Here is a 56488-nt window from a genome sequence, read left to right on the forward strand (position 1 = left end):
TGGAAGCCCGGCGAAGACAAGGGCGAGTGGCAGGACCGCGAGGAGGCTTCCCAGCAGGGTGCCGGCGGGGGTGCGGCCGCCGACGGGGAAGGCAGCGGGAAGAGCGACGAGCACGGCCAGCACGCCGAGGGTGGGCGCGACTGGAAGGACCGTGACGAGTACGGCGCGGACAAGGGCGACCGTTGGGAGCACAAGAAGGACTTCGTCTACTACGGCGAGGCCCGGATCGCCAAGGACGCCAAGCCCGGCACGTACAAGCTGGAGGGCTCCTGCGGGGAGGGCGAACTGGTCGTCCTGCCGAAGGGTGGGGTCGACGGTGGTGACGGTGGCCTGACCGCCGGCACCGACCGTGAGATGGCCACCGCCGGGGCCGGCCTGGTCGGCGCGGCGGCTCTCGGCGGCCTGGTGCTGCTGCGTCGTCGTCGGACCGATGAATTCGCGGCCTGACGCGACGACGAGACGGGCCGACGGCCGCTACGGTAAACCGTGGCGCGCCGTCGGCGCCGCTTTCGTCGTCCTCCTGGCGATGGTGGGCGCCGGGCTGATCGGCGCCGCCTTGAAGGGCACCGGAACGGTCCGCCCACCCCAGCCGGTGACCCGGGTGGGCGCCACCCCCTCGGTCGAGGCCCCCTTCGACGACGCCGACCTCGGCGGCGCTCGGGCCCCGGTCGGGCTGCCCCGGTCCGCGCCCACCACGGTCCGCATTCCCCGCATCGGCGTCAACGCGAAGATCATGCCGCTGGGCACCAATCCCGACGGTACGGTCCAGGTCCCGCCGTTGGACCAGGCACTGCTGGCCGGGTGGTACGAACCCGGGCCGAGCCCCGGCGAGGTGGGCAACGCGGTCATCGTCGGGCATGTCGACTCGGCCGCCATCGGGCCGGCCGTCTTCTTCTCCCTCGGCGCCCTGAAATCCGGCGACACCATCACTGTCGACCGCGCGGACGGCCGGCCCGTCACCTTTCAGGTGGACTCGGTGGTCTCCCACCCGAAGAACGCCTTCCCCACCGAGCAGGTCTACGGCCCCAACGACCGGCCGGGACTACGTGTGATCACCTGCGGGGGCCAGTTCGACGACGCCACCGGCGACTACCCCGACAACGTGATCGTCTTCGCCTCCCTGCACTCCTGACCACCCCCGGACAGCGGCGTGGCCCGGCGGTTTCCCGCCGGGCCACGCTTCGTCCATCGATCAGGCGGCGGCCGAGGTACGCACCAGGGTGCGGATCTGCCGCAGCAGGACCGACAGGGCCGCCAGGTCGGCCCGGGACTCGTCGAACTCCCCCATCGCCCGTTCCGCCCGATGGATCGAGGTGGCGTTCGACTCCACCCACTGCTGCACCCGCTCCAGCGGCGGCAGGTCGGCGGGCGTGGAGTCGAGCACCTCGGCGGTGAGCGCGGCCAGCGCGGCGTACAGGTCGTAGCGCAGCGCCATCCGGGCCAGGGTCTGCCACCGGTCCTCGCGGGGCAGCAGGGAGATCTTCGACAGCAGCGAGTCCACCCGGAACCGGTCGGAGAGCACGAAGTAGATCGAGGCCACCTCGCTCACCTCCCGCTCGGAACCGGTCGCGGTCTCCACCACGTCGAGCAGACCGAAGCTGTACATCAGCCGGGTACTCTGCTCGGCCAGTTCCCGCGGCAGGCCCCGCTCCGTCATCGTGTCGATGTGGGCGGCGATCGCCTCCCGCTCGCTGCCGTAGAACAGGGTCTCCAGCTCCGGCAGCAGCTTGGCCACCCCGTCGCGCAGCCGCTCGATCTCGGCCCGCACGTCGATCGGGGACCGACGGTTGGTCACCAGCCAACGCACCGCCCGGTCCAGCAGCCGCCGGGTGTCCAGGTAGACGTCGGTCTGCAACTGCGGGTCGACCTTGTTGTCCAGGGCCTCGACCGCGTCCCAGAGTGCCCGCAGCCCGAACACCTCACGGACCACCACGTACGCCCGAATGACGTCCGCGGCCGGCGCGGCGGTCTCCTCGACCACCCGGAAGATGAAGGAGATGCCGCCCCGGTTGACCGCCTCGTTGACCAGCACGGTGGTCACGATGTCGCGACGCAGCCGGTGCCGCCCCATCCGCTCGGCGAACCGCTCGCGCATCGGCGAGGGGAAGTAGTTGACCAACACCTTGTTGGTCCACTCCTCGTCGGCCAGCCCTTCGGTGAGGATCTCCTTCTCCAGGGCGATCTTCACGTACGCCAGCAGCACCGCGAACTCCGGCGCGGTCAGCCCGGACTCGGTGCGTACCGCCAGTTCCTCGTCCGACGGCAGCCCCTCCAGGGCCCGGTTCAGGATGCCGGACCGCTCCAGCTCACTGATCATCCGCCGGTGCACCGGCAGCAGCGAGGCGGCCTGGGCCTGCGAGTTGTTGATCGCGCGGGCCTGGTCGTAGTTGTCCCGCAGCACCAGCTCGGCGACCTCGTCGGTCATCGCGGCCAGCAGCTCGTCGCGCTCGGGGACGTCGAGCTCCCCGTCGGCGACCGCGGTGTTCAGCAGGATCTTGATGTTCACCTCGTGGTCGGAGCAGTCCACCCCGGCCGCGTTGTCGATGAAGTCGGTGTAGATCCGACCGCCCGTGCGGGCGTACTCGATCCGGCCGTGCTGGGTGAAGCCCAGGTTGCCGCCCTCACCGACCACCCGGCAGCGCAGGTCCTTGCCGTTGACCCGGATCGCGTCGTTGGACTTGTCGCCCACCTCCGCGTTGCTCTGGGTGGAGGCCTTGACGTAGGTGCCGATGCCGCCGTTCCAGAACAGATCCACCGGAGCGGTGAGGATGGCCTTCATCAGCTCCTGCGGGCTGAGCTGCTCGACATCGTCGTCCAACCCGAGCACCGCCCGCACCTGCGGGGAGATCGGCACCGACTTGGCCGTACGGGAATAGACCCCACCACCGGCCGAGATCAGCTCGGGGTTGTAGTCCTCCCAGGTGGAGCGGGCCAGCTCGAACAGCCGCCGCCGCTCGACGTACGAGGCCGCCGCCTCCGGATCCGGGTCCAGGAAGATGTGCCGGTGGTCGAAGGCGGCCACCAGCCGGATGTGCTCCGACAACAGCATGCCGTTGCCGAAAACGTCACCGGACATGTCGCCCACACCGACCACGGTGAAGTCCTGGCTCTGGGTGTCATGGCCCGTCTCGCGGAAGTGCCGCTTGACCGACTCCCAGGCCCCCCGGGCGGTGATGCCCATCTTCTTGTGGTCGTACCCGGCCGAGCCACCCGAGGCGAAGGCGTCACCCAACCAGAAGTTGTGCGCTACGGAGACCTCGTTGGCGATGTCGGAGAAGGTGGCCGTGCCCTTGTCGGCCGCCACCACCATGTACGGGTCGTCGCCGTCGTGCCGGACCACGTCGTCGGGCGGCACGATCTCCCCGGCCACGATGTTGTCCGTGACGTCGAGCAGGGCCCCGACGAAGTCCTTGTAGCAGGCCACCGCCTCGTCGCGGTCCCCCGGCTTCTGCTTGAGCACGAAGCCGCCCTTGGCGCCCACCGGCACGATCACGGCGTTCTTCACCATCTGCGCCTTGACCAGGCCGAGCACCTCGGTGCGGAAGTCCTCCCGCCGGTCCGACCAGCGCAGACCACCCCGGGCCACCGGCCCGTACCGCAGGTGCACCCCCTCGAAACGGGGCGAGTACACGAAGACCTCGAACTTCGGCCGAGGCGCGGGCAGGTCCGGAATGGCCTGCGGATCCAGCTTGAAGGCCACGTACGCCTTGGGCCGCCCACCCACCGGCTTCTGGTAGAAGCTGGTCCGCAGGGTGGCCTGGATCAGGGTCAGGTACGCCCGCAGGATGCGGTCCTGATCGAGGCTGGCCACGTCGTCCAGGGCGGAGGTCAGCCCGGCGACCAGCTCCGCGCTGCGCTGCTCCCGCTGCTCGCTGCTGAGGGCCCCCGGCTCGAACCGGGTCTCGAACAGCTGCACCAGCAGCCGGGCCAGGTGCGGGTACGCGATGAAGGTCGACTCCATGTAGTCCTGGGAGAAGACCGTGCCGGTCTGCCGCAGGTACTTCGCGTACGCCCGCAGCACCACGACCTGCCGCCAGGTGAGCCCGGCGCGCAGCACCAGCTCGTTGAAGCCGTCCACCTCGGCCTCGCCCCGCCACGCCGCCGCGAAGGCGTTCTCCACGTGCGGACGCACCTCGGCCAGGTCCTGGTGGCCCTCGGGCAGCCGCAGACCGAAGTCGTACAGCCAGATCCGCCCGTCGACCCGTTCCACCTCGTACGGGTGCTCGTCGACCACCTGCACCCCGAGGGAGTGCAGCACCGGCAGCACCGCCGAGAGCATCATCGGCTCGCCGTACCGGTAGACCTTGAACCGGACGTCCATCGCGTCGTCGAGGTCCGCTCCCCGGGCGACCGCGCGCGGCAGCGGCTGCTTGCGGAACAGGTGCATCTCCAGCTGGCCGGGCTCCTCCAGCAGCTCCAGCTTGGCCAGATCCTTCATCGCCTCGTACGGCGTGTGCCCGTCCTTGTAGCCCTCCGGGAAGGCGTCGGCGTACCGGACGAACAGGTGCTTGGCCTGCTCGTCACCGAGCTTGCGTTCCAGCACCAGCCGGTAGTCGTCGTCCCACAGCCGGGTGGCGTCGGCCAGTTCCTCGGCCAGCAGGTCGGCGTCGATCTCCCCGGGCGGGTTGGTCGGGTCGGTCCGCACGATGAAGTGCACCCGGGCCAGCATCGACTCGGTGACCCGGGTGGTGTAGTCCACCCCGACCCCGTTGAGCTCCCGCAGCAGGATGTCCTGCATGCGCAGCCGGTTCTGGGTGGTGAACCGGTCCCGGGGCAGGTAGATCAGGCAGGAGATGAACCGCCCGTACGCGTCCCGGCGCAGGAACACCCGCAACTGCCGACGACCGGCCATCCGCAGCACACCGATCACGGCGTGGTACAGGTCGTCGGTCTTGATCTGGAACAGCTCGTCGCGCGGGTAGGTCTCCAGGATCTGGAGCAGGTCCTTGCCGGAGTGGCTGCGCTGGCTCAGGCCGGAGCGGTCCAGCACCTCGGCGACCTTACGGCGGACCACCGGCAGCTCCTGCACGCTGGTCCGGTACGCGGCCGTGGAGAACAGGCCCAGGAAGCGGCGCTCCCCGACCACCGCACCGTTCTCGTCGAAGATCTTGAAACCGATGTAGTCCAGGTACGCCGAGCGGTGCACGGTGGCCCGGGAGTTCGCCTTGGTGATGATCAGCAGGCGCTTCTCGGTGACCTTCTCGTGCGCCTCCGGGGTCATCGAGGACAGGGCCCGCGCCTCCGGCGAGTCCTGCCGCAGAATGCCCAGCCCGGTGCCGAGCACGGCCTCCAGGGCCGGCCCGCCCTTCTCCGAGTCCGGCACCAGCCGGTACTCCCGGTAGCCCAGGAAGGTGAAGTGGTCGTGCGCCAGCCAGCGCAGCAACTCCACCGAGTCGGTGATGTCCTTCTCCGGCACCGGTGGCCGGTTGTCACTGGTCCGCGCGGCGGCCAACTCGTCGGCCAGGGAGAGGGCCTGCTGGCGCATCTTCGGCCAGTCCTCGACGGCCTCCCGCACATCGGTCAGCACCCGCTGCAACTCGCGGCGCAGCCGGTCCCGCTCCGCCGGATCACGGATCGGGTCGACCTCGATGTGCATCCAGCTCTCGACCAGGTCACCGGCGATCGCGTCGTCCGGCTCCACGTCGGCGGCCACCTCGACCAGCCGACCCAGCGGCTCCCGGCGCACCACCACCAACGGGTGCACCAGCAGGTGCACGTCCAGGTGGTGACTGTTGAGCAGGGCGGTCACCGAGTCCACCAGAAAAGGCATGTCGTCGGTGACGATCTCGATGACGCTGTGGTGCTGCTCCTCGTCGGGTGAGTGGATCCGCAGCTTCAACTCGCCCGGTACCCGCTGCTCGGCCAACTCCCGGTGGTCTCGGGCGGCTTCGAGCATCTCCTCGGCGGTGAAGCCGATCAGCTCCTCATCCGGCGCGAACCGCCAGAAACGCCCCACCAGGGTCGCCGCGTCATGGTCGTCCCCGGCCAGCGCGACCGCCTGGGCCACCAGTCGTTCGGCATTGGGTACCTGCTCGTCGAGTTCGGCGTCCTCCACGTCGCCTGCCAGCGCCTCTGGTGGCAGACCCAGGTCGTAGAGGGTGTCGATACTCGAACCGGTCATGCCGGTCACTCCTGAATCGAGTCGGCCGTAGCCGTCTCCGTCGGTCGCCGTGTCGAAGCTGTCGTCCCGGCCGGTGTCATCCTGCCGGAGGTCGGGTCCCGGTTCTATCGCCGGACGCCGGTCCATCGGTGCCACTCCCCTCGACCCACTGCGTTGTGGATCACTCTGCGACCAAGCCTAGGCCGACCGACCGGGTCGTCCGTCGGCGGACCTGTGGCCGGCCTTCCGGATCAGGACAGTCGTCCTTTCACCCGTTGCGGTACGAGGTTCGGCCGGATCAGGAGTACCCCAGCTCATGTTGTTCCTCACACCGTGACCGGCCCGTCTTTTCGCCCAACCCCAGCCGACCGGGGCGGTACGGACGCTCGGGAGGTACTACGGTGCAGGGCAGCCTTACGGGGAGGAACCAGTTCTGATGCACCGGCCGCACCGACAGCGTCACCAATGGTCACGACTCGCCGCCACGGTCGCCTGTCTCGTCGCCTCGGCGGGCCTGGTCGCCTGTTCCGGCGAGGACGGCCCGGAACGCACCGTCGATGCCTTCCTCACCGGCTGGCGCTCCGGCGACCTGAACTCGATCGGCTTCGTCGACCCGACCGGCGCCAAGATCCCCGCCGGCACGGTCGTCCAGGAGATCCGGGAACTCTCCGGCGAATTGGTGGACGCCCCGCTCACCCTGGCCCGGCAGGGCGAGCCGACGATCGTGCAGAACACCGCCACCGCGACCGTACGCCTGGAATGGACCCTGCCGGGCGAGACCACCTGGACCTACGACCGGCCGGTACGACTCACCCAGGGCCGCGACGACCAGTGGCAGGTGATCTGGGAGCCGCAGATCGTCCAGGAGCAGCTCACCCGAGGTGACCGGCTGGGGCTGCGGCGGGATCGGGCCCCCCGGGCCAGCGTGCTCGACGCCGACGACCAGCCGATCGTGGCCCCCCGCGAGGTGGTCCGGGTAGGGCTGCAACCCAGCGAGGTCACCGACGTCAAGGCGGTGACCCGTGAGCTGGAGGCCGCCTTCCGGGCGATCCGCCCGGCGATCACCCCACCGGTCGACCTGTCGGGTCTGCCGAAGCGGCTGGCGGAGGCGAAACCGGACGCCTTCGTGGAGGTGGTGACCCTCCGCGACGAGGCGTACCGGCAGATCCGGTCGCGGATCTACGACCTGCCGGGGACGAAGTTCCAGAGCGACAAGCTAGACCTGGCCCCGACCCGGGAGTTCGCCCGGGCGGTGCTGGGCACGGTCGATCCCGCGCACGCCGAGGACCTGGCCAAGCATCCCGACCGCTACTCCCCCGGCGACCTGGTCGGGCACGGCGGGTTGCAGGGCCGCTGGGACGAGCACTTGCGCGGCGTCCCCGGCCTCACCGTGATCATCAAGCGGCCCGGGCCGGACGGAACCCTGGTGCCCACCGACACCGAGGTGTTCCAGCACGAGGCACAGCCCGGCAAACCGGTCAAGACGACCCTCGACGTCGCCACCCAGAAGGCCGCCGACCAGGCCTTGCGGGCCGAACGACGACGCTCCGCCCTGGTCGCCGTACGCATCAGCGACGGCGCGATCCTCGCCGCCGCCAACGGCCCCGGCGCCGCCGGGGAGAACCTGGCCTTCACCGCCCAGGTGCCGCCGGGTTCCACCTTCAAGATGGTCAGCGCACTCGGCCTGGTCGAACGCGGCGAGGTAGCCCCGGACACCGTCGTGGACTGCCCGAAGACCGTCGTCGTCGACGGCCGGTCCTTCAAGAACTCCAACGACTTCGAACTCGGCGAGGTGCCGTTCCGGACGAACTTCGCCAAGTCCTGCAACACCGCCTTCGCCGCCCTGGCCCCGCAACTCGGCCCCGACGGACTGGCCGCCACCGGCCGCAACCTGGGCCTGGAGGGTCAGTGGCAGGTGGGACTGGACGCCTTCACCGGTAAGGTCTCCGCCGGCGGTGGCGCCACCGAGCAGGCCGCCGCCGCGATCGGGCAGGGCACCACGGTGGTCAGCCCACTGGCCATGGCCGCGGCGACCGCAGCGGTGGCCAAGGGTGCCTTCACCCCACCGAAGCTGGTCCTGGAGCCGGCACCGGAGGCGGCCGGGGAGCCGGGCCCGGAGTTGAAGCCCGAGGCGGTGACGGCCCTCCGCGAGATGATGCGTACCGTCGTCACCAGCGGCACCGGCAGCGCCCTGAAGGATGTGCCCGGCGATCCGGTGCACGGCAAGACCGGCACCGCCGAGTACGACAACAACCCGAAGAACACCCACGCCTGGTTCATCGGCTGGCAGGGCGAGGTGGCCTTCGCGGTCTTCGTCGAAAAGGGCGGCTCCGGCAGCGGCACGGCCGTCCCCATCGCCGAACGCTTCCTCCGCGCCCTCTCCTGACCGGCGGACATACCGCTTTCCTCACCCGGCCAACCCGACTACGGATAGTCACGGGTCGGCCTACGCAAGATCTACTGAGGTGACGGCCTATCCGCAGATCAACGGGACCCGCACGCGGACAGGCTCCGCCACCCCATCTGGTCACGCTCTGGAATCATTCACCCGACAGCGATCGGCCATTCATCCCGCACGCGAATTCGGCCGGTTCGCGGGCGCAATTGCCGTACCATCGCTGACCACCATTCATGCTGCTCCGCGCGACGTACGCCGATATGATGTCAACCAATCGTGCGATCCATGCCTGCGCCAGAGCAGCGGATGATAAGACTTCCGACCCCAGCGGAGGTCCACGTTGTTCCCTGACTTCTATGCAACCAGCGCCCAGGTACTACCGGTGTTGATGCTCGCGTTGATCTGGGAATCCCGCTTCCTCGACCGACTGGGCCAGCAGAACCGGCACACCCGGCGCGAGGATCCCGATGGTGTCAGATTTTGGACTCGACCCCGGGTACGCGCATATTCCATTTTCATCGTAAGTACGATCATGGGCGGCCTCACCCTGTCGCTACTGGTGCTCGCCGATTACGTGGCGCCCGGTCCGGTTCCCAGGACGCTGCTGGCGGTCTGCCTGGCGTTGGCGGTAGCGACTCTGCTCACCCGCGTGGTCGTCGACATCCTCTCGGCCACCAGACCAACCGATCCGCCGAATGCCGGTCACCGCCCGAACAGCACGGGAGCACCAGCCGGATCACCTGCCGGCGCAGCCGGGGATGGTGAGGCGAAGTGAACCGGATCGACGTCGTCTTCGTCCATGGCCTGCTCTCCTCCCGGCGCGCCTGGCTTCCGATGACGGAGCTGCTGTCCAAGGATCCAGAGCTGCCAGGGCTACGGATTCACTTCTTCGAGTACGCCTCGCAACTCGTTCGGTTCCGGCCGGACCGCCGGATTCCCCATCTCAACGACATCGCCGACCGGCTGCGCACATATCTGCGGGACGATCTTCCGGCCGACGCCCGGCTGGTGGTACTCGTCTCGCACAGCCAGGGTGGTCTGATCGTCCAACGGTTTCTGGCGCGCACCCTGGCTGCGGCGCACGGTCACGAGTTGGCCCCGATCCGCCGGGTGGTGATGTTCGCCTGTCCGAATTCCGGGTCCCAGTTCCTCGGCTCGTTGCGCAAACTGACCCTACGACGACGCAGTCCCCAGGAACGGGAATTGCGTCCACTGCACGAGGGAATCATCGAGACCCACAACGCGGTGATTCGTGGCGTCCTTCAGGCCCGCGAGCGCACCGCCACGGAATGGCCGATCCCCGTCTCGACCTACGCTGGGATATCCGACAACATCGTCCCGCCGGTGCTCGCCAACTGGACCTTCACCATGACCGGCGTTCTTCCCGGTGATCATTTCTCGGTGATCCGGCCGAGTTCCCCCGAAGACTCATGCTATCGGGCGCTCAAGAAAGAGATCCAGACAGCGGCCGAGGAGCCCGGCGAACCCGAGATCGAACCTGCGGCCTCCCCCGCCGCGGAACGGACCGACTCGTCATCGAAGCCGCCTGCATCGGTCAGGACCGCACCGGCGAGCAGCACTGCCCTGGACCGGCCGGACCGGGCCGGCCGGATCTCCATCGACCCGCCCCTGGCCCGCCTCACCTCACCCGTCTACGGGCGGGATGACTTGCTCAAAGAGATCACCGGCGAATTCCGTACCGGCCGGAGCGGCCCATCCGTGCACGTTCTGCACGGTCTACCCGGCAGCGGCAAGAGTCACCTGGCGCTGGAGATCGCAAGCCGCGCTCTCCGGCAGGGACGCCAGGTCTGGTGGGTCTCGGCGCTCCGATTGAGTTCCGGCATGCGTGAGGTCGCCAGTCGACTCGGTGCACCGACTGGTCTGGTGGACCGGGCGTGGTCCGGCGACTCAAGCGCGACCGACCTTGTCTGGCGCTTCCTCAACCAGGCCGAGCAGCGTTGGGTGCTCATCATCGACAACGTCGACGAACCGCGGTTGCTCGACCCGGTTGACGAGGACATCGCGGACGGCACCGGCTGGCTGCGCCCACCGACGGACCCAGACAACCTCGTGATCATCACCAGCCGCGACGGCGACCGCACCACCTGGCCGTCCTGGTCGGTGCGGCACCCGGTGCCGCCGCTGAGTGAGCAGGACGGTGCCCTGGTGCTGCTCGACCGGGCCGGCAGCGTGGCCGGTACCGTGGAACAGGCTCAGCGACTCAGCGCCGCGCTCGGTGGGCTGCCACTCGCGCTACGCGCCGTCGGCGACTACCTGAAGTCCGTCCACACCACGCGGGTCTGGCAGGGCACTCAGGTGCTGCGGAATTTCGACAGTTACCTACAGGACCTGCAACAGCGTTTCGCGCTACCGCCAGGTGCTCGGGGGGAACTCGACGAGCCGACCGGCCTCGGTGTCACCAGCAGTGTCTTCGACATCTCCCTGGACCTGTTGGCTCGGCGAGGGCTGACCCAGGCCGGCAATCTGCTGCGGGTCCTCGCCTGCCTCAACGTCGCGCCCGTGCCCTACCACCGGGTGCTCGACCAGCAGGCCCTGATGCGATCTCCGCTGTTCTCCGAGTTCACCGGCCGACAGCGACTCACCGTGCTGGAAGGTCTCGCCGACCTCTCCCTGATCGAGTTGTACGAGGTGGAGTCCGTCCGCGACGAGGACTTCCGGCACGTCATGTCGCTACATCCACTGGTGCACGGGATGATGCGCGACCACCCAGATCTCCGGCAACGAACCAACGAGTACTACAGCCTGATCAGCAAGATGCTGACCGCGGCGGTCAAAGACCGAAACCCGGACGCGCAGTCGGCCTGGGACGGCTGGTACCTCATCGCTCCGCACACCATCGGGGTCGCCCGGGACTATCTGCTGACCAGCGGAGTGCGGTACGAGCGGGTGACCGTCTTGGCAACACTGGAACTGGTACGGCTGACCGCGCGGTACCTGATCGCCACCGGCCTGGCGCTTGCCGCCGAGGAGTTGCTCGTTGCTGTGGTGGCCGGCTGCCAGGCGTTCGATGTGAACCCGACGGACAGAGAGATGCTGGCGCTACGGCACGAACTGGCCCGCGCGGCGCTGGAGTTGCAGCGACCGCACGACGCCGAGGAACTCCTTCGCGAGCTGATCGCCGATCGGACGGCCGTACTTGGCGCCAATCACGCGGACACGCTGGCCAGCCGGCACAAACTCGCCCGCGCCATCATGGCGCAGAACGGTCGGTGGGCCGAGGCAGAACAGGAACTCACCGCGATCGTCGCCGCAGAGGACAGGGTTCGCGGGCCTGAGCATTCCGACACGATGGTCATCCGGCACAGCCTGGCTCGGGCGATCCTTCTCCAGGGCCGGACCGCCGAAGCCGAGACGATGCTGCGGGAGATCCTGGCGATCCGGCTGCGCCACTGGGCACCCACAGAGCCGGAGACCCTGTTCGTTCGACAGAGCCTGGCCCGGTGCCTTTACGAGCTGTCTCGATACGAGGAGGCCGAACAGGAGAGCGGGGCAGCGCTCAACAGCGTCGAGCCCGGCCAGGCGGACCGTCCAGAAGTGCTTTGGCTGCGTTGGACGCTGGCCCAGGTGCACATAGAACAAGGAAAGATCGACACCGCGCGGACCGAGTTGACCCAACTGCACCTCGATCGCGAACGGGTGCTGGGCGAGGCACACCCCGACACGGTGACCACCCGCGAGACGCTGAACAAGCTGACGCAGTTCGTGCCACCACAACCAGGTGCGGCCGATCGGGAGCCGCTAGCTGAGACCGACCAGGAGAAGCAGACATGAGCATCGATCACTCGACACGGGTGTCGGAAAGCTGTCATTCAGCACGACGCGCGAACCGAATCCACCGAATGGTGGTTGTCGTGTCCGCCGCGTCCGGAGATTCTGAAACGATCCGGTCCGACGAAACGGGGGTAGGCATGTTCGCCAGTACCCAGACCGCAGCGGGGTCAGTCGCTCCTGCTTCAGTCACGACGGAACAGACCCTAGGAACCACGCGCACGCCGGTGCCCGAGGAACTCCGGCAGATTGCTCGGGAAATGTCCGGGGCCTACACATCCGCCCTCGAGGTCGATCCCAAGCTCTACTTCAGCGGCGCCACTCCGGCTCCCGCATTGACCGACCACCCCAGGTGAGTTCGTGGTGGGGCCCCGCCCTGGCCGGCCTGCTCCGCGGACGAGGGAGGTTCCATGAATACGAACGGCACCCGACTGTTCGTCGTTGACGCCTTCACGGACGAGCCGTTCCGCGGCAACCCGGCCGGTGTGGTCATCCTCGATGAACAGCGCGATGACGCCTGGATGCAGGCCATCGCCAGCGAGATGCGACATTCGGAGACGGCATTCGTGCTGCCCGGACAGGACGGTTGGTGGCAGTTGCGCTGGTTCACCCCGACGGTCGAGGTGGACCTCTGCGGCCACGCGACCCTCGCCACCGCGCACGTGCTGGGCGGTTCGACCCGCTTCCGTACCCGCAGCGGAGAGCTGACCTGCACGGTGTCGCCGGACGGTTGGATCGAGATGGACTTCCCGGCCGATCCGCCGACACCAGTGTCGGCACCGCCCGAGCTCCGTCGCGCCCTCGCCGACGACGTCACCGTCGTAACCGTGGCCCGCGGGGTGTCCGACCTGCTCGTCGAGGTCGCCAGCCCACACGATGTCCGTGCCGCACGCCCCGACCTTTCGCTACTGGCCTCGATCCCGGTACGCGGCGTCATCCTCACCGCATACGACGATGAGCGTGACCGGATCGTCAGCCGATGCTTCTATCCCGCCGTGGGTGTTCCCGAAGATCCGGTCACCGGTTCTGCCCACTGCACCATCGGCAGTTGGTGGGCCGAGCGACTACACCGCGACGAGTTGGTCGCCGAGCAGCTCTCCACGCGCGGCGGCACCCTGCGGTTGACCCGGCAGGGAGACCGCATCCGCCTCGGCGGGCGCGGGGTCACCGTCTGGCACGGTGAGATCGCGGTCTGAGCATGAAGTATGCCCAGGAGTTGACCTCGACAACGCTGAACCAACTGGCCAATGGTGACCTGGATGCGATTTGGGTTCGGCATTTTTACCCACCGGCGATGTGCCGAGCGGTCCTGCCCGCCGTCGTCCGGGTATGCGAGGCATCCCGTTACACGCTGACCGGGGACTTCCAGAGCATCGGCACCTCGATCGGGGAAGCTGGCGAGTCGACTGCGAACGAAGACCGCTACATGGCGACCGCAGCCGAGACCACCGAGCTCATTCGGCGGGAGGTCTTCGCCGGCCGACTCTCCCCGCTCGACGACCTACGGTTGCGGCTGGACGAGACGTGGCCGGATGGTGCAACGGTGGCCCGCCACGAGGGCCGGATGATGCTGCCCGGAATCATTCGCCGCTGGCCGGCGGGTGGGCACGCCAACCCGCACATAGACCAGCGGGCGATCCCACTGTTGGCCGCCCACCGCCTCCGCCGGCGGATCGGCACCAACATCTACCTGGAGGTGCCGCCACCGGACAATGGCGGCGAGGTGGAATTCTGGACCTTGTGGACTGACGAGGGCAGCTACGACGCCCACCGCCGCAGCGACTACGGCCTCGATCGAGCCGACCTGGGCGAGCCGCACTGGTCCTGCGCTCCGCGCCAGGGTGACCTGCTGATGTTCGACGCCGCCCGGGTGCACGGCGTACGCCGGGTGGACCAGGGTTCGCGGGTCAGCGCCGCATGCTTCGTGGGCGTACCGTCTCCTGGTGAACCCCTCGTGGTCTTCGCCTAGCCGGCGGCTCAACTCACCCACCACCTGCACGGTGGGTGAGCTGTCGCTCAGGCGGTCAAGCCACCCGGGCCGGGCGCGGCATGATCATGCTCGTCTGCGGGGTCCGTGCCGTCCGTATCCGGCAGCACGGCAATGTCCGGCCGGTCCACCGGGAGCCGGGGCGCCGGAGCGGAACGGTCGGGCCGCTCCGCGCGCAGTCGGGGCGGAGCTGAGCCGGGGGCGGTGACCGGGCGCAGGCCGGCTACCAGGGTGTTGACGATCTCGGCGGCGTACGTCCCGTCCGGGTCGTAGTCGGGGTCGAAGACGGTCAGCTCGACGCCGAGGCAGTGCGGGGTGTCGACCAGGCCGGCGAGCAGGATCTCCAGCTCGGCGAAGGCGATGCCGCCCGGATCGGGGGCGTCTACCGCAGGCATCACGGCCGGGTCCAGGACGTCCACGTCGATGTGCACCCAGTAGCCGGCGCAGTCGGCCAACTGCTCGTGCGCCCACTGGGCGGTACGCGCGGCACCCTCGGCGCGCAACGCCGGCACCGGACGGGTGATGATCCCGGCGGCTTGCAGATCGAGCCGGTACTCGTCCTGGGCGCGGATGCCGAGCACCACCACGTCGATGTCCCGGAAGTAGGGTCGACGTCCCTCGATGGCCGCCAGATCGGCCTGACCTCGCCCGGTGACCAGGGCGAGATCCTCCCCGGCCGCCGCGCCCACGTACGAGGCGTTGCCGGGGTGCCGGAAGTCGGAGTGACCGTCGACGAAGACCAGGCCGATCCGGCCGCCGATCTCCTCGCCTAGGCGATGCATGGCCAGCGCCGAGCCGAGCAGGATCGAGCAGTCGCCACCGAGGACCAGTGGGAACTCGCCCCGATCGATGATCGCGCCGACCCGGTCGGCCAGGGCCACCGAGTAGTCGGCGATCTCCCGTGCGTGGCACACCCCGTCCCCCGGTCGCCAGTCACCGGCGTCGTACCGCGGTGGGGTCAGGCAGCCGGCGTCGCGGGCCCGCAGCCGGGGCAGCAGGCCCTGGTCACGTAGCGCGCCGGGTGCTTTTCCGCAGCCCGGGACCGAGGTGGGCGTGGGTGACCGCAGACCGAGGTTGCTCGGCGCATCGAGGACGGCGATCCGGCGCATCATGGGCCGCTGTCGTTCACGACTGCGGGGCTCGCAAGCTCACTCCTCGCGCTCACAGACCTCGCCCTCCGTTCGCGACTGCGGGGCTCGCAAGCTCACTCCTCGCGCTCACCTGGGCTCCCGTCCTGTGGGGGTCGAGGCGGGCCGGCGTAGCGCCGGCCCGCGCTGGCGTGGCTGGGGTCAGAACAGTGCGCTGGCCAGGGCTCGGCGGGCCGAGGCTACCGTCGGGTCCTCCGGGCCGGCGATGGTGAACAGGCCGACGAGGTGCTGGCGTACCTTCTCCCGATCTTCACCGAAGGTGCGCCGGACCAGGCCGACGAGCCGCTGGTACGCCTGCTCGGCCTGGCCGCTGAGCACCTCGATGTCGGCGGCCAGCAGTTGCGCCTCGACATCGTCCGGCTTGGCCTCCGCTGCGGCCAGCGCGGTCTGGGGGTCGGCACCGGACACCCGGCGGGCGAGGCCGACCTGGGCCAGGCCCGCCTCCGCAGCGGCGTCGTTGGGGGTCTCGGCCAGGATCTTCCGGTACGCCTGCTCGGCGGCGTCCAGGTCACCGTCCATCAGGGCGTCGTCGGCCGCGTCGAGTCGGGGGTCCTCCGGTTCGGCCACGGAGACTCCGCCGGCCTTGAGGATCGCCTGGATCCACTGGCGCAACTGCGCCTCGGGTACCACCCCGGAGAAGGCGTCGACCGGCTGGCCGCCGACCACCGCGTACACCATCGGGATGCCCTGCACCCGGAACATCTGCGCGAGCCGGGGGTTGGCGTCGACGTCCACCTTGGCCAGCACCCAGGCGCCGCCGCCCTCCACGGCCAGCCGTTCCAGCACCGGGGAGAGCTGCTTGCAGGGCTGGCACCACTCGGCCCAGAAGTCCACCACCACGGGTGTGCTCAGGGAGCGCTCCAGCACCTCCGACTGGAAGGTCGCCTCGGTAACGTCGATGACGGTGACCCCACCGACAGCGCCACCCGGTAGCCCGGCAGGAATGCCGGCGGGGGGAGCGGCCTGGGTCGGTGCCGGGGCGGGGCTGGGTGCAGGGGTGCGCAGCGCGCTGAGGTCGACCGCGCCGCGGGTAAAGATCGACGAGGTGATCCGTGGGTCGCTCATGGTTATCTAGTCTCGCACGCGCCGCGCCGAACTCAGATCAACCGTGGCCGGAGACAGTTGCCACTGTCACCCCTGCCCAGCCGCCCTTTCGAGGTTGGATGTCAGAACCGGGCAGGCTCGCGGTAAACGCCCCATTCCGCGCGCAGGGCGTCACAGATCTCGCCGAGGGTGGCCTCGGCGCGTACGGCGTCGAGCATCGCCGGGATCATGTTCTCCTCGGTACGGCTGACCGCCACCATCTTCTCCACCGCCGCGCGTATCGCCGCCTCGTCCCGGCCGGCCTTGCGCTCGGCCAGCACCCGGCGCTGCTCCACCTCGACCTCGTGCGAGATGCGCAGGATCTCCAGGTCCTTGGCGACCGTGCCGGTGTGGCAGTTGACCCCGACGATCTTCTTGTCGCCCTTCTCCAGCGCCTGCTGGTAGACGAAGGCCGACTCGGCGATGTGCCCGGTGAACCAGCCGTCCTCGATGCCCCGCAGGATGCCGGAGGTCATCGGGCCGATGGCGTGCGGACCCTCACCACCGAGCTGCTTGATCCGGGCGAAGATCTCCTCCGCCTCGGCCTCGATCCGGTCGGTCAGCGCCTCGACGTACCACGATCCGCCCAGGGGGTCGGCCACGTTGGTCACCCCGGTCTCCTCCATCAGCACCTGCTGGGTACGCAGGGCGATCTCGGCGGATTCGTCCGTGGGCAGGGCCAGGGTCTCGTCCAGGGCGTTGGTGTGCAGCGAATTGGTGCCGCCGAGCACCGCCGCCAAGGCCTCCACCGCGGTGCGTACCACATTGTTGACCGGTTGCTGGGCGGTCAGCGACACCCCGGCGGTCTGGGTGTGGAATCGCAGCCAGAGGGCCTTTTCGCTGGTCGCGCCGTAGACGTCGCGCAGCCAGCGGGCCCAGATCCGGCGGGCGGCCCGGAATTTGGCGATCTCCTCGAAGAAATCGACATGCGAGTCGAAGAAGAAACTCAACCCGGGGGCGAAGACATTGACGTCCAGGCCGCGCGAGAGTCCCAGCTCCACGTAGCCGAAGCCGTCGGCGAGGGTGTACGCCAACTCCTGCGCGGCCGTCGAGCCGGCCTCCCGGATGTGGTACCCGGAGACCGACAGCGGCTTGTACCGGGGGATCTCGGCGGCGCAGTACTCCATCAGGTCGCCGATCAGGCGCAGGTGCGGCTCGGGATCGAACAGCCACTCCTTCTGCGCGATGTACTCCTTGAAGATGTCGGTCTGCAACGTGCCGTCGAGCTTGGACAGGTCGGCCCCCTGCCGTTCGGCCGCGACCAGGTACATGCAGAACACCGGCACCGCCGGCCCGGAGATGGTCATGCTGGTGGTGACCCCGGCCAGGTCGATGCCGTCGAAGAGCACCTCCATGTCGGCGGCGCTGTCCACCGCCACCCCGCAGTGGCCGACCTCGCCGAGGGCCTGCGGGTCGTCGGAGTCGCGGCCCATCAGGGTGGGCATGTCGAAGGCGACCGACAGGCCGCCGCCACCGGCGCCGAGGATCATCTTGTAGCGCTCGTTGGTCTGCCGGGCGTTGCCGAACCCGGCGAACTGCCGGATGGTCCAGGTCCGCCCCCGGTAGCCGGTCGGATAAAGACCCCGGGTGTACGGGAACTCGCCCGGCCAGCCGATCCGGTCGAACCCGGGGTAGGCGGCACCCTCGGGTGGCCCGTAGACCGGCTCGACAGGCATCCCGGAGAGGGTGGTGAAGTCCGCGTCCCGCTTGCGCGCGGCGTCGTAACGGGCCTGCCAGCGGGCCCGTCCGGCAGCGATCTCGTCGGCGTTCATCTCCGGGCTCCTCCTCGAGTCCTTCAAGACTGCATGTCGAGTGTAGAGCCCTTCCTGAACGATCGATAAGGAAGTTGATACCGGACGGTAACCGCCCCTCCGTCGGCCCTCGGACCGGACCGGCGAGCCCGGGCCGGCCACCGGGGTCCCGCGACCTCAGGCCGCCGGCCCCCCGATGGCCACGTCGTCCACCCGGATGTTGATCTCGTCGACCCGCAGCCCGTACGCCTCGATGGCCTGGGTCACCGCGGCCCGCACCGCGTTGGTCACCTCGGGCACCGGATGCCCGGCGTCCGTCACGATGACCAGGTTGATCACGGCCGCGCCGTCGGTGACATGGGCCGAGCAGCCGCGCCGGGCGTCACCGACCTGGTCGAGTCCGACCCGGTCGAGCACCGCGTTGAAGAACCGGGCGACATCCCCACCCAACTCGACCACCCCGGGCACGGCCTTCGCCGCCGCCACCGCGATCTTCTCCACGACTTCGTCGGAGATCTCCGTACGCCCACCCGCCACCACGTCCGGAGTAACCGGCAACTCCTGCGTCGACTCGTGCTCCATGCTCGCTCCCCGCGTTAACCCACCCCGCATCCGCGGGCCGCTGCGAGCCTAACCGCCCCCCACCCTCCCCAATAGACACATCACCCAACGGCGACGGCGGTGGGTGGGGAAGGCGGTGGGTGGGTGCGGGAAGGGCTAGTGGGTGAGTTGGGTCAGGAGGGTGTTGGCGGCGGCGTAGGGGTCGGTGGTGCCGGCGGCCACCTCGGCGGCCAGGGTCGGCAGCTGCGTACCGTCGCGCAGGGAGCCGATCCGGGCGCGCAGGGAGCCGAGCGCGATGGCCTCGATCTCGGCGGCGGCCCGCGCCTCCCGGCGGCGACGCAGCTCGTCGTGCTCGACCAGCCAGCCGCGGTGCTTGTCGATCGCCGCGGCGATGTCGTCGATCCCCTCGCCCCGGGCGGCCACCGAGCGCACCACCTGCGGGCGCCACTGGCCCGGTCCCCGCTCGCCCAAAGCGATCATGCCCTGGATGTCCCGGACGGTGTGGTCGGCGCCGTCCCGGTCGGCCTTGTTGACCACGAAGACGTCGGCGATCTCCAGGATTCCGGCCTTGACCGCCTGGATGGCGTCGCCCATCCCGGGGGCGAGCAGCACCAGGGTGGTGTCGGCCAGGGAGGCCACGTCGACCTCGGCCTGCCCGACCCCGACGGTCTCCACCAGGACGACGTCGCAGCCGGCCCCCTCCAGCACCCGTACCGCCTGGGGGGTGGCCGCGGACAGTCCGCCGAGGTGCCCCCGGCTGGACATCGAGCGGATGTAGACCCCGGGGTCGGTGGCGTGGTCCTGCATCCGTACCCGGTCGCCGAGGATCGCCCCGCCGGTGAACGGGCTGGAGGGGTCGATGGCGAGCACCCCGACCCGGTGGCCCCGGGCCCGCAGGGCGCGTACCAACTCGTTGGTGGTGGTCGACTTGCCCACCCCGGGGGAACCGGTGAGGCCGACCACCTGGGCCCGGCCGCCGTACGGTGCCAGCGCCGCCGCGATCGCCGGCAGGGTCTCGTCGCCCGACTCCACCAGGGTGATCAACCGGGCCACCGCGCGGTGGTCACCGGCCCGTGCCCGCTCGACCAGCATCGGTACGTCCCGACTGCGGCGCACCGACCCGGTGGCCACGGTCGGGGCGTGGCCGTGGGACCCGCTCACGGCGTCTCGGAGGGAGCCGGAACGTGGATGATCAGGGCGTCGCCCTGACCGCCACCACCGCAGAGGGCAGCCGCTCCGGTGCCACCGCCGCGCCGCTTGAGTTCCAGGGCCAGGGTGAGTACGAGCCGGGCGCCGGACATGCCGATCGGGTGGCCCAGCGCGATCGCGCCACCGTTGACGTTGACCTTGTCGGGGCTGACCCCCAGGTCACGGATGGACTGGATGCCGACCTGCGCGAAGGCCTCGTTGATCTCGATCAGGTCGAGGTCGGAGACGGTCAGCCCACCCTTGCGCAGGGCGTGCTGGATGGCGTTGGAGGGCTGCGAGTGCAGGGAGTTGTCCGGACCGGCCACGTTGCCGTGCGCGCCGATCTCCGCCAGCCAGGTCAGGCCGAGTTCCTTGGCCTTCGCCTTGCTCATCACGACCACCGCGGCGGCACCGTCGGAGATCGGCGAGGAGCTGCCCGCGGTGATGGTGCCGTCCTTCGCGAACGCCGGGCGCAGCTTCGCCAGGGACTCGGCCGTGGTGTCCGGGCGGATGCCCTCGTCCTCGCTGATCACCAGCGGGTCACCCTTGCGCTGCGGGATGACCACCGGAGTGATCTCGTCCGCGAAATGACCGTTCTTCTGGGCGGCGGCGGCGCGCTGGTGGCTGGCCGCGGCGAACTCGTCCTGCTCCTGCCGGGTGATGCCGCGGGTGCTGCCGTGCCGCTCGGTGGCCTCACCCATCGCGCAGCAGTCCCAGGCGTCGGTCAGCCCGTCGAGGGCCATGTGGTCCTTGAGGGTCACGTCGCCGTACTTGTGGCCGCCCCGCTGACCGAGCAGCAGGTGCGGGGCGTTGGTCATCGACTCCATGCCGCCGGCCACCACGATGTCGAACTCGCCGGCCCGGATCAGCTGGTCGGCCAGGGCGATCGCGTCCAGGCCGGAGAGGCAGACCTTGTTGATGTTCAGCGCCGGTACGGACATCGGGATGCCCGCCTCCACGGCGGCCTGGCGGGCCGGAATCTGCCCGGCACCGGCCTGGAGCACCTGGCCCATGATCACGTACTGCACCTGGTCGGGGGCGACTCCGGCCCGCTCCAGGGCGGCCGCGATCGCGATGCCGCCGAGCTTGGTTGCCGGCAGGTCCTTGAGGTTGCCCAGCAGCCGCCCCATCGGGGTGCGTGCGCCGCTGACGATCACCGAAGCCATACCTGCCTCCGAGGGGGGTGCCGACCTGTACGCCTTAACGACTGTTCGGTCAGACTAGCGTCATGCCTGAGAACAGCCCCGTCGAGCCCGCTGCCGACTATGTCACAGACATCGGTCTGCGCCGCATCGATCATGTCGGGATCGCGGTCGCCGACCTCGACGCCGCGATCGACTTCTACACCCGGACCTTCGGTATGCGATGCGTGCACACCGAGACGAACACCGAGCAGGGGGTACGGGAGGCGATGCTGGCGGTCGGGCCGACCCCGGAGGGCGGCTGCCTGCAACTGCTGGCCCCGCTGACCCCGGGCTCGACCATCGCCAAGTTCCTCGACCGCAACGGTCCGGGGGTGCAGCAGGTGGCATACACCGTGGCGGATGTCGAGGCGGCCTGCGCGGCGCTTCGGGAGCGCGGCCTGCGGCTGCTCTACGACACCCCCCGACGGGGTACGGCGGGTTCGCGGATCAACTTCGTGCACCCCAAGGACGCCGGTGGGGTCCTGGTCGAACTGGTCGAGCCCGCCCCGCACCCCACCCACGGGTGACCCTGGGAGCCGAATTCATCGACCGGCGTGACACCACCGACGGGTGTGGCCGTCGTCGGCCCGAGGACGGGTCCGGCGACGGCCTTTCGATGAACGCGCAATGGTTTTCCGCCTCCCGGCCCCACATCCATTCGCGGGAACCCCGGGAGGCGGAAAGAAAAGCGGTGCACGGATAGCTGCGATGGCTTTTTCTGCGTCACGCTGCGTACCGAAGGGCTCCTCCCCGAGCTGGCAAGATCGCCTGCCGGGCCGTGGTTCCGGTCACCCTACGAGTTGACCATGTAAAGAGGACGGCAAAGGGCGGGCCGCTCTTGCGAAGCACCCCGGGGGGTCTGCCAGTATGTCCCAATGCCCCAGCAGCAATCCTCCCCTCTCGCGTTCTTCGATAACGCGAACTCGCAGCCAGATTTCACGGTTGGCCTGCGCGGATACAACACCGGCCAGGTCGACGACTTCATCGGCCGGCTGAACGCCGCACTGAGCCAGGCCAACAAGGACCGCGCCGACGCCGAGCAGGCGCTCAACGACGCCCAGCGCCGGCTGCGCCAGTCCGAGCAGCGGCTCACCGCCCTGGAGCAGAAGCTCACCGACACCAGCAAGCAGCTCGAGGAGAACAGCCGCCCCACGCTGTCCGGCCTCGGCACCCGGGTCGAGCAGATCCTCCGGCTGGCCGAGGAGCAGGCCAACGATCACCGCAACGAGGCCAAGCGCGAGTCGGAGGGCATCCTCTCCGCCGCCCGCCTGGAGGCGCGGGAGATCACCGACAAGGCGCGGGCCGAGGCGGCCGCGATGAAGGCCACCGCCGAGCGGGAGGCCGGTAACCTGCGTACCGCCGCCGAGCGGGAGGCGGCCGAGGTCCGGGTGCAGGCCCGCCGCGAGGCCGACACCCTGCGGGCCGACGCGGAGCGCGAGACCAAGCAGCTGCGTACGGTCACCGCGCACGAGGTGGCCGAGCTGAAGTCGACCGTCGAGCGGGAGGTCGCCACCCTGCGCGCCACCGCCGAGCGCGAGATCACCCAGCAGCGGGCCAAGGCCGCCCGCGAGGCCGAGGAGAAGCGCGCCGAGGCGACCAAGCTGCTCACCGACGCCCGCGACAAGCGCGACAAGGACCTCCAGGCCCTGGAGCTGCAACTCGCCGAGCGGCGGGAGAAGGCCGAGCGCGAGGAGTCCGAGCGGCACGCCGCCCAGGTCGCGCAGACCCAGAAGCTGGTCGGTGAGGCCGAGCAGCGGGCCCACGCCGCCCAGGAGCGCGCCAAGGAGATCGAGCAGCGCGCCGAGTCCCGGCGGGTCGAGTCGGAGCGCAACGCCACCGAGACGATCGAGAAGGCCAAGGCCCTGGCCGAGCGGACCCTCAGCGAGGCCCGCGCCGAGTCCCAGCGTCTGCTCAGCGAGGCCCGCACCGAGGCCGAGCTGACCACCCAGGCGGCCCGCCGCGAGGTCGAGGACCTCACCCGGCAGAAGGACGCCGTCACCTCGCAGCTCGGGCAGATGCTCTCCGGCTTGGCCGGCATCGTTCCGGGGGTCCCCAGCAACAACACCCCGGCGGCCGAGAAGCCGGCCGCCAAGCCGGCGGCCGACGCCGAGAAGAAGGTGACCGCGGAAACCTCCAGCTGACGACGACCACCGGGGCATGAACCACGACGCGGGGTGACACCGGGTTACCGGCGACACCCCGCGTCGCCCTGCCTTCGCAGGCCCTGGGCACCGCCCACCTGGGCGGGTGAAGTTAGCTCCCAACAGGGGCGTCCGTATCGCCCCAGGAGGGCCCGATGCGTGTGAGGATGGGTGCATGTCGCACGGCGAGGAACTGTTCGCTCTCGGCGGGGATGTGACCACGGAGCCCAGCTTCGAGTCCGCCCTGCGGGGGTACGACAAACGACAGGTCGAGAAGTACGTCGCTCGGGCGGAGCATGAGATCGCGGCCCTGGAGGCCGAACGGGAGCAGGCCTTCTCCCAGATCCACAAGCTGGCCGGTCAGGTCGAGGTGCTCCAGCGGGATCTGGCTGCGGTACGCAAGCAGTCCGCCGTGGTGGACCGGGCCGCCTTCCGGCATCTCGGCCCGCGGGTCGAGCAGATTCTCGCGCTCGCCGAGGAGCAGGCCGAGGACATCCTCGCGGCCGCGAACGAGGAGATCCAAGCGCGCCGGGCCGCCGCCGAACACATCATCGACGAGGCTAGGGCCGAGGCCGCCGAGGCCCTCAAGGACTTCGAGATCGCGCTGGCCGCCCGCCGCGCCGAGGAGGAGCGGCAGGCCGCAGCCCGCCGGGCGGAGTCCGAGGCCGCCAGCAAGGCGGCCAAGGAGGAGGCCACCCGGCTGCGCAAGGGTGCCCAGGAGGCGCTGGCCAAGGCCGAGCAGGAGGCCACCCAGCTCCGGGACGCCGCCAAGGAGATCCATCAGCGGGCCCAGCAGGAGGCGACGAAGCTGCGCGAGTCGGCCCGTGAGGTGCTGGCCACCGCCCAGCAGGAGGCCACCCAGCTGCGGGAGGCGGCCAAGGAGGTGCATGCCAAGGCCCAGCAGGAGGCCAGGCGCCTGGTCGACCAGGCCACCGAGACCGGCCGGGCCACCCACGCCAAGGCCAGCCAGGAGGCCAAGCAGATCATCGACGACGCCGCCGAGGCCGGCCGGGCCGCCCGCAACAAGGCCCGCCAGGAGGCCGAGCGGCTGACCACCCAGGCGACCGAGGCGGCCAAGCGCACCCGGGCCGAGACCGAGGCGTACGCCCAGCGGATGCGCGACGAGACCGAGGCCCACGTCCAGCACACCCGGGCCCAGGCCCAGCAGGAACTGGGGGCCTGGCGGGCCGGGGTGGAGAAGGAGGTCAACGGCCGACGGGAGGCCGCGGACCGGGAACTGGCCCAGCGCAAGGCCGCTGCCGAACGCGAGTACACCGGCCGCCGCGAGGAGTTGGAGCAGCAGCACCAGGCCCGTACGGCCGAGTTGGAGCAGCGCTTCAGCACCCGTACCACCGCCCTCGAGGAGCAGATCCGCACCCGCACCGCCGAGCTGGAGTCCGGGTTCGAGAGCCGCCGTGCGGCGCTGGAGGCGGAGTACACCGCGCGCAAGAACGAGATCGAGCAGGGCGCGGACGAGATCCGTCAGGCCGCCGAGCGGGACGCCGCCGAGCTGCGCGCGCAGGCCGAGGAGTTCGCCACCAACGCCCGACGCGAGGCCGACGAGTACGTCGCCTCCTCCCGTCGGCAGTTCGAGGAGTACGCGGCCACCACCCAGCAGCACCTGGCCACCACCCAGCAGCACCTGGCCGCGACCCAGCAGGAGGCGGCGTCCGGCCGACAGCAACTGGCCCAGGTGATGTTGGAGATCGCCCAGGCCCAGCAGCAGTTGGCCGACCTGCGTCAGGAGACCTGGAAGTCCCGGCAGGAGTCCGACGAGTTGCAGCGCAAGGTGCGGGAACTGCGGCTGGCGGCGGCCACGGTCTCCGACGGCCCCACCTCACCGGCCCCCGCCGGGGTCTCCTCGGCGGTTACCGCCCCCTCCCCCGCCACGGTCGCCCGTACGGTGGAGGGTCCTTCGGTCAACGGCGGCCCACCCGCCGGTGCCAACCCGACGGTCGATCCCGCCGAGGCCCCGGTGAACGGCCATCGGCCGGTCCTGGAGACCGCCGGTGTCGCCGCCGAGGGTGGTGATCCGTCCGCCGACGGCCAGGTCACGAAGCCGAGCGCCGACGGCCCGGCGACGAAGCCGGCCGCCGAGCCGGTGACCACCGTGGAGGATGAGCCTGCGGCGAAGTCGGCGGTCGAACCGGCCACGGTCGACGGCGGCACGGCGAGTGCGGGGGTGGACGGCGAACCCACGGTGGCCGCGATGCCCGGCACGGGCGGCCGGGGCGCCACCCCCACGAAGATCACCAGCACCGGTGAGAACGGCAAGCGCCCGACCAAACCGACCAAGGACGAGCGCAGCGCCAAACCCAGCAAGATCACCTCAGACTGACCCCGCACTCCGCCAACCCTCCCGTTGGCGCGCCTTTGGCGTGTTGATCAAGAAGCCTGCGTCAGGATCGACGCCGATCACGACGCAAACTTCTTGATCAACGCGGGCGAGTGGGGGCGGGCGGTCCTGCCCGGCGATCAGGAGGGCGGCTCCGGGGAGGGGCGGCGTCCTCCCCAGGCTACGAAGCGATCGAACAGCGCTCTGGGCTGCGGGCCGTCATACGGGTTGAGCCGGTAGAGGTCCCGCATCGCCTCGTACATCAGGCCGGCGAGGTAGATCGACAGGCCGATCGGATTCCCCTCGTACTCCGCCCGCAGCAGGAGCCGGGCCTGGGCGCAGGGCCAGGGCTGACCGTCCGCCCGACAGCACCACATCGGTCGCAGCGGGGTGTGCGGGGTGTCGGCGCCGGTCGCGCGGGGCCGATCAGGGTGGGGGCCACGGCCCGGGGTCGGCAGCCGGGTCCTGAGCACACCCCCTCCCCCACCACCCGCCGCCCCGACGGTCGGCGCAGCGGATGCGTCGTCGGACCCTGGACGATCACGCACCTCGACCTCCGAGAAGCAGGCTTCTGGGTACGTCTGTTGCTGCTCCAGCGACAACAGACGTACCCGAAGTGGGGTTGATCGGGCCGCCCACCCGGGGGGATGGGGTGGGCGGCCCCGGGGCGCCCACCGGGGGTGTGGGGGCGACCCGGCCTGAACCCGTCCACGCCCTGGTGGCAGCCAACGGGTCCGGCACTGCTGACAGTTTGGTGACCGGAGCACTACTGTCGGAAGTCATCGCAGGTGGTCGTAATCGGGCTGCGGAACCACCGGCCCGTCGACACCTGGTGAGTGATTCTCGGTACCCGATTGTGGAGGCATTGTGGAGGAATCGAGCGCCGACCTGATCCGATCCCAGTTACGTCGGCTGCGCACCGCCGCCGGGCTGAGCCAGGAGGAGTTCGGCAAACTGGTGCACTACTCGCCGTCGATGGTCTCCGCCGTCGAGACCGGCAGCCGACCCTACGACCGGCAGTTGCTGGCCCGCGCCGACGAGGTGCTGCACTCCGGCGGGCTGCTGGTGGCGTTGTTGCGGATCGCCGAGCGGGAGGGCCAGCCATCCTGGTTCCTGCCCTGGCTGGACGCCGAACGCCTGGCCAGCCAGCTGCGGATCTTCCAGCCCACCCTGATCCCGGCCCTGCTACAGACCGAGGGGTACGCCCGCGCGGTGATCCGCTGCGACGACCTGCTCAGCGACGAGGAGGTGGAGAAGCGGGTGGCGGCCCGGCTGGACCGGCAGAGCATCCTCACCCGACCGGATCCACCGCAGCTCATCGCGGTCATCGACGAGGCCATCCTGCACCGCCGGGAGGAACGCTTCCACACGTTGATGATCCATCAGGTCGAGTCGCTGGCCGCCTGCGCGGAACGGCCGAACATCAGCATCCATGTCGTCCCCCTCAGCGTCGGGCTGCACGTCGGATTGTCCGGGCCGTTCTCGCTGGCCCGGGGCGTGGAAGGGGGTTGGGTGGCGAGCCAGGAGGCCCAGCTGACCGCCCGACCCACCGACCGGGAGTCCGATGTGGCTACTCTGTTGGCACGGTGGGAGACGGTGCGTAACGAGGCCCTGTCCCGCCAGCAGTCGATCGAACTCCTCAAGGAAGTGGCGAAGTCATGGACCTGACCGACGCGATCTGGCACACCGCCACCCGCAGTGGAAACACGGACTGTGTCGAGGTGGCCGACAACCTGCCCGAGGTGGTGGCCGTCCGCGACAGCAAGGACCGCCAGGGGCCGGTGCTCGCCTTCACCCCACCGACCTGGCAGACCTTCATCAGCCACCTCAAGCAGCGGTAACGCGGCAGGTCAGTCGGCCTGGCGTTGCTGGGGGCCGGGCACCGGGGTGTCGGAGAAGGCGGCCACCGTGCGGTCGGCGTACGCGCTGGCGTCGCCGGTCTCCATCGGACCGTCCCAGGTGGTCGGCAGCGGCACGGACGCGGCCGGGTTGACCCGCCGGACCACCTCGTCGAGCACGGTCTCGGCGTCGCCCACCCACAGGTGCTTGGCCCCGGGCACCCCGACCACCTCGGCCTGGGGCACCGCGGCGAACCGCTCGCGGGCCTGCTCGGGGCGGAGGTAGTCGTCGAACTCCGGCACCAGGGCGGTCAGCGGCTTGCCGGACTCGGCCCACTGGGTCAGGTCGGGCGGCTCGGAGAAGCGCAACGGCGGCGAGAGCAGGATGGCACCGGTCACCGCCGGGTCGCAGCCGTACTTGAGGGCCAGGTCGGTGCCGAAGGACCAGCCGAGCAGCCAGATGTTCGGCAGTTCGTGGAATTCGGCGTACTCGATGGCGGCGGCCACGTCGAAGCGCTCGCCGACGGCCGAGTCGAAGGTGCCCTCGCTGGTACCGCGCACGCTGCTGGTGCCCCGGGTGTTGAACCGGAGCACGGCCACCTCGGCCAGGGCGGGCAGCCGCCAGGCCGCCTTGCGGAACACGTGGCTGTCCATCATCCCGCCGTGGGTGGGCAGGGGGTGCAGGCAGACCAGGGTGGCCACCGGGGGCCGGTCGACCGGAAGCGCCAACTCACCGACCAGGCAGAGCCCGTCCGCGGTGTGCAACTCGATGTCTTCCCGTCGCCCCGGCAGGATCGACGATGCCCGGATCGATGCGCTCACCCCGCCATCCTCCCGCGTAGCGCTCCACCCCGCCGCCCGAGGTGACAAAGATCGCCCCGCCGAGCCGGCGTCCGCCGTACCTCCACGCCCGGGTCTCAGCCGTGCCGGGGGGCGCCGCGTCCGCGCTGGATCACCGGGGCCCGGCGGTCGCGTGCCCGCCAGCACCCGCTGTGCCAGTGCCGCCGGTCGGTGAGGTCGCCACGGCCGTCGGCGGGCCAGGCGACCAGGTGCGCCACCCCGGGCCGAATCTCCTGGTCACAACCGGGACAGCGGTACGTCTTGACCGACGAGCCGCCGCTGATCCCGCGTACCTGCCAGTCGCCGTCGCGCCACTGCTGCACCGAGGCGACGCCCTGCCGTGCGCGTTCGGTGTCCAGACGCTCGGCGTCGTCACGGCGGGGACGGTTACGACGGGGGCTCACGCCGTCCAGCGTACGACCGTGCCGACAGCGGCCCCGAGGGCGCTGGTGTTAACAAGGGGCCCCTGCTCTACCGCAGGCGTTAAAAAGGGGCCCTTCCTTACCGGAAGGAGCGGGCGGCGGTCACCAGTTGTTCCAGCAGGGGTGCCGGGGCCAGGCCGGGCTCGCGGGACTGCCGGTACACCGCCCGCAGTACGGCCAGCGACCTGTCCGGTCCGATCGAGTCGAGCAGTTCGAAGGGGCCGGCCGGGTAGCCGCAGCCCAGCTTCATCGCGGCGTCGATGTCGTCCGTGGTGGAGTAGTGGGCCTCCAGCATCCGTACCGCGTCGTTGAGGTACGGGAACAGCAGGGCGTTGACGATGAACCCGGCGGAGTCTCCGCAGACCACCCCGGTCCGGCCCAGGGCGGCGACGACCGCCCGGGCGGTGGCCGTGGTCTCCGCCGAGGTGAGGATCGTCTGGACGATCTCCACCAGCGGGGTGGCCGGGTTGGCGAAGTGCAGGCCCACCACCTCGGCCGGGCGCCCGGTGGCCATGGCCAACTCGATCACCGCCAGGGTGGCGGTGGTGGTGGCCAGCACCGCCCCCGGCTTGCAGACCTCGCCCAGGCCGGCGAACAGCGCCTTCTTGACCTCCGGTTCGTCGGCCACCGCCTCGATCACCAGGTCTGCCTCGGCCAGGGAGGCCAACTCGGTGGCCGGGTCTACCTGGGTGACCTGGTAGCCGGCGGTGGTGAGGGACTCGACCAGGCCGGCGGCCAGGGTCCCCGAGCCGACCACCCCGACCGTGGCGACCGTTCGCGCCCCTTCCAGGGGTGCCGACGCCACCGGGGTCGACTCGTCCGGGACGAGCCTGCCGGAGCCGGGCCGCTCGTAGGTGTAGAAGCCCCGGCCGGACTTGCGGCCCAGCAGCCCGGCGGTCACCATCTGCCGCAGCAGGGGCACCGGGGAGTGCCGGCGGTCCCGCCCGCCCCGCCGGTACATGGTGTCCAGGATCTCGTACGCGGTGTCCAGGCCGATCAGGTCCAGCAGGGCCAGCGGGCCCATCGGCAGGCCGCAGCCCAGCTTCATCGCGGCGTCGATGTCCTCACGGGTGGCGTAGCGGGACTCGTACATCCCGATCGCCTGGTTGAGGTACCCGAACAGCAGGGCGTTGGCGATGAAGCCGGCCCGGTCGGTGATGGTCACGTCCACCTTGCCCAGGCGTACGCACAGCGCCTCCACATCCGCGACCACCTCGGCCGAGGTGACCACAGTGCGCACCACCTCGACCAGCTTCATCACCGGCGCGGGGTTGAAGAAGTGGATGCCGATCACCTGGTCGGGCCGGGTGGTGGCGACCGCGATCTCGGTGACGCTCAACGAGGAGGTGTTGGTGGCCAGGATGGCCTCCGGCTTGCACACCCGGTCCAGTTCGGCGAAGAGGCGCTGCTTGAGGTCCAGGCGCTCGGGCACCGCCTCGATCACCAGGTCCACGGAGTCCAGGGCGCCCAGTCCGACGGCGAAGGTGACCCGGCCGATCAGGGCGTCCCGGTCGGCCTCGGCGAGCTTGCCCCGGGCCACCGCCCGGTCGGTGGAGCCGGTCAGGTTGGCCCGTCCCCGCTCCAGGGCGCCCTCGGAGATCTCCACGGCGACCACCTCGACGCCGTTGCGGGCGAACACCTCGACGATGCCGGCACCCATGGTGCCCAGACCCACCACACCCACCCTGGTGAATTCCCGCGCCATGACCCGGCCTCCCCTGTCCGCTCCGCATGGCCGAACTGAACGGCCACTAAGGCTTTGGCGCGAGTCTGCCACGCGGTGACCGCTCAGGGGGCTCGGGGGCTCACACGGGAGCGGTTGCGCCCACCGGTCAGGGGGCCAGGGTGATCCGTCCCGGCGCCAGGTCGGCCGCGGCCGTGGGCAGCACCAGCGGGCTGCGCCGGTCCTGTAGGGGCATACCGAAGCTCAGGCCCACCGGGTCGGTCCGGGCCAGGGCGGGGTCGAAGAAGCGCAGCTCGGTGCGGCCGATCAGGATCATGTCGCCGTCGGTCAGGCTGACCGCCTCGGCGGTACGCAGTCCGTTCACCCAGGTGCCGTTGGTGGAACCGAGATCCACCAGGCGGACCCCCGCACCGGTCAGCCGGACCTCGGCGTGTCGACGACTCAGGTGGGGATCGTGCACGACGATGTCCGCCGCCGCGTCCCGGCCGATCACCATGGGGTGCGGACGCAGCCGGAAGCTCAGCCCGCGCAGCGGGCCGGTGGCCACCGTCAACAGCGGCAACAGTTGCGGATGTTGCTCCATGGGCCGTCCGACCTCCACGTCCTGCGCCATCCCATGGTCAGCCTGCCATCCCCACCCGGTCACCTCTACCGACCATCCGGCCATCACCCAGTAACCAGCCAGCCACCTTCCGTTCGTCACTTCCATGGCCGCCAATACGGCGTTCGCCCGGACTTGACCCGGGCCGAGCCCGTCCTACCGGTGAGTAGGTTTCGGGTCTAGACTTCCGCCATGACGGCTGTGCATCTGCCCGGCACCCCGGTGATCGAGGGCGATCAACTGATCTCGACCAGCCCGGCGACCGGCGCGGAGGCCGGCCGGTTGCCGCTGTCCACCCCCGCCGAGGTGGAGCAGGCCGTCGCGCGGGCCCGCACCGCCGGTCAGTGGTGGGCCGGGCTGGGCTTCGACGGCCGACGCGACCGGCTGCTGCGCTGGCGGCGACTGCTCGTGCAGCGGATGGAGCAGTTGGCGGAACTGGTGCATGTCGAGGGCGGCAAGCCGGTCGCGGACGCCATCGTGGAGATCGTCACCGCGGTGGAGCATGTCGACTGGGCGGCCCGTAACGCCCGCCGGGTACTCGGCCCCCGCAAGCTGCGCTCCCGGCTCATCCTGGCGGAGTTCACCGCCTACCTGGAGTACCAGCCGCACGGGGTGATCGGGGTCATCGGCCCCTGGAACTATCCCGTCTTCACCCCGATCGGCTCGGCCGCGTACGCGATGGCGGCCGGTAACGCGGTGGTCTTCAAGCCCAGCGAATACACCCCGCTGGTCGGGCAGTGGATGGTCGACACCTTCGCCGAGGTGGTGCCGGAACAGCCCGTCTTCACCGCCGTGCACGGGCTGGGGGACATCGGTGCCGCCCTGTGCCGCAGCGGGGTCGACAAGGTGGCCTTCACCGGCTCCACGGCCACCGCGAAGAAGGTCATGGCGGCCTGCGCCGAGTCCCTGACCCCGGTGCTGCTGGAGGCCGGCGGCAAGGACGCGATGATCGTGGATGTCGACGCCGACCTGGACGCCGCCGCGGAGGCGTGCGTCTGGGGTGCGATGACCAACGCCGGGCAGACCTGCATCGGCATCGAGCGGGTCTACGCGGTGGAGCCGGTCTTCGACGCCTTCGTGGAGAAGGTGGTCGAGCGGGCCGGGCGGCTGACCGTCGGCCCGGAGGGCACCGACATCGGGCCGATCACCATGCCGAGCCAACTTGAGGTCATCCGCCGGCACATCTCCGACGCCCTGGCCCGGGGCGGACGGGCCGCACTCGGCGGCCCGGATTCGGTACGGCCGCCGTACGCCCACCCGACCGTGCTGGTCGAGGTGCCGGAGGACTCCGCCGCCGTACGCGAGGAGACCTTCGGACCCACGGTGACCATCAACCGGGTCCGCGACGCCGACGAGGCCCTGCGGCGGGCCAACGCCCTGCCGTACGGCCTGGGAGGTTCGGTCTTCGGTGAGCGACGGGCGGTGGCCATCGCCCGACGCCTGCGCTCCGGCATGGCCTCGATCAACTCCACCCTGACCTTCGCCGGGATGTCCACCCTGCCCTTCGGCGGGGTCGGCGAGTCCGGCTTCGGTCGCATCCACGGCGAGGACGGGCTGCGGGAGTTCGGCCGGGCCAAGTCGATCACCCGCCGGCGGGCCCGCTCCCTGCTGCCGTCGACCACCTTCCAGCGGACCCAGGCCGACGTCGACCGCCTGGTCAAGGCGGTCAAGCTGCTGTACGGCCGGAAGCTCTAGAAGAGGGTCAGCTCGTCGCGTTCGATGCCGCGCAGCCGGTCGTAGTTCACCGCCACACAGCGGATCCCCCGGTCCGTGGCGAGCACCCGGGCCTGCGGCTTGATCTCCTGGGCGGCGAAGACCCCGGAAACCGGGGCGAGCAGCGGGTCCCGGTTGAGCAGTTCCAGGTAGCGGGTGAGCTGCTCCACCCCGTCGATCTCGCCCCGACGCTTGACCTCGACCGCGACCGTGCCTCCGTTGGCGTCCCGGCAGAGCAGGTCCACCGGGCCGATCGCGGTCATGTACTCCCGGCGGATCAAGGTGAACCCCTCGCCCAGAGTCTCCGGGTTGGCGGCCAGCAACTCCTGAAGGTGGGCCTCCACCCCGTCCTTGCGCAGCCCCGGGTCGACGCCCAGCTCGTACGAGGTGTCCTGGAAGATCTCCTCCAGGGTGATCCGCAGCTCCTCACCGGCCTTGTTGACCACCCGCCACACCCCGGGGGCCTCCTCCAGCCGGCAGGGCGGGCTCATCCAGTTCAGGGGTTTGTAGGCCCGATCGTCGGCGTGGATCGACACCGACCCGTCCGCCTTGACCATCAGCAGCCGGGTGGCCGGCGGCAGGTGGGCCGAGAGCCGTCCGACATAGTCCACCGAGCATTTCGCAATCACCAACCGCACCCGACGAGGGTAGCGGAGGCACCGGGGATCGCCGCCGAGCGCCACTGGCGTGCCGGTGCGATGCTGAGATGGTGCTCGAACTGCTCACCGGTACCGGACTGGCCGCCTCGGCGGGGTTGAACGCGTACATCCCGCTGCTGCTGATGGGTGGGCTGGCCCGCTACACCAGCGTGATCGACCTGCCCGGGGGCTGGCAGTGGCTGGGTAACGGCTGGGTGCTGGCCATTCTCGCCGCCCTGCTGGTCGTCGAGGTCGTCGCGGACAAGGTGCCCGTGGTGGACCACGTCAACGACGTGGTGCAGACCGTGGTCCGCCCGACTGCGGGCGGCCTGGCCTTCGGTGCCGGCTCGGCCGCCGAGACGGTGACGGTCAGCGATCCCGACAGCTTCTTCGCCAGTGAGGGCCAGTGGTGGCCGGTGCTGGTCGGGGTGGCCATCGCCCTCGGCATCCACCTGCTCAAGTCCGCCGCCCGGCCGGTCATCAACGCGGCCACGGCCGGTGTCGGGGCCCCGGTGGCCAGCACCGCCGAGGACGCCACCAGTGTGGTGATGTCCCTGGTGGCGATCATCCTGCCGGTGCTGGTGCTGGTGTTCCTGGTCGCCTTCCTGCTCTTCCTGCCCTGGTTCCTGCGCCGCAGGGCGGAACGCCGCCGGGAACGCCGGGCCGCCCGCGAGGCCGGCTTCCGGGTCTGACCCGGGGGTACGCCCTGCCCCTCCGACCCCGCCCCAGGCGCTGCCGGGCCGGATGATGTTGCCCGCCGGGCACGGTTGACATCATCCTCCGGTGTCCGTGAAGACTTCCCGCGTTCCGCTTCTGGCGACCCTGGTCGCCGTCCTCGGCGCCCTGACCCTGCTGGCCGTCCTGAACCCCCTGCGCCAGCCCGAGGGTGCCGACCTCGGGCAGGGGTCCGAGTCCGGCGCCAGGTTCGTCGAGGCGGAGGCCGGTGACCGGCCTGAGGGGTCGGCGACACCGTCGTCCACCCCACCGGCCGGGGCGCTGCCCGGCGCCACCCGGACGGACGCGCTGCCCCCGGTGGTCGACCACGGCCCACGCCGGGGCAACAAGGTGGCGCTGACCTTCGACGCGGACATGACCGACGCGATGCGACGCCAGCTACGCGGCGGTGCGGGCACCTCGTACGCCAATCTGAAGATCATTGACCGGCTGGAGCGGGAGGGGGTCCCGGCCACCTTCTTCCTCACCGGCATGTGGGTGGAGCAGTACCCGAAGGTGACCCGGCGACTGGCCGCCAACCCTCGGTTCGAGTTGGCCAACCACACCTACGGGCACCTGGCCTTCACCGCGGACTGCTACGGCCTGCCCCGCATCGACCGCCGGGAGATGACCGCCGACGTGGCCCGCACCTTCGACCTGGTCAGCGCCTACGGCGGTCGGCAGACCCGGTACTTCCGGTTCCCCGGGCTCTGCCACGACCGGACGGCGCTGACCGCACTAGCCCCCCTCGGCCTGACGGTCGTCGACGGCGACGTGGTCAGCGGGGACCCCTTCGCCACCGCCTGGCAGCCGATCGTGCGGGCCGTGCTGGACCAGGTACGCCCCGGCTCGGTGATCGTCCTGCACGTGACCGAGGCCAACGCCCCGATGACCGACGAGGCGCTGCCGCACATCCTGGCCGGTCTGGCCGAACGCGGTCTCGAACCGGCCCTGCTCTCCGAGGTGCTCGGCGCGGGCTAGGCCGGTGGCCGGATCCCGCGAACCGGACCACACACATCCCTCATATGCCTAAAATCAGGCAAATACCTAGAGGAGGTCGCGATGACCGCAGCCTTGGAGATGCCGCGCGTCCAGGAGTGTGTGGTGGCCGCCTGCGCGTACAACCACACCAACGACTGTCACGCGTTCGCCATCACGATCGGCAGCATGGACCACGCCCACTGCCACACCTTCGTCGAGATGCCGGCCATCCGGGCCGGTGCGGACGGCCAGAAGGCCCAGGTGGGGGCCTGCAAGCGGGCCGACTGCCGACACAACGAGCAGTTGGAGTGCCAGGCCCCCTCGATCCGGGTCGGCCCGGACGCGGACATGGCCGACTGCATGACCTACAACCCCCGCTGAGGGGTAAGGAAGGGCCCCTTCTTAACGCCTGCGGTAGAGGAAGGGGCCCCGCTTAACACCCCGGGGGTGGTGGCGGGAACCACCACCCCCGGTGCAGGTGATCCGCCGGTGCAGGTCGCACACTTGAGGTCATGAGTGACGAGGTCGCGATCCACGTCCGAGGGCTGCGCAAGGCGTACGGCGACAACGTCGCGGTGGCCGGGCTGGACCTGGACGTCCACCGGGGCGAGGTGTTCGCCCTGCTGGGGCCGAACGGTGCCGGCAAGAGCACCACGGTGGAGATCCTGGAGGGCTACCGGCACCGGGACGCCGGTGAGGTGCGGGTGCTCGGGGTCGACCCGACCGAGGCCACCCCGCAGTGGCGGGCCCGAGTGGGCATCGTGCTCCAGGGCACCGGCGAGTTCGACGAACTGACCGTCGCCGAGGTGGTCCACCACTTCTCCGCCTTCTATCCGGACGCCGACGACCCGGACAAGGTGATCGCCCGGGTCGGCCTGGCCGATAAGGCCCGCGCCCGTACGCACACCCTCTCCGGGGGGCAGAAGCGCCGACTGGATGTCGCCCTGGGCATCATCGGCCGCCCTGAGCTGCTCTTCCTCGACGAGCCGACTACCGGATTCGATCCGGAGGCCCGCCGCGAGTTCTGGGATCTGATCCGGGACCTCTCCGCGGCCGGCACCACCATCGTGCTCACCACCCACTACCTGGACGAGGCCGAGGCCCTGGCCGACCGGGTAGGGGTCATCGCGGGCGGCCGACTGGTCGAGGTGGCCCCGCCGAACAGCCTCGGCAACCGGCAGGAGGCCCTGGCCACGGTCTCCTGGCGTACCCCCGAGGGCACCCTGGAGAGCGCGCAGAGCGCGACGCCGACGGCGCTGGTGGCGGAGTTGGCCGCGCGGCTCGGTGGCGAGGTGCCCGGCCTGACCGTCACCCGGCCCACCCTTGAGGACATCTACCTGCGGATGATCGGACACCGATGACCACCACGACGAAGTCGGCGCCCCCGGTCGCCGCCGCCGCGCCAGCCCGCCGGCCGGGGCCGGCAAGTCTCGCCCTGCGGCAGGGGCGGTTGGAGATCCGGCAGTTCCTGCGCAGCCGGGAATCCGTCGTGTTCACCCTAGGGTTCCCGATCATCATGGTGCTGATCTTCGCCTCGATCTTCGACGGCGACCTAGGCAGCGGGGTGAGCTACACCCAGTACTTCATCACCGGCATGATCGCCACCGGCCTGATGACGGTCAGCTTCCAGAACCTCGGCATCTGGATCCCCATCGAGCGGGACCGGGGAGTGCTCAAGCGCTACCGGGGCACCCCGATGCCGAAGTGGGTCTGGTTCGCCGGCAAGGTGATCATGGTGCTGGTGACCGGGCTGGTGATGACCGCCCTGCTGCTCACCGTCTCGGTGCTGCTATTCGACCTGGACCTGCCCTCCACGGCCTCGGCCTGGCTGACCTTCGGCTGGGTCAGCGCGCTGGGGGTCACCGCCTGCACCCTGTGCGGCATCGCGATCTCCTCGCTGGCCCGTACGGCGCGCAGCGGCTCGGCCGTGGTCACCCCGATCGCCCTGGTGCTCCAGTTCATCTCCGGGGTCTTCTTCGTCTTCACCAACCTGCCGAGCTGGATGCAGCAGGTGGCGGCCATCTTCCCGCTCAAGTGGATGTGCCAGGGCCTGCGCGCGGTCTTCCTGCCGGAGAGCTTCGGCGCCAGCGAGCCGGGCGGTTCCTTCGAGCTGACCCGGGTGGCCCTGGTGCTGGGCCTGTGGTGCGTGATCGGCCTGGTGCTCTGCCTGACCACCTTCCGCTGGACCACCCGCCGCGACGGCTGACGGTGCAAGGAAGGGCCCCTTATTAACGAGATCCAGCTGATCTTGTTAATAAGGGGCCCTTCCTATGCACGAGGCGTTAAGAAGGTGCCCTTCCTTACATCACACCCTCAGTACGAGTAGAAGCCCTGGCCGGTCTTGCGGCCCAGGTCACCGGCGGTGGCCATGCGCTGGAGCAGCTCCGGCGGGAAGAACTTCTCGTCGGCGGTGTCGGTGTAGATGTTGCGGGTGGCGTTCAGCAGCACGTCCACCCCGGTCAGGTCGACCGTGGCCAGCGGGCCCATGGCGTGCCCGAAGCCGAGCTTGCAGGCGGTGTCCAGGTCCTCGGCGGAGATCACCCCGGCCTCGACCAGCCGGACCGCCTCCATGGCCAGGGCGCAGATCAGCCGGGTGGTGACGAAGCCGGCGATGTCCCGGTTGACCACCACGACTGTCTTGCCGATCCCCTCCGCGAAGGACTTGACCGCCTCCAGGGTGGCGTCGCTGGTCTTGTAGCCGCGGACCAGTTCGCAGAGCTTCATCATCGGCACCGGGGAGAAGAAGTGGGTGCCGACCACCGCCTCCGGACGCTCGGTGACGGTCGCGATCTGGGTCACCGGGATGGCCGAGGTGTTGGTGGCCAGGATCGCGTCCGACTTGCAGATCCGGTCCAGCGCCCGGAACACCTCGTGCTTGATCTCCAGCCGCTCGAAGACCGCCTCGACGACGATGTCCGCCTCCGCCGCCGCCTCCAGGTCGGTGGTCGGGGTGATCCGTCCCAGGGTCGCCTCGACCTCCTCGGCGGAGATCTTGCCCTTGTCGGCGAACCGGGTCAGTGAGGTCCGGATGCCGTCCATGCCGCGCTGCGTCGCCGCCTCGTCCAGATCCCGCAGGGTCACCTGCCAGCCTGCCTGCGCCGCCACCTGGGCGATGCCCGAGCCCATCAGCCCGGCACCGACAACCGCGAGTCGACCCGCCATCTGTTGCTCCCTCGCTGCGATTCGGAGTCTCTGCCTGCATCCTGCCGAAGCCCTCGGCTCGACCGAGGACTCTCGACACAGACCCTAGTCGGCGGGACTGAACGACCACTAAGGCGGTTCAGGCTCAGATGGTCAGTTCCGGTTCCTCCGGCGCGGTGGCCCGCTCCACCTCGATGCCGAGGGCCCGCAGGTCGGCCACGAAGTCGGGATAGCCCCGGTCCACGTGATGCACATGGGACACCTCGGTCACCCCGTCGGCACAGAGCCCGGCGATGATCAGTCCAGCGCCGGCCCGGATGTCGGTGGCGCGTACCGGTGCGCCGGAGAGCTGCTCACGGCCGCGTACGACCGCGTGATGCCCGTCGGTCTTGATGTCCGCGCCGAGGCGCATCATCTCGTTGGCGAACATGAACCGGCCGTCGAAGATGTTCTCCGTGATCAGGGAGGCGCCGTCGCTGAGCGCGGCCAGGCCGATCGCCATCGGCAGCAGGTCGGTGGCGAAGCCCGGATAGGGCAGGGTCACCACGTCCACCGCCCGGGGGCGGTCGTCCATCCGTACCCGGAAGGCGTTGGCCCGGGTCTCCACCAGCCCACCGGCCGCGACCACCTTGTCCAGCGCGATCTCCAGGTAGCTCGGATCCAGGCCGGTCACGGTGACGTCGCCGCGGGTCATCGCCGCCCCGAAGGCCCAGGTGCCGGCGACGATCCGGTCCCCCACGGTCGCGTGCCGCACCGGTTGCAGCCGGGGTACGCCCACGACCGTGATGGTGGAGGTGCCCTCCCCCTCGATCAGCGCCCCCATCCGGATGAGCATGGTGCAGATGTCCACGATCTCCGGCTCCCGGGCCGCGTTGTCGATCACGGTGGTCCCGTTGGCCAGCACCGCCGCCATGACCAGGTTCTCGGTGGCCCCGACACTGGGGAAGTCCAGGGTGATCTCCGCGCCGTGCAGTCCCTGCGGTGCGGAGGCGATCACGAAGCCGTGCTCACCGGAGATGTCCGCCCCCATCCGGGTGAGCCCGGCGATGTGCATGTCCAGCCCTCGCGAGCCGATGGCGTCCCCGCCCGGGTGGGCCACCCGTACGTAGCCGCGCCGGGCCAGCAGTGGACCGAGTACGCAGATCGAGGCGCGCAGCCGACGCACCAGGTCGTAGTCGGCCTCGACCCCCGGCTGCTCCGGCACCTCGATCGACACCGACCGGGAACGGGGCACTCCCCCGCCCGCGACCATCGGGTCCACCGGATCGTCCGCGTCGAACCGTACGTCGCAGCCGAGTCGACGCAGCACCTCCCCCATGATGGCGATGTCGGTGATCCGCGGCACGTTGGTGATCACGCTTCGACCCGGGGCCAGCAGGGCGGCGGCCATCAGCTTCAACGCCGAGTTCTTGGCGCCGACCACGTGCACCGTGCCGGCTAGTCGGGCCGCCCCGTTGACCCGGATGACGTCGACATCCGATATCGCCGGGTCGCCCGCATCGCCCGGGCCGACCCCGGCGGACCAGCCGGTACCCGGCTGCGGGCGCGTCGGGATGGTCAGGTCGGGTATCCGTAGGCTGTGCGTCATGGCCGTCCACCTCACGCGCATCTACACCAAGGCCGGCGACGCCGGCATGACCAGGTTGAGCAACAACGAGCAGGTGTCGAAGACCGACCCACGGATCTGCGCGTACGCCGACGTCGACGAGTGCAATGCGGCGCTCGGCGTGGCACTGGCCCTGGGGCAGCTCGACGAGTCCCTGCGTACGGTGCTGGGGCAGATCCAGAACGACCTGTTCGACGTGGGCGCCGACCTGTCCACCCCGGTCGAGCCGGACCCCAAGTACCCGCCGCTGCGGGTCACCGAGGAGTACGTCGAGCGCCTTGAGGGCTGGTGCGACGAGTTCAACGGACGCCTGAGCAACCTCGACTCCTTCATCCTCCCCGGCGGCACCGCGGGCGCGGCACTGCTGCACGCGGCGCGGACGATCGCCCGGCGCGCCGAGCGGTCGGCGTGGGCGCTCGTCGCACACGACCCCGACCGGACCAGCCTCCTCCCGGCAAAGTATCTCAACCGGCTGTCGGATCTGCTCTTTATCCTGTCAAGAACGGCAAATCCGGACGGAGACGTGCTATGGGTCCCCGGCGGAGGCCGGTGACGGTTGGTGCCCTGCACCACGTGGAGGTCTGGGTACCCGACCTGAGCGCGGCAATGCACAGTTGGGGCTGGCTGCTGGGGGAACTGGGGTGGACCCCCTTCCAGCAGTGGCCGGCCGGCCACTCGTGGCGGCTGGGCCCGACCTACCTGGTCCTTGAGCAGTCACCCGCCCTCTCCGGCGGGGGCCACGACCGGCTCGCCCCCGGCCTGAACCATCTGGCCTTTCACGCCGGTCCACCCGCCGCGGTGGACCGGCTCGTCGAGCAGGCCCCGGCGTACGGCTGGGAACTGCTCTTTCCCGACCGTCATCCGTACGCCGGTGGCGCCGGCACCTACGCCGCCTACCTGGCCGACGGGCAGGGTTACGAGGTGGAGCTGGTGGCCTCCGACGGCACGGTGCCCGGCCCGTCGGCCTGAGCGGGGAGCAGCAGGGTGGTGAACAACCGCCGCACCCGGTCCTGGCCCGGCCCCAAGGCCGCGTACTCGGCGAACAGCTCCCGCATCCGGGTGATGAACTCGACCATCTCGGCGTCGCTGGCGTAGAAGGCGTTCTGCCGGTAGCCGGCCAGGTCCCGGGCCAGGTCCCCGCCACCGTTGTCCAGGTAGCGGTCGAAGTCGGCGAGCAGCCCGGCGACGAAGGTTAGGAAGGCCCGACGGTGCTGCTCCGGGGTCATCCCCCGGAGCGCCTCGGGGTCCACCGCGGCCGCCGCCTCGTCCAACTGGTAGCTGCGCTCGATCGCACCCCGGATCCGCCGTTCCCCGACCGACCGCAGGACCCCGTGACCGGCGAGGGCGGCGACCTGCCGGTACAGGGTCGCCGGGGCCACGTCCGCCAGTTCGGCCCGCAGGTCGGCGGTGGTCAGCGTCCGGCCGCCCAGAAATGCCTGAACGATCCGCAGTCGTACCGGATGTAGCAGCAGCTCAGCAGTGTCGAGGGCCACAACCGTCTCCCCATCGTTCTCACCTCTGATAATGTTCCCAGTGACGAGATTATAGCGAGCACGAAGGAGCGCCGATGGCCACCATCGACCTCACCCCCGATTCGATCCGCATCCGGCTCACCCCCGCCGAGAAGCTGTGGGCGCTCCGGGGCGACGTCACCGTTCCGCGCTCCGCCGTAACCGCCGTCACCGTGCAGCCCGACGGTCTGCGCGCTCCCCGAGGCATCCGGGCGCCCGGCCTCGGCCTGCCCGGTGCCCGCAAGGTCGGCACCTGGCGCGGCCGGGCCGGCAAGGAGTTCGTCAGCGTCCGCGCCAACCAGCCGGCCGTGCGCATCACCCTGACCGGCCAGCGGTACGACGCCCTGGTCATCGGCGCCGACGACGCGACAGCGGTGGCGAAGGCGGTACGCCGGTGAGCACCGACCGCGAACTGACGTTCCACTCCGCCGGTCACCGCCTGGTCGGCACCCTCTCCCTGCCGGACGGTCCGGGCCCCCACCCCACCGCCCTGCTGCTGCCCGGCTCCGGGCCGCTGAACCGCGACGGGGACCACCGCCGGATGCGCCTCGGCATCCAGCGGGACCTGGCCGCCGCGCTGGCCGCCGCAGGTGTCGCCACCCTGCGGTACGACCGGCGCGGAATCGGCGAGAGTTCCGGCGGGTTCTGGCCCACCGGGTTCCACGACAACGTGGACGACGCCCAGGCTGCCTTCGCCGCGCTCGAGGCCGAGGCAGACGTGGACAGCCGGGCCCTGTTCCTGGTCGGGCACAGCGAAGGGGCCCTGACCGCCACCGTGCTCGCCGCGCGTGGGGTGACCACCGCCGGGTTGGTCCTGCTCTCCAGCAGTGCCCGGCTCGGTGCCGAGGTGCTGCGCTGGCAGACAGCCCGGATCCTGCCCAGCCTGCCCGCCCCGGTACGCCTGCTACTGCGGCTCATGCGTATGGACCTGGTGGCCAGGGTGTCCCGCAACCACGAGAAGATCCTGGCCACCACCGGCGACGTGACACGGATGGGCGGGCAGCGGATCAACGCGAAGTGGATGCGGGAGTTCCTGCGGTACGACCCCCGCCCCGACCTCGCCCGGATCTCCGCCCCGATCCTCGCGGTCACCGGCACCAAGGACCTTCAGGTGGACCCGGCCGACCTGACCCTGATCGCCGAGCACGCGGGCGGCCCGGTGCAGACCAGACTCCTGCCGGACGTCACCCACGTACTGCGCCACCAGCCGGGCCGGGCGTCCCTGGGGGCGTACCGCCGGGAGATCCGCAACCCGGTCGACCCGGCGGTCACCGAGGCTGTCGTCGACTGGCTCCGCGCCCGGGTCACCGAGCTGACCTGATGTGAAGACGCCGAAGAGCCGGCACCCGGGATGGGTACCGGCTCTTCGCGTTGTCTGGGTCAACTGTTCCAGTGCTGGGCTACCAGGTCGGCGGCCATCTGCTCCCACTGGGCGTAGTGGTCCGGGTACGCCGACACCTGCACGGCCTGGGCGGCCTTGGTCAACGGCATGTCCTGCCAACCATCAACCTGCTTGAGGCCCTTCAGGAACGCGGTCGTGGAGTACTCGGGATCGGTGATCTGCTCCACCGTGCCCCAACCACTGGACGGCCGCTGCTGGAACAAACCCTGCGAGTCATGATCGTTGCGGTCACCCAGATGACCCAGGTTCTCCAGCTTCGACTCCTGCAACGCCGTCGCGATCGAGACGACCGCGGCGCGTTCGTCCATGCCGTTCTTCTTCGTGGCCGCGATGATCGCCTTCGTGTTCGCGACCTGCTCAGCGTCCAGATCGATGCGAGACTGCTTGCCCTGCACACCATGCGGAATCAACTTGCCCGTATCGGGCTTGTCAGCCTGCACCGCGGCCACCGGACTCGACTTCACCGGAGTGGCGTCCGCCTGAGCAGCCACCGGGCCAGCGAAGACACCACCGGCGAGGGCCACACCAGCAATACCGAGCACACTGTTACGGAAGATCGAGTTCATGACCAAACTCCATTCGGGGGTAGACACACACCACGAAAGGGGGGAACCGGGTGCGCGCAAACGCCAACAGGCGCTGAAAACAGGGGGGAAGAATCACCGGCTGACACACGAGGCCGGGGCACTTCACGCACGAGACCCGGGCCCTTCGCGGACCGGAGGGCTTCGCACGGGGCATGGCCCTTCGTGGCGCCGGGACCATGTACAACGACCGGCTGCCCGCCATCATTCCCGCCGGGCCAGACACTCACGGAGCCATCTGCCCAGCTCAGGCGGCCTGCATCGGCCGGTCAGGGATGTACAACCACCCGCCAGCCGCCACCATTCCCGAGCCCGAGCCCGAGCCACGAGGGCCGAGCCCTGCGGGCCGAGTCGGACCCGAGCGCCGTGCACCTGAGCCCCGACGGGCGGAGGGCTCGCGCCGTTTCGCCGAAATGGCGGTATCCCGTCGGGCCGGACCCCGCCATTCCGGCGAAACGGAGTCGATCACCGCGCATTTGGTGCGCGCCTGAGGCCCCGCTTGCGCCGATTGCGCCGATTGCGCGGGCAAGTCGCCGAAACAAGCCCAAATTACTCAGGTGAGCCATCCGGCAGTCAGCCGTTGAGCCAGGCGCCCGACCAATGGGCCGCCGGACCTCGACGGCCAAGGGACCAACCGCACAAGCGGACCAACGGCCCTTAGATACCCGACCGGCCGAGTCAATCGGCGGTCGAGCCGTCGGACTTGGCGGGTCAGGCTGCGGGCCAGTCCTGTTGAGGGATCAGACGTGGCGAGACCGCCCCCGGAGGAGCGGCCTCGAGCCAGGATAGGAACCCGGTGACGGTGGATCGCGCCATGGCGATCTCGACCGGGGCGTGTCGACTCGTACAGCGGAGGATGATCCAGTCCGCCGGCATGGACATCCGTTCCTGTCCCTCCGGCAGCCGCCGCCGCTCCACGTTCAGCCCCTCACGGGAGAGCACCCGCTTGGGGCGTACGGCGAAACTGACCATCCGGTACCAGCGGAGTTCGTCCCCGACGAACCTGCCGAAACCGGGCGACCAACCGCGGCCGTCGAGCATGGTGGAGGTCCGGACGCTGAGCCGGATGATGCCCCCGCTTCGGGTGACAAGTGCCCGCCGGATGAAGAGGAACAGGATCGCGCCGAGAATGACGGCGAAGCCGATTCCGATCCCTTCCACGATCTCCATCGGCGGATCGGCTCAGTTGTCCGAAGTGACGGAGGCCGGGGTGGCGCTCTCGGCGAGGACGGTGACGCCCTGCCCGTTCACGGACAGGAAGCCGCCGGACACCTCGTAGGCGAGCTGCTCGCCGCCGGGGAGCTTGATGCGTACTCGGCCGGGCTCGGCGAGCTGACCGAGCAGGGGCGCGTGCCCCGGCAGCACACCCAGCTCACCTTCGGTCGTCCGGGCCATGACCATCTCGGCCTTGCCGGACCAGACCTTCTCCTCTACGGCCACGAGCTGGACGTTGAGCTGCTCTGCCACGCTGTCTCCTTGCTGAGGCGGATTGGGGAAAGTCTAGTCACCCTGCGGACCTGTGTTACAGCCGGGTGCCGAGACGTGCACCACGATTCAGCCCTTGTTCACCAGCTTGGGATGTTCGAGAAGGAACGGATCCAGCAGGCCCCGCTCCAACGCCACGAAGAAGTCCTCCACCTCGGGCTCGAACTTCTCGCCGAGGTAGTTGTTCCGGTTGCCGAAGACCCCGCCACCCGGAAGCTTGATCATCTGGATGTTGCCGGGACGGATGTCCTTGAGGGCCAGCCCGAAGTCGACCACGCTGTGGCCCCGCCCGCTGAAGATCAGCGACTCGCCGGCGGCCCGCAGCACCCGGTCCAGCTTGACGGGGTTGGTCACCACGTCGGCGCTGAACGCCTGGGCGGCCATCGCCTTGACGAACTGCTGCTGGTGCCGCTGACGGCCGTAGTCACCGTCGGGCACACCGTTCTTCGGGTACCGCTGGCGGACGTAGTCCAGCGCCTGCCACCCGCTCAGGTGCTGCTTGCCCTTGGGGTAGACGGCCTGCGGCCCGATGTAGCCCTCGCCGTTGGGGTTGCCCTTACGGTGCTTGCCGTCCGGCTCCCGGTGCTCGGAGCGGACCTCCCGCTCGATGTTCATCGTGACGCCGCCCATCGCGTCGACGATCTTCTGGAAGCCGGAGAAGTTGATGATGGCACCGGCGTCGAACCGCTTGATCCCGGTGACGTTCTGCACCGTGGTGGCCAGCAGTTCGAAGCCCCGCGCCGGGTCCGGCTTGCCGCCGTCGGGCACCCGGCTACCGAAGGACATCGCGTCGTTCAGCTTGGAGGTGGCACCGTTGAAGTTCGCCCGGGGGTACGCAGGGATCTCCACGTAGAGGTCGCGGGGCATGGAGAAGAGGTAGGCCCGGTCCAACTCCTCCGGCACGTGCAGCACCATGATCGCGTCGGCCAGCGGTGCGGTCCGGTCGTTGCGGGGGTCGATGCCGACCAGCAGGATGTTGAGCGGCCCCTTGATGTCGCTCTTGCGCTCACTGGCCCCGGCCGCCTGGTCGCCGAAGAGGTCCGCCTTGCCGATCGCTCCCTCGTAGCGGGCCATCAACGCCTCGGCACCGACCAGTGAGGTGCCGCTGAGCATCATCAACACGACACCGAAGATGGTGCAGAACCTGGCCCAGCCCGGCACGCCACGCCAGATCGACGGACGCCCACCGCGCTTGTCGCGCCTGCCGGCCTTACCCACGAGCATCTCCGTTCGTCGCATCCCACAGGGGATACGGGTACGCGCATCCGAATGGTTGAACACGGTCACCGCTCATCGGCGAATGAGCGTGGAATAGACGGTATCTCGCGAGTTACGTGATCGCCGAGCACCGAAAACCGGACAGCGGCGACAGAATCTGTTCAAGCCGAGCGAAAAGACCGCCCCGGAGTTGTCCGGGGCGGTCCTTTTCGTCAACGCAACTGTGCGAAGGGTCAGCCCTTCATCAGCTCGGCGGCCTTCTTCTCCAGGTCGTCGAGCCCACCGCACATGAAGAACGCCTGCTCGGGGAAGTGGTCGTACTCCCCCTCGCTGATCTTCCGGAACGCCTCGATGGTCTCCTTGATCGGGACCGTCGAGCCGGGCACGCCGGTGAACTGCTCCGCCGCGTAGGTGTTCTGCGACAGGAAGCGCTCGATCCGCCGGGCCCGCTGGACCGTGATCTTGTCTTCCTCGGAGAGTTCCTCGATGCCCAGGATGGCGATGATGTCCTGCAGGTCCTTGTACCGCTGGAGGATCCGCTTGACCTCGCTGGCCACCTGGAAGTGCTCCTGGCCGACGAACTCGGGGGCCAGGATCCGCGACGAGGAGGCCAGCGGGTCCACCGCCGGGTAGATGCCCTTGTCGGAGATCGACCGCTCCAGGTTGGTGGTCGCGTCCAGGTGGGCGAAGGTGGTGGCCGGAGCGGGGTCGGTGTAGTCGTCCGCCGGCACGTAGATCGCCTGCATCGAGGTGATGGCCTGGCCCCGGACGGAGGTGATCCGCTCCTGGAGCTCGCCCATCTCGTCGGCCAGGGTCGGCTGGTAACCCACCGCGCTGGGCATCCGGCCCAGCAGGGTGGAGACCTCGGAACCGGCCTGGGTGAAGCGGAAGATGTTGTCGATGAAGAGCAGCACCTCCTGCTTCTTCACGTCCCGGAAGTACTCCGCCATGGTCAGGGCGGAGAGGGCGACCCGGAGCCGGGTGCCCGGCGGCTCGTCCATCTGGCCGTAGACCAGGGCGGTCTTGTCGATGACGCCCGAGTCGGTCATCTCGTGGATGAGGTCGTTGCCCTCACGGGTCCGCTCACCCACACCGGCGAAGACCGAGGTACCACCGAAGTTACGGGCCACCCGGGTGATCATCTCCTGGATGAGCACCGTCTTGCCCACGCCGGCACCGCCGAACAGGCCGATCTTGCCACCCTTGACGTACGGGGCCAGCAGGTCGATGACCTTGATGCCGGTCTCCAGCATCTCGGTCTTCGGCTCCAGGTCCGCGAAGGCCGGGGCCTTGCGGTGGATGCCCCAGTGGTCGTCGGCCTGGATGGTCTCGCCCTCGGTGAGGTTGAGGCACTCGCCGATCGCGTTGAAGACGTGGCCCTTGACGGCGTCACCGACCGGCACCCGGATCGGGTGGCCGGTGTCACGAACCTCGGCACCCCGGACCAGACCGTCCGTGGGCTGCATCGAGATCGCGCGGACCAGGTTGTCACCCAGGTGCTGGGCGACCTCCAGGGTCAGCGTCTTCTCGCCGCCGGAGAGGGTCACGTCCACGTGCAGGGCGTTGAAGAGGTCCGGCATGGCGTCGCGCGGGAACTCGGCGTCGACGACCGGGCCAATGACCCGGACCACGCGACCAGTGGCCGTCTTGGTCTCTACTGGGGCAGTCATCACACTTCACTTCCCGACGCGGCCAGCGCGTTCGCGCCGCCGACGATCTCGCTGATCTCCTGGGTGATCCCGGCCTGGCGGGCCGAGTTCATCTCACGCGTGTACTTGTCGATCATCTCTTCGGCGTTGTCCGTGGCGCTCTTCATCGCCCGCCGACGGGCCGCCGACTCGCTGGCCGCCGACTCCAGCAACGCCGCGTAGATCCGCGTGTTGATGTACTTCGGCAGCAGCGCGTCGAGCAGTTCCTCGGCGTCCGGCTCGAACTCGTAGTCCGGCAGCAGGCCGGGGGTGGCCTCCGACCGGGGCCGCTCCTCGACCTGCAACGGCCCGATGATCCGGGTCACCGGCGTCTGGGTCATCAGCGACTTGAACTCGGTGAAGACGATGTGTAGTTCGTCCACCCCGAGCACACCGTCGGCACCCGGACCGCCGTCGACGTCATCCGCACCGGCGGTGAACGCCTTGACCAGGGTGTCGCCCACCTCGCGGGCGTCGGCGAACGACGGCTGCTCGGAGAAGCCCGTCCAACTGGCCTCGATCGGCCGGTTACGGAACCGGTAGAACGACACGCCCTTACGCCCGACGACGTAGAGCACCGGCTCCTTGCCGTCCTCCTTGAGCCGCGCGATCAGCGACTCCGCGGTCTTGATGGCGTTGGTGCTGTAACCGCCGGCCAGACCCCGGTCGGCGGTTACCAGCAGCACGCCCGCCCGCCGAACCCGCTCGCGCGCGGTCAGCATCGGGTGGTCGACCGAGGCGTTGGACGCCAGCGCGGTGAGCACGCCGGTGATGGCCTGGGCGTACGGCAGGGACGCCTCCACCCGGGCCTGAGCCTTGGCGATCCGGCTCGTCGCCACGAGCTCCATCGCCTTGGTGATCTTCTTCATCCCCTTCGCCGAGCGAATGCGTTGACGAAGAACACGTACCTGCGCCGCCATGGCCCGACCCTACTTCTTCTGGGCCGAGGAACCGCCGCTGTAGCGGGTGACCGTCTCGTGCTCGGCCTCGCCTTCCAGCGGCGCCGCCGGCGCCTCGTTGATCGTGCGCTCGTCCTCGCGGCCGAGGAAGCCCTTCTTGAACTCCGTGACGGCCGAGTCGAGGGCGGCGATGATCTCGTCGTCCCACTTGTTGTCGGCGATCGCCTGGAGGGTGGCGTTGTACTTACGCCGCAGGTGCTCCAGGAACTGGGTCTCGAAGCGCCGCACGTCACCGACCGGGATGTCGTCCAGCTTGCCCTCGGTACCGGCCCAGACCGAGACGACCTCGTCCTGCACCGGGTACGGCGAGTAGTTCGGCTGCTTGAGCAGCTCGACCAGACGGGCACCACGGTCCAGCTGGGCGCGGGAGGCCTTGTCCAGGTCCGAGGCGAAGGCCGCGAAGGCCTCCAGCTCACGGAACTGGGCCAGGTTCAGCCGCAGCGAACCGGAGACCTTCTTCATCGGCTTCATCTGCGCGGCGCCACCGACCCGGGAGACCGAGGTACCGACGTTGATCGCCGGCCGGACCCCCTGGTTGAACAGGTCGGTCTCCAGGAAGATCTGGCCGTCGGTGATCGAGATGACGTTGGTCGGGATGAAGGCCGAGATGTCGTTGGCCTTCGTCTCGATGATCGGCAGGCCGGTCATCGAGCCGCCACCCATCTCGTCGGAGAGCTTCGCGCAGCGCTCCAGCAGCCGGGAGTGCAGGTAGAAGACGTCACCCGGGTACGCCTCACGGCCCGGCGGGCGACGCAGCAGCAGCGACACGGCCCGGTACGCCTCGGCCTGCTTGCTCAGGTCGTCGAAGACGATCAGGACGTGCTTGCCGCCGTACATCCAGTGCTGCCCGATGGACGAGCCGGTGTAGGGGGCGAGGTACTTGAAGCCGGCCGGGTCCGAGGCCGGGGAGGCCACGATGGTGGTGTACTCCATCGCGCCGGCCTGCTCCAGCTGCCCCTTGATGGAGGCGATGGTGGAGGCCTTCTGACCGATGGCGACGTAGATGCAGCGGACCTGCTTCTTCGGGTCGCCGGAGGCCCAGTTCTCCCGCTGGTTGAGGATGGCGTCCAGCGCGACCGTGGTCTTACCGGTCTTACGGTCACCGATGATCAGCTGCCGCTGGCCACGACCGATCGGGGTCATCGCGTCGATGGCCTTGATGCCGGTCTGCAGCGGCTCGAAGACGGACTGCCGGGCCATCACGTTCGGGGCCTGGAGCTCGAGCTCACGGTAGCCCTCGTCGGCGATGTCACCGAGGCCGTCGATCGGCTGGCCGAGCGCGTTGACCACGCGACCGAGGAAGGCGTCACCGACCGGCACGGAGAGCACCCGGCCGGTGCGCTTGACCCGCTGGCCCTCCTCAAGCCCGGAGTAGTCGCCGAGGACGACGACACCGATCTCCCGGACGTCGAGGTTCAGCGCCACGCCGAGGGTGCCGTCCTCGAACTCCAGCAGCTCGTTGGTCATGGTCGAGGGCAGGCCCTCGACGTGGGCGATGCCGTCACCGGTGTCGGCGACGGTGCCGACCTCCTCACGGGAGACGTCGGGCGAATAGGAGGAGACGTAGCGCTCAAGCGCGCCGCGGATCTCCTCCGTCGAGATGGTCAGCTCGGCCATCCTCTGCTTCCTTAAGTATCAGGGGCCCGGGATACCTAGTACCGACCGGTCCTCGGGTCGACTGTTATTCCGGGCGCATCGCGGGGTGCAGGTCAGCGCTTTGCGAGCGCGTTACGGGTCTCGTTGAGGCGGCGCAGGATCGTCCCGTCGTACAGGTCCGAACCCACCCGAACGCTCGCTCCGCCGAGGATCGTCGGGTCAACCGTAAGCTTCACGGCGACCACCCGGCCGTAGATGGCCGAGAGCTGGTCCGTCAGCCGACGCTCCTCGTCCTCGGTCAGCGGTGCCGCGACGGTCACGTACGCGACCTGCCGGTCGCGGCGTTCCGCCGCCAGCTCCACCAGCCGGGACAGCGCGGTGGAGAACGATCGGCCACCGAAGCCGGCCAGGGCCGCCTCCGCCAGTCGCACCGTCGTCGGTCGGGCCTTGCCCGTCAGGAGCATCCCGATCAGCTCGGCCCGCTGCGCCACCGGCGCCACCGGGTCGGACAGGGTGTTGGACAGCTGCGGATCCCCCGCGACCACCTGGCCGAAGCGGAACAGCTCGTCCTCCACCTCACCGAGTTCACCGGCGCGGTCGGCACCGGCGAGCAGCGCCTGCACGCCGAGGCGCTCCACACCGTCGAGCAGCTCCGACGGCGCCGACCACCGGCCGGCGACCAGCCCGCCGAGCAGGTCCAGCGTCTCCGCGCCTACCTTGCCGGAGAGCACCCCGGTCAGCAGACCCGTCCGGTCCGCGCCCTCGCGGGCCGGGTCGGACAGGGCCCGACGCAGCCGGACCTCCCGCCGCAGCAGGTCTGCCACGGCGAGCAGTTCGGTGCCGGTGGTGGTGATCGCCGTTGGCTCGGCGCCGCGGACGTACTCCTCCAGCCGCGCCAGGGCGGTGGCGTAGGACTCCCGGCTGGCGGCCTGCATCAGCGGGCCCCCGCGCTCTCGAGATCGGTGAGGAAGCGCTCGACGGTGCCCTTGCGGCGGGCCTCGTCCGCGAGCGACTCGCCCACGATCCGACCGGCCAGGTCGACCGCGAGACCGCCGACCTCCGCGCGCAGCTCGCGCACGATGGTTTCGCGCTCCACGGCCAGCGACTCCCGGCCGGCGGCGATGATCCGGTCGGACTCCTCCCGGGCCTTGGCCAGGATGTCGGTACGGATCGACTCGGCGTCGGCCCGGGCGTCGTCCCGGATCTGTGCCGCCTCGGTACGCACCTCGGCGAGCTGGGCCCGGTACTGCTCGAGAAGTTGGTTGGCCTCGGCCTGCGCCGCTTCGGCGCGCTTGAGGCCACCCTCGATCGCGTCGACCCGCGCCTGGTACATCGTCTCCATGCGCGGCATGACGAACTTCAGCAGCACAAAGCAGAGCAGGGCGAAGGCGATCGTCCCGATGACCAGCTCCTGCCAGATCGGCACAAGCGGGTGATGACCTTCGGCAGCGAGATTCATGTCAGACCTCCGGGTCGACTAACGGACGGTCAGCTGACGGCGAAGGCAAGCACCAGGCCGAAGAGGGCGAGCGCCTCAACCAGGGCGAAGCCCAGGACCAGCCAGGTGCGGTTGTAGCCGGCCGACTCGGGCTGGCGGGCGCTGGAGTTGATGTACGCCACGAAGATCAGGGCCACACCGACAGCGGGGCCGATGGCGGCGAGGCCGTAGCCGATCGTGTTGACGTTACCGCTGATCTCGGCAAGAACAGTCATTGCGGGTATTCCTCCTGTTTGACGCGTGAGGGTTTCACGCGTACGCGGTCGTACCTAAAGCTCGGGCGGGCATCCCACCGGGTCGGATCAGTGTTCGTCCGAAAGCGAGGTCCCGATGTAGTTGGCGCTCAGCGTGACGAAGACGTAGGCCTGCAACAGCGAGACCAGCACCTCGAAGAAGGCCATCACGATCGCCATCAGGAAGGCGAAGACGGAGGTCGCCTGGATGAAGAGGTTGTCCGAGGCGAGCAGCACGAAGCCACCGACCGTGAAGACCAGCAGGATCAGGTGACCGGCGAACATGTTGGCGAAGAGTCGCACCGCCAAGGTGACCGGCCGGTTGATGAAGGTCTGCAGGAATTCGATCGGCACCAGCAGGAAGTGCATGGGCCAGGGAATGCCCGGCAGGATCAGGCTCTGCTTGAGGTAGCGGCCCACGCCGTGCTTACGCATACCGACGTAGATGTACATCGCATAGGTGACCGCCGTGAGCACGATCGGGAAGGCGATGTGTGAGTTCGGCGAGATCTGCAACCCGGGAGTGATACCGAACAGGTTGGTCACCGCGATGAAGCAGAACAGCACGGTGAAGTAGGGCGCGAACTTGATGCCCTCCTTGCCCATCTGTTCCCGGGCGATGTTGTCCCGCACCAGGCCGTAGACGGATTCCGCCATCCACTGGCCCTTGCTCGGCACCAGCTTGGGGTTCCGGTACGTGAGCAGGAAGAAGATCATCACCAGCCCGACGGCCAGCCAGATCATGAGGGTGAACTTCGTGACCCACGGACCCGCGAGATCCGGCGGATAGAAGTCATCGACCTTGGGGGGCCATGGAAGGCCCTCTGCGGCGACAAACTGTCCGCTCAACGTGTCATCCTCCGCACTCGACAGACCCGCGTGTGCCGGCACTCAGGCACTGAGCCTCTTCATGATCAGGTAGATCGCTCCGGCTGCGCCGAGCATCATGCCCACCCCGATCCCGATGCCGGTCGGCAGGCCGAGGAGTTTCGCCGCCAACCAACCGAGGAATCCCCACGCCACGATGCCGGCGAGCAGGTAACCAAAAACGGCTCCGGCTACGCCTTCCGACGAGTGCTCGTCGGAGTTTCCGTGGTGAGGGCTGTCGGCCATGACGAGGCGAACACTATCAGCCAGGAGTTTCGCAGATGTGCGGCACCCCCCACACTGCGAGCAGCGTGCGGGCGGCGAGTGCGGGCGCGTCAGCCGGAGCCAGCTTACTCCTGCACAGCCACCGAAACAGGGCCACGAAACGCCCACGGACACCACGGACCGGGTCAGTGACCCGACACCCGGTTCCCGGTCGGCAGCGGTGCCCGCATAGCCCAACTCACATGGGCGGCGATCCACACCACGACGGCCGCGATGATGGCCACCCCCATGTCCGGCAGCCCCGGCCAGCCGCTCTTGGCCACCGCGGCCATCACCACCCCCAGGAAGACCATCTTGGTGGCGTAGGTGACCAGGCCCACGGACATGATCAGTTTCGGGTTGACCGCGTCCGCCCAGGCCACCGAGAAACTGGAGATCAGGTAGCTGACGATGACCAGGCCGATCCCGGCGGCCACCCCGGCCGCGCCGGTGGGGCCGCGTACCAGGGCCGCGATCGGCACCCCGACCACGGCCAGCCCGGCACAGGCCAGCAGCGGCAGGCGCAGGTGCGGCAGCCGGGCCCGGATGGCACCGGGCTCCCCCGCCCGGGGCGCGGGCTTGGCCGCCGGCTCCGGGGCACCGGAGGCGCTCATCGGGGGTACGCCGGGAAGTCGGCGGCCAACTCGGCCACGTCGGCGGCGATCCGGTTCAGTTCGTCGGTCCCGCCCGGGGCGGCGGGGTCGGTGCGTACCGCTCGGGCGATCAACTCCGCGACCTGCCGCATCTGGGGTTCGGTCATGCCCTGGGTGGTGACGCTCGGGGTGCCCACCCGGATGCCGGAGGCGACCATCGGCTTACGTGGGTCGTACGGGATGGCGTTCTTGTTCAGGGTGATGGTCGCCGCGTCGCACCGGGCCTCGGCCTCGGCCCCGGTCACCCCGATCGACTGGAGGTCGATCAGCGCCAGGTGGGTGTCCGTGCCCCCGGAGACCGGGCGCATCCCCTCGGCGGCCAGCCCGTCGGCCAGGGCCTGCGCGTTGGCCACCACCTGGGCGGCGTAGCGGCGGTACTCCGGCTGGGCCGCCTCGTGCAACGCGACCGCCTTGGCGGCGACCGCGTGCATCAGCGGACCGCCCTGGGTGAAGGGGAAGACCGCCTTGTCGATCCGCTCCGCCAGGGACTCCCGGCACAGGATCATCCCGCCCCGTGGACCCCGCAGCACCTTGTGGGTGGTGGCGCAGACCACGTCGGCGTACGGCACCGGGGATCCGATCACCTGCCCGGCGACCAGCCCGATGAAGTGCGCCGCGTCCACCATCAGGTACGCCCCGACGGAGTCGGCGATCTCCCGGAACAGGGCGAAGTCGATCAGCCGGGGGTACGCGGTGGCACCACAGATGATCATCTTCGGCCGGTGGGCCAGGGCCAGGTCGCGTACCTCGTCGTAGTCGATCAGCTCGGTGTCCCGCCGGACGGTGTAGCCGACGGTGTGGAACCACTTGCCGGAGAAGTTCACCCGGCTGCCGTGGGTCAGGTGCCCGCCGTGCGGCAGCTCCATCGCCAGCACGGTGTCCCCCGGCTGCACCAGGGCGGCGTACGCGGCCAGGTTGGCACTGGCCCCGGAGTGCGGTTGCAGGTTGGCGTGCTCGGCACCGAACAGGTCCTTGGCCCGGGTGATGCCGATCTCCTCGGCCCGGTCCACCTGGCCGCAGCCGCCGTAGTAGCGCCGCCCCGGGTAGCCCTCGGCGTACTTGTTGGTCAGGGTGGAGCCCAGCGCGGCCAGCACCGCCGGTGAGGTGAGGTTCTCACTGGCGATCAGTTGCAGGCCGGTACGCAGCCGGTCGAGCTCACCGAGCACCACCTCCGCGATCTCCGGATCGCCCGTGCTCAACTGCTCGAAGTCCGGCCCCCAGAAGGTGCCTGTCGCGGTCTCCACAGCGAGTGAGTCTATTGGGCCGCAGACTGGAGCCCGTGAGATGCCTGGTCACCGGCGCGACGGGGTACATCGGCGGACGTCTGGTGCCCCGTCTACTGGCCGCCGGACACGACGTACGCTGCCTGGCTCGCCGGGCCGCCCGACTGCGCGACGTGCCCTGGTCCGGACAGGTCGAGATCGCCGAGGGGGACCTCAGCCGGGCGGAGACCCTGCCGGCGGCCCTGGCCGGGATCGAGGTGGCGTACTACCTGGTGCACTCCCTCGGGCAGGCCGGCTTCGAGGCCGCCGACCGGCAGGCCGCCCTGAACTTCGCCACCGCGGCCCGCGCGGCCGGGGTACGCCGGATCGTCTACCTGGGCGGCCCGGAACCGGCCGCGGAGGACCCGACCGCCTCGGCCCACCTGCGCTCGCGCAGTGAGGTGGGGCGGATCCTGCGGGAGAGCGGGGTGCCGACCGTGGTGCTGCGGGCGGCGGTGATCATCGGCTCCGGGTCGGCCTCCTTCGAGATGCTGCGCTACCTGACCGAGCGGCTACCGGTGATGGTCACCCCGCGCTGGGTGACCAACCGGATCCAGCCGATCGCGGTCCGGGACGTGCTGTACTACCTGGTCGGCTGCGCCGACCTGCCGCAGGAGGTCGACCGGGGCTTCGACATCGCCGGCCCGGACGTGCTCACCTTCGGCGAGATGATGCAGCGCTACGCCCGGGTCGCCGGGCTGCCCCGCCGACTGCTGCTGCCGGTCCGTCCGCTGACCCCCACCCTCTCCTCGTACTGGGTGGGGCTGGTCACCCCGGTCCCCAACTCGCTGGCCCGGCCCCTGGTGGCCAGCCTGATCCACGAGGCGGTGGCCCACGAGCACGACATCGCCGGATACCTGCCGGACCCGCCGGGCGGGCTTACCGGTTTCGACGAGGCCGTCGCCCTGGCCCTGGCCAAGGTCCGCGACGCCCAGGTGGAGACCCGCTGGTCGACCGCCGCCGGGTCGAACGCCCCGGCCGAACCCCTGCCCAGCGACCCCGACTGGAGCGGCGGCACCGCCTACACGGACGTACGGGAACGGCCGGTGGCGGCATCACCGGAGGCGCTGTGGCGGGTCATCGAGGGGGTCGGCGGCGAGCACGGCTGGTACTCCTTCCCGCTGGCCTGGTCGGTACGCGGCTGGCTGGACAAGCTGGTCGGCGGGGTGGGACTGCGCCGGGGCCGACGCGACCCGCACCAGCTGCGGGTGGGCGAGGCGCTGGACTTCTGGCGGGTGGAGGAGATCGTGCCGGGCGAGGTGCTGCGGCTGCGGGCGGAGATGCGGTTGCCCGGCCGGGCCTGGCTGGAGCTGCGGGTGCAGCGCGGCGAGGACGGTGCCGTCCGCTACCGGCAGCGCGCGGTCTTCCTGCCGCACGGCCTGGCCGGGCACGCCTACTGGGCCGCGGTGGCGCCCTTCCACGCCG

At 69.9% G+C, this 56488-nt stretch carries 53 protein-coding genes and 1 pseudogene (1 of these 54 cut by a window edge); 24 read left to right on the forward strand and 30 right to left on the reverse strand.

Annotation, left to right across the window (positions count from 1 at the left end; all coding sequences use genetic code 11):
• Window positions 1-447, forward strand: a pseudogene (locus ABZ795_RS09285) (hypothetical protein); the annotation flags it as partial.
• Entirely contained in the window at window positions 431-1132 is a 702-nt protein-coding gene (locus ABZ795_RS09290) for a class F sortase (protein WP_357529920.1), read from the forward strand. The pseudogene ABZ795_RS09285 and the gene ABZ795_RS09290, both read left to right, overlap by 17 nt.
• A gap of 60 nt (window positions 1133-1192) precedes the next feature.
• Here ABZ795_RS09290 and ABZ795_RS09295 read toward each other — a convergent pair whose 3' ends face one another.
• Window positions 1193-6247 (reverse strand): NAD-glutamate dehydrogenase, encoded by a 5055-nt coding sequence (locus ABZ795_RS09295; RefSeq protein ID WP_357529921.1) that lies wholly within the window; start codon window positions 6245-6247, stop codon window positions 1193-1195.
• Window positions 6248-6536: 289 nt separating this feature from the next.
• Here ABZ795_RS09295 and ABZ795_RS09300 point away from each other — a divergent pair, with 289 nt between their 5' ends.
• The 6 genes from ABZ795_RS09300 (at window position 6537) to ABZ795_RS09325 (ending at window position 14256) form a co-directional block, all read left to right on the forward strand.
• Window positions 6537-8486 carry a penicillin-binding transpeptidase domain-containing protein gene (locus ABZ795_RS09300; RefSeq protein ID WP_357529922.1) on the forward strand — a complete coding sequence of 650 codons (1950 nt, stop codon included), beginning with the start codon at window positions 6537-6539 and terminating at the stop codon, window positions 8484-8486.
• Window positions 8487-8838: 352 nt separating this feature from the next.
• The gene (locus ABZ795_RS09305; protein WP_357529923.1) at window positions 8839-9273 is read left to right on the forward strand and encodes a hypothetical protein; all 435 of its coding nucleotides are present in this window, start codon (window positions 8839-8841) and stop codon (window positions 9271-9273) included.
• Window positions 9270-12290 carry an alpha/beta fold hydrolase gene (locus ABZ795_RS09310; RefSeq protein WP_357529924.1) on the forward strand — a complete coding sequence of 1007 codons (3021 nt, stop codon included), beginning with the start codon at window positions 9270-9272 and terminating at the stop codon, window positions 12288-12290. The genes ABZ795_RS09305 and ABZ795_RS09310 overlap by 4 nt, the downstream gene beginning before the upstream one ends.
• A complete protein-coding gene (locus ABZ795_RS09315; protein ID WP_327024358.1) occupies window positions 12287-12643 on the forward strand; it encodes a hypothetical protein in 357 nt (118 codons plus the stop codon). Before ABZ795_RS09310 ends, ABZ795_RS09315 begins: the two co-directional genes overlap by 4 nt.
• A 54-nt stretch (window positions 12644-12697) precedes the next feature.
• Window positions 12698-13483, forward strand: coding sequence for a PhzF family phenazine biosynthesis protein (locus ABZ795_RS09320; RefSeq protein WP_357529925.1), 786 nt, complete (start codon window positions 12698-12700; stop codon window positions 13481-13483).
• A gap of 98 nt (window positions 13484-13581) precedes the next feature.
• A complete protein-coding gene (locus ABZ795_RS09325) occupies window positions 13582-14256 on the forward strand; it encodes a 2OG-Fe(II) oxygenase (RefSeq protein WP_327024356.1) in 675 nt (224 codons plus the stop codon).
• 47 nt (window positions 14257-14303) lie between these two features.
• Here the strand turns inward: ABZ795_RS09325 and ABZ795_RS09330 are convergent, their stop codons facing one another.
• The 6 genes from ABZ795_RS09330 to ABZ795_RS09355 form a co-directional block, all read right to left on the reverse strand.
• Complete coding sequence (locus ABZ795_RS09330; protein ID WP_357529926.1) at window positions 14304-15386, reverse strand: arginase family protein; 1083 nt, start codon at window positions 15384-15386, stop codon at window positions 14304-14306.
• A 177-nt stretch (window positions 15387-15563) separates the two neighbouring features.
• The gene (locus ABZ795_RS09335) at window positions 15564-16487 is read right to left on the reverse strand and encodes a tetratricopeptide repeat protein (protein ID WP_357529927.1); all 924 of its coding nucleotides are present in this window, start codon (window positions 16485-16487) and stop codon (window positions 15564-15566) included.
• Window positions 16488-16588: 101 nt separating this feature from the next.
• Complete coding sequence (locus ABZ795_RS09340) at window positions 16589-18277, reverse strand: methylmalonyl-CoA mutase family protein (protein ID WP_357529928.1); 1689 nt, start codon at window positions 18275-18277, stop codon at window positions 16589-16591.
• Between the two features lie 156 nt (window positions 18278-18433).
• Window positions 18434-18838, reverse strand: coding sequence for an Asp23/Gls24 family envelope stress response protein (locus ABZ795_RS09345; protein WP_357529929.1), 405 nt, complete (start codon window positions 18836-18838; stop codon window positions 18434-18436).
• 135 nt (window positions 18839-18973) lie between these two features.
• Window positions 18974-19909, reverse strand: a complete 936-nt coding sequence (gene meaB / locus ABZ795_RS09350; RefSeq protein WP_357530019.1) for a methylmalonyl Co-A mutase-associated GTPase MeaB — start codon at window positions 19907-19909, stop codon at window positions 18974-18976.
• Window positions 19910-19974: 65 nt separating this feature from the next.
• Window positions 19975-21171, reverse strand: coding sequence for an acetyl-CoA C-acetyltransferase (locus ABZ795_RS09355; protein ID WP_327024351.1), 1197 nt, complete (start codon window positions 21169-21171; stop codon window positions 19975-19977).
• A gap of 62 nt (window positions 21172-21233) precedes the next feature.
• Here ABZ795_RS09355 and mce point away from each other — a divergent pair, with 62 nt between their 5' ends.
• The 3 genes from mce to ABZ795_RS09370 all read left to right on the forward strand — a co-directional run bounded on the left by mce (window position 21234) and on the right by ABZ795_RS09370 (window position 25668).
• A complete protein-coding gene (gene mce / locus ABZ795_RS09360; protein WP_357529930.1) occupies window positions 21234-21716 on the forward strand; it encodes a methylmalonyl-CoA epimerase in 483 nt (160 codons plus the stop codon).
• Between the two features lie 348 nt (window positions 21717-22064).
• Window positions 22065-23330: a DivIVA domain-containing protein gene (locus tag ABZ795_RS09365; protein WP_327024349.1), complete on the forward strand. Its 1266-nt coding sequence runs from the start codon at window positions 22065-22067 to the stop codon at window positions 23328-23330.
• Between the two features lie 175 nt (window positions 23331-23505).
• On the forward strand, window positions 23506-25668 hold the full coding sequence (locus ABZ795_RS09370; protein ID WP_357529931.1) for a hypothetical protein: 2163 nt from the start codon (window positions 23506-23508) through the stop codon (window positions 25666-25668).
• 137 nt (window positions 25669-25805) lie between these two features.
• Here the strand turns inward: ABZ795_RS09370 and ABZ795_RS09375 are convergent, their stop codons facing one another.
• A complete protein-coding gene (locus ABZ795_RS09375; protein WP_357529932.1) occupies window positions 25806-26138 on the reverse strand; it encodes a hypothetical protein in 333 nt (110 codons plus the stop codon).
• Between the two features lie 394 nt (window positions 26139-26532).
• Here ABZ795_RS09375 and ABZ795_RS09380 point away from each other — a divergent pair, with 394 nt between their 5' ends.
• Entirely contained in the window at window positions 26533-27333 is an 801-nt protein-coding gene (locus ABZ795_RS09380) for a helix-turn-helix transcriptional regulator (RefSeq protein WP_357529933.1), read from the forward strand.
• Window positions 27324-27506 carry a DUF397 domain-containing protein gene (locus ABZ795_RS09385; RefSeq protein WP_357529934.1) on the forward strand — a complete coding sequence of 61 codons (183 nt, stop codon included), beginning with the start codon at window positions 27324-27326 and terminating at the stop codon, window positions 27504-27506. The genes ABZ795_RS09380 and ABZ795_RS09385 overlap by 10 nt, the downstream gene beginning before the upstream one ends.
• 9 nt (window positions 27507-27515) lie before the next feature.
• Here ABZ795_RS09385 and ABZ795_RS09390 read toward each other — a convergent pair whose 3' ends face one another.
• From ABZ795_RS09390 to ABZ795_RS09405, 4 genes are all read right to left on the reverse strand, one after another.
• Window positions 27516-28325 (reverse strand): alpha/beta hydrolase, encoded by an 810-nt coding sequence (locus ABZ795_RS09390; RefSeq protein ID WP_357529935.1) that lies wholly within the window; start codon window positions 28323-28325, stop codon window positions 27516-27518.
• Window positions 28326-28420: 95 nt separating this feature from the next.
• A complete protein-coding gene (locus ABZ795_RS09395; RefSeq protein WP_102660231.1) occupies window positions 28421-28747 on the reverse strand; it encodes a hypothetical protein in 327 nt (108 codons plus the stop codon).
• 97 nt (window positions 28748-28844) lie between these two features.
• Window positions 28845-30470, reverse strand: coding sequence for a 3-hydroxybutyryl-CoA dehydrogenase (locus ABZ795_RS09400; RefSeq protein ID WP_357529936.1), 1626 nt, complete (start codon window positions 30468-30470; stop codon window positions 28845-28847).
• Window positions 30471-30597: 127 nt separating this feature from the next.
• Entirely contained in the window at window positions 30598-31062 is a 465-nt protein-coding gene (locus ABZ795_RS09405) for an FHA domain-containing protein (protein WP_327024342.1), read from the reverse strand.
• Between the two features lie 180 nt (window positions 31063-31242).
• On the opposite strand from ABZ795_RS09405, the gene ABZ795_RS09410 reads away from it, so the two are divergent.
• On the forward strand, window positions 31243-32745 hold the full coding sequence (locus tag ABZ795_RS09410; RefSeq protein WP_357529937.1) for an aldehyde dehydrogenase family protein: 1503 nt from the start codon (window positions 31243-31245) through the stop codon (window positions 32743-32745).
• Here ABZ795_RS09410 and nucS read toward each other — a convergent pair.
• Entirely contained in the window at window positions 32742-33401 is a 660-nt protein-coding gene (gene nucS / locus ABZ795_RS09415; protein WP_327024340.1) for an endonuclease NucS, read from the reverse strand. The genes ABZ795_RS09410 and nucS overlap by 4 nt on opposite strands.
• Before the next feature lie 71 nt (window positions 33402-33472).
• Between nucS and ABZ795_RS09420 the strand changes: the two genes are divergently transcribed.
• The 5 genes from ABZ795_RS09420 (at window position 33473) to ABZ795_RS09440 (ending at window position 37302) form a co-directional block, all read left to right on the forward strand.
• Window positions 33473-34093, forward strand: a complete 621-nt coding sequence (locus tag ABZ795_RS09420) for a DUF4126 domain-containing protein (protein WP_357530020.1) — start codon at window positions 33473-33475, stop codon at window positions 34091-34093.
• Between the two features lie 91 nt (window positions 34094-34184).
• On the forward strand, window positions 34185-35096 hold the full coding sequence (locus tag ABZ795_RS09425) for a polysaccharide deacetylase family protein (RefSeq protein ID WP_357529938.1): 912 nt from the start codon (window positions 34185-34187) through the stop codon (window positions 35094-35096).
• Window positions 35097-35177: 81 nt separating this feature from the next.
• Window positions 35178-35477: a DUF1540 domain-containing protein gene (locus ABZ795_RS09430; protein ID WP_357529939.1), complete on the forward strand. Its 300-nt coding sequence runs from the start codon at window positions 35178-35180 to the stop codon at window positions 35475-35477.
• A 131-nt stretch (window positions 35478-35608) separates the two neighbouring features.
• On the forward strand, window positions 35609-36457 hold the full coding sequence (locus tag ABZ795_RS09435) for an ABC transporter ATP-binding protein (RefSeq protein WP_357529940.1): 849 nt from the start codon (window positions 35609-35611) through the stop codon (window positions 36455-36457).
• On the forward strand, window positions 36454-37302 hold the full coding sequence (locus ABZ795_RS09440) for an ABC transporter permease (RefSeq protein ID WP_327024336.1): 849 nt from the start codon (window positions 36454-36456) through the stop codon (window positions 37300-37302). The genes ABZ795_RS09435 and ABZ795_RS09440 overlap by 4 nt, the downstream gene beginning before the upstream one ends.
• Before the next feature lie 107 nt (window positions 37303-37409).
• On the opposite strand, the gene ABZ795_RS09445 is transcribed toward ABZ795_RS09440, so the two are convergent.
• Both ABZ795_RS09445 and murA read right to left on the reverse strand, forming a co-directional pair.
• Window positions 37410-38258: a 3-hydroxyacyl-CoA dehydrogenase family protein gene (locus tag ABZ795_RS09445; protein WP_357529941.1), complete on the reverse strand. Its 849-nt coding sequence runs from the start codon at window positions 38256-38258 to the stop codon at window positions 37410-37412.
• Window positions 38259-38382: 124 nt separating this feature from the next.
• On the reverse strand, window positions 38383-39825 hold the full coding sequence (murA, locus tag ABZ795_RS09450) for a UDP-N-acetylglucosamine 1-carboxyvinyltransferase (RefSeq protein ID WP_357529942.1): 1443 nt from the start codon (window positions 39823-39825) through the stop codon (window positions 38383-38385).
• Between murA and ABZ795_RS09455 the strand changes: the two genes are divergently transcribed.
• Both ABZ795_RS09455 and ABZ795_RS09460 read left to right on the forward strand, forming a co-directional pair.
• Window positions 39824-40396, forward strand: coding sequence for a cob(I)yrinic acid a,c-diamide adenosyltransferase (locus ABZ795_RS09455; RefSeq protein ID WP_357529943.1), 573 nt, complete (start codon window positions 39824-39826; stop codon window positions 40394-40396). The genes murA and ABZ795_RS09455 overlap by 2 nt on opposite strands.
• On the forward strand, window positions 40372-40812 hold the full coding sequence (locus ABZ795_RS09460; protein ID WP_357529944.1) for a VOC family protein: 441 nt from the start codon (window positions 40372-40374) through the stop codon (window positions 40810-40812). The genes ABZ795_RS09455 and ABZ795_RS09460 overlap by 25 nt, the downstream gene beginning before the upstream one ends.
• Here ABZ795_RS09460 and ABZ795_RS09465 read toward each other — a convergent pair.
• Window positions 40758-41336, reverse strand: a complete 579-nt coding sequence (locus tag ABZ795_RS09465) for a helix-turn-helix domain-containing protein (protein ID WP_357529945.1) — start codon at window positions 41334-41336, stop codon at window positions 40758-40760. The two genes, ABZ795_RS09460 and ABZ795_RS09465, sit on opposite strands and share 55 nt — an antisense overlap.
• A gap of 74 nt (window positions 41337-41410) precedes the next feature.
• Between ABZ795_RS09465 and ABZ795_RS09470 the strand changes: the two genes are divergently transcribed.
• Window positions 41411-41752 (forward strand): hypothetical protein, encoded by a 342-nt coding sequence (locus ABZ795_RS09470; protein ID WP_357529946.1) that lies wholly within the window; start codon window positions 41411-41413, stop codon window positions 41750-41752.
• Entirely contained in the window at window positions 41749-42675 is a 927-nt protein-coding gene (locus tag ABZ795_RS09475; protein WP_357529947.1) for an alpha/beta fold hydrolase, read from the forward strand. Before ABZ795_RS09470 ends, ABZ795_RS09475 begins: the two co-directional genes overlap by 4 nt.
• 59 nt (window positions 42676-42734) lie before the next feature.
• On the opposite strand, the gene ABZ795_RS09480 is transcribed toward ABZ795_RS09475, so the two are convergent.
• From ABZ795_RS09480 to glyA, 14 genes are all read right to left on the reverse strand, one after another.
• A complete protein-coding gene (locus tag ABZ795_RS09480) occupies window positions 42735-43322 on the reverse strand; it encodes a hypothetical protein (RefSeq protein ID WP_357529948.1) in 588 nt (195 codons plus the stop codon).
• 729 nt (window positions 43323-44051) lie between these two features.
• Window positions 44052-44510, reverse strand: coding sequence for a DUF2550 domain-containing protein (locus ABZ795_RS09485; protein ID WP_327024327.1), 459 nt, complete (start codon window positions 44508-44510; stop codon window positions 44052-44054).
• A 12-nt stretch (window positions 44511-44522) separates the two neighbouring features.
• Window positions 44523-44807, reverse strand: a complete 285-nt coding sequence (locus ABZ795_RS09490) for a F0F1 ATP synthase subunit epsilon (protein WP_327024326.1) — start codon at window positions 44805-44807, stop codon at window positions 44523-44525.
• An 87-nt stretch (window positions 44808-44894) separates the two neighbouring features.
• A complete protein-coding gene (locus ABZ795_RS09495; RefSeq protein ID WP_357530021.1) occupies window positions 44895-46049 on the reverse strand; it encodes an LCP family protein in 1155 nt (384 codons plus the stop codon).
• A gap of 227 nt (window positions 46050-46276) precedes the next feature.
• Entirely contained in the window at window positions 46277-47713 is a 1437-nt protein-coding gene (atpD, locus tag ABZ795_RS09500; protein ID WP_357529949.1) for a F0F1 ATP synthase subunit beta, read from the reverse strand.
• The gene (locus ABZ795_RS09505; RefSeq protein WP_357529950.1) at window positions 47713-48651 is read right to left on the reverse strand and encodes a F0F1 ATP synthase subunit gamma; all 939 of its coding nucleotides are present in this window, start codon (window positions 48649-48651) and stop codon (window positions 47713-47715) included. Before ABZ795_RS09505 ends, atpD begins: the two co-directional genes overlap by 1 nt.
• 9 nt (window positions 48652-48660) lie before the next feature.
• Complete coding sequence (atpA, locus tag ABZ795_RS09510; RefSeq protein WP_327024323.1) at window positions 48661-50307, reverse strand: F0F1 ATP synthase subunit alpha; 1647 nt, start codon at window positions 50305-50307, stop codon at window positions 48661-48663.
• Window positions 50308-50399: 92 nt separating this feature from the next.
• Window positions 50400-51221, reverse strand: coding sequence for a F0F1 ATP synthase subunit delta (locus tag ABZ795_RS09515; RefSeq protein WP_327024322.1), 822 nt, complete (start codon window positions 51219-51221; stop codon window positions 50400-50402).
• Window positions 51221-51745, reverse strand: a complete 525-nt coding sequence (locus ABZ795_RS09520) for a F0F1 ATP synthase subunit B (protein ID WP_327024321.1) — start codon at window positions 51743-51745, stop codon at window positions 51221-51223. Before ABZ795_RS09520 ends, ABZ795_RS09515 begins: the two co-directional genes overlap by 1 nt.
• Before the next feature lie 29 nt (window positions 51746-51774).
• Window positions 51775-51999 (reverse strand): ATP synthase F0 subunit C, encoded by a 225-nt coding sequence (atpE, locus tag ABZ795_RS09525; RefSeq protein ID WP_327024320.1) that lies wholly within the window; start codon window positions 51997-51999, stop codon window positions 51775-51777.
• Window positions 52000-52086: 87 nt separating this feature from the next.
• Complete coding sequence (gene atpB / locus ABZ795_RS09530; RefSeq protein WP_327024319.1) at window positions 52087-52908, reverse strand: F0F1 ATP synthase subunit A; 822 nt, start codon at window positions 52906-52908, stop codon at window positions 52087-52089.
• Complete coding sequence (locus ABZ795_RS09535) at window positions 52909-53130, reverse strand: hypothetical protein (RefSeq protein ID WP_327024318.1); 222 nt, start codon at window positions 53128-53130, stop codon at window positions 52909-52911. It lies immediately after the preceding gene.
• A gap of 164 nt (window positions 53131-53294) precedes the next feature.
• The gene (locus ABZ795_RS09540; protein WP_357529951.1) at window positions 53295-53762 is read right to left on the reverse strand and encodes a hypothetical protein; all 468 of its coding nucleotides are present in this window, start codon (window positions 53760-53762) and stop codon (window positions 53295-53297) included.
• The gene (glyA, locus tag ABZ795_RS09545) at window positions 53759-55045 is read right to left on the reverse strand and encodes a serine hydroxymethyltransferase (protein ID WP_357529952.1); all 1287 of its coding nucleotides are present in this window, start codon (window positions 55043-55045) and stop codon (window positions 53759-53761) included. The genes ABZ795_RS09540 and glyA overlap by 4 nt, the downstream gene beginning before the upstream one ends.
• A 35-nt stretch (window positions 55046-55080) precedes the next feature.
• Between glyA and ABZ795_RS09550 the strand changes: the two genes are divergently transcribed.
• Window positions 55081-56488 carry the 5' portion of an SDR family oxidoreductase gene (locus ABZ795_RS09550; protein ID WP_357529953.1) on the forward strand. It continues 50 nt past the right edge of the window, so the window shows 1408 of its 1458 coding nt (coding positions 1-1408); it begins with the start codon at window positions 55081-55083; the stop codon falls past the right edge of the window.

Source organism: Micromonospora sp. NPDC047134, from assembly GCF_040643455.1.
Taxonomy (GTDB): Bacteria; Actinomycetota; Actinomycetes; order Mycobacteriales; family Micromonosporaceae; genus Micromonospora.

What these genes read in the sequence shown, in the direction of transcription:
- ABZ795_RS09330 (WP_357529926.1), bottom strand. Translation starts at nt 15,386, where the DNA reads ATGATGCGCCGGATCGCCGTCCTCGATGCGCCGAGCAACCTCGGTCTG.
- ABZ795_RS09485 (WP_327024327.1), bottom strand. Translation starts at nt 44,510, where the DNA reads ATGGAGATCGTGGAAGGGATCGGAATCGGCTTCGCCGTCATTCTCGGC.
- ABZ795_RS09315 (WP_327024358.1), top strand. Translation starts at nt 12,287, where the DNA reads ATGAGCATCGATCACTCGACACGGGTGTCGGAAAGCTGTCATTCAGCA.
- ABZ795_RS09435 (WP_357529940.1), top strand. Translation starts at nt 35,609, where the DNA reads ATGAGTGACGAGGTCGCGATCCACGTCCGAGGGCTGCGCAAGGCGTAC.
- ABZ795_RS09385 (WP_357529934.1), top strand. Translation starts at nt 27,324, where the DNA reads ATGGACCTGACCGACGCGATCTGGCACACCGCCACCCGCAGTGGAAAC.
- ABZ795_RS09440 (WP_327024336.1), top strand. Translation starts at nt 36,454, where the DNA reads ATGACCACCACGACGAAGTCGGCGCCCCCGGTCGCCGCCGCCGCGCCA.
- ABZ795_RS09535 (WP_327024318.1), bottom strand. Translation starts at nt 53,130, where the DNA reads ATGGCCGACAGCCCTCACCACGGAAACTCCGACGAGCACTCGTCGGAA.
- ABZ795_RS09445 (WP_357529941.1), bottom strand. Translation starts at nt 38,258, where the DNA reads ATGGCGGGTCGACTCGCGGTTGTCGGTGCCGGGCTGATGGGCTCGGGC.
- ABZ795_RS09300 (WP_357529922.1), top strand. Translation starts at nt 6,537, where the DNA reads ATGCACCGGCCGCACCGACAGCGTCACCAATGGTCACGACTCGCCGCC.
- atpA (WP_327024323.1), bottom strand. Translation starts at nt 50,307, where the DNA reads ATGGCCGAGCTGACCATCTCGACGGAGGAGATCCGCGGCGCGCTTGAG.
- ABZ795_RS09295 (WP_357529921.1), bottom strand. Translation starts at nt 6,247, where the DNA reads ATGGACCGGCGTCCGGCGATAGAACCGGGACCCGACCTCCGGCAGGAT.
- ABZ795_RS09520 (WP_327024321.1), bottom strand. Translation starts at nt 51,745, where the DNA reads ATGAATCTCGCTGCCGAAGGTCATCACCCGCTTGTGCCGATCTGGCAG.
- ABZ795_RS09405 (WP_327024342.1), bottom strand. Translation starts at nt 31,062, where the DNA reads ATGGCGCAGGACGTGGAGGTCGGACGGCCCATGGAGCAACATCCGCAA.
- atpE (WP_327024320.1), bottom strand. Translation starts at nt 51,999, where the DNA reads ATGACTGTTCTTGCCGAGATCAGCGGTAACGTCAACACGATCGGCTAC.
- ABZ795_RS09340 (WP_357529928.1), bottom strand. Translation starts at nt 18,277, where the DNA reads ATGAACGCCGACGAGATCGCTGCCGGACGGGCCCGCTGGCAGGCCCGT.
- ABZ795_RS09430 (WP_357529939.1), top strand. Translation starts at nt 35,178, where the DNA reads ATGACCGCAGCCTTGGAGATGCCGCGCGTCCAGGAGTGTGTGGTGGCC.
- atpD (WP_357529949.1), bottom strand. Translation starts at nt 47,713, where the DNA reads ATGACTGCCCCAGTAGAGACCAAGACGGCCACTGGTCGCGTGGTCCGG.
- ABZ795_RS09370 (WP_357529931.1), top strand. Translation starts at nt 23,506, where the DNA reads ATGTCGCACGGCGAGGAACTGTTCGCTCTCGGCGGGGATGTGACCACG.
- mce (WP_357529930.1), top strand. Translation starts at nt 21,234, where the DNA reads ATGCCTGAGAACAGCCCCGTCGAGCCCGCTGCCGACTATGTCACAGAC.
- meaB (WP_357530019.1), bottom strand. Translation starts at nt 19,909, where the DNA reads ATGCTGGTCGAGCGGGCACGGGCCGGTGACCACCGCGCGGTGGCCCGG.
- ABZ795_RS09410 (WP_357529937.1), top strand. Translation starts at nt 31,243, where the DNA reads ATGACGGCTGTGCATCTGCCCGGCACCCCGGTGATCGAGGGCGATCAA.
- ABZ795_RS09325 (WP_327024356.1), top strand. Translation starts at nt 13,582, where the DNA reads ATGTGCCGAGCGGTCCTGCCCGCCGTCGTCCGGGTATGCGAGGCATCC.
- ABZ795_RS09495 (WP_357530021.1), bottom strand. Translation starts at nt 46,049, where the DNA reads ATGCTCGTGGGTAAGGCCGGCAGGCGCGACAAGCGCGGTGGGCGTCCG.
- ABZ795_RS09400 (WP_357529936.1), bottom strand. Translation starts at nt 30,470, where the DNA reads ATGGCGCGGGAATTCACCAGGGTGGGTGTGGTGGGTCTGGGCACCATG.
- murA (WP_357529942.1), bottom strand. Translation starts at nt 39,825, where the DNA reads ATGACGCACAGCCTACGGATACCCGACCTGACCATCCCGACGCGCCCG.
- ABZ795_RS09480 (WP_357529948.1), bottom strand. Translation starts at nt 43,322, where the DNA reads ATGAACTCGATCTTCCGTAACAGTGTGCTCGGTATTGCTGGTGTGGCC.
- ABZ795_RS09505 (WP_357529950.1), bottom strand. Translation starts at nt 48,651, where the DNA reads ATGGCGGCGCAGGTACGTGTTCTTCGTCAACGCATTCGCTCGGCGAAG.
- ABZ795_RS09365 (WP_327024349.1), top strand. Translation starts at nt 22,065, where the DNA reads ATGCCCCAGCAGCAATCCTCCCCTCTCGCGTTCTTCGATAACGCGAAC.
- ABZ795_RS09345 (WP_357529929.1), bottom strand. Translation starts at nt 18,838, where the DNA reads ATGGAGCACGAGTCGACGCAGGAGTTGCCGGTTACTCCGGACGTGGTG.
- ABZ795_RS09290 (WP_357529920.1), top strand. Translation starts at nt 431, where the DNA reads ATGAATTCGCGGCCTGACGCGACGACGAGACGGGCCGACGGCCGCTAC.
- ABZ795_RS09355 (WP_327024351.1), bottom strand. Translation starts at nt 21,171, where the DNA reads ATGGCTTCGGTGATCGTCAGCGGCGCACGCACCCCGATGGGGCGGCTG.
- ABZ795_RS09335 (WP_357529927.1), bottom strand. Translation starts at nt 16,487, where the DNA reads ATGAGCGACCCACGGATCACCTCGTCGATCTTTACCCGCGGCGCGGTC.
- ABZ795_RS09320 (WP_357529925.1), top strand. Translation starts at nt 12,698, where the DNA reads ATGAATACGAACGGCACCCGACTGTTCGTCGTTGACGCCTTCACGGAC.
- ABZ795_RS09515 (WP_327024322.1), bottom strand. Translation starts at nt 51,221, where the DNA reads ATGCAGGCCGCCAGCCGGGAGTCCTACGCCACCGCCCTGGCGCGGCTG.
- ABZ795_RS09470 (WP_357529946.1), top strand. Translation starts at nt 41,411, where the DNA reads ATGGCCACCATCGACCTCACCCCCGATTCGATCCGCATCCGGCTCACC.
- ABZ795_RS09460 (WP_357529944.1), top strand. Translation starts at nt 40,372, where the DNA reads ATGGGTCCCCGGCGGAGGCCGGTGACGGTTGGTGCCCTGCACCACGTG.
- ABZ795_RS09540 (WP_357529951.1), bottom strand. Translation starts at nt 53,762, where the DNA reads ATGAGCGCCTCCGGTGCCCCGGAGCCGGCGGCCAAGCCCGCGCCCCGG.
- ABZ795_RS09455 (WP_357529943.1), top strand. Translation starts at nt 39,824, where the DNA reads ATGGCCGTCCACCTCACGCGCATCTACACCAAGGCCGGCGACGCCGGC.